The sequence below is a fragment of the Kitasatospora sp. GAS204B genome, assembly GCF_029892155.1.
Taxonomy (GTDB): Bacteria; Actinomycetota; Actinomycetes; order Streptomycetales; family Streptomycetaceae; genus Kitasatospora.
In genome coordinates this window covers 113,338-170,761 of sequence record NZ_JARZAG010000012.1, presented here as the reverse complement: position 1 = coordinate 170,761, position 57,424 = coordinate 113,338, and the positions used below count along the sequence as shown (strand labels likewise).

The window sequence follows — 57,424 nt, the reverse complement described above, 5'->3', positions numbered from 1 at the left end:
CACCCGGTTCGGGCTGCTCGAACGGGACGCTGCCGTTGAGGTAGTCGAACGGCCCGGCCAGGCCGGCGGTGGTGACCGCGCCCTGGGTGCCGTCCAGCGAGCCGATGTAGCCGGGGTTCTGCGCCCAGTTCAGGCCGACGCCGGGACTGGCGTAGGTGTACGCGTCGATCTGCCGGATCCCGAACGTCGCCTCGTAGGCGGCGAGCGCGGTCATCTCGGCGGAGCCGGTGCCGAAGGGGTTCTCGTTGGGCAGCACGACGCCCTGGAACTTGGCCCGGGGGGCGCCGTTCAGGGTGTCGCTGAGGAAGGCGGAGGTGATCGTCGGCCGGTTCGGGTCCGACAGCTTCACCACGGTGTACGGAGTTCCCTCACTGGCCAGTTCGGCGGTGATCGCGGCGGTGGCGGGGCCGCCGTCGTCCACCACGAGCACGGTGAGGTCGATACGGTTCTGGACCGCCGCGAAGGCGGTCGAGGTCTGCAGTCCGGCAGCCAGCAGTCCGGCAGCCGCGCAGGCGGCAGCACGACGGGTCGCTCGACCCATGGTCGGTGTTCCTCCCCTGAAAAAGGACGGACTGCCCCCGCGTCCGCCCTTTGATGTTCCTGCTCATCCCCCGCGTCGCACGGTCCGCCGTGCGAGGCACTGCGGACCATCGTGGGGCAGAACTGCCTGCTTTTTGGGCCGAATGAGTGAGAGTGCAGCGAATCTGTCATAGACGTTCACTCGTGAGTCATGTTCGGCACCTAGTAGTCGTTAAGGCGCCCTTAAGGGAACAGAAATCGGTCGGATCATGACAACTTTCGCTTTATGAACGTGTCTCGCATGTCGAAACATGTCGTACACGGTCGCTGGACCGGGTGCGGCCGAGCCGCCGCCGCTTCGTACCCTGGTCGGACCGAACGATCGTGAGCTGACCTGGAGGCCCCAGTGACCGAGCAGTCCGAGGCACCCACCGTGGCGACCACCGCGGCCGCCGCCGAGGAGCTGGCCGCCCGCAGCCTGGGCCTGGCGGGCGCGGTCAACGCCCGCGACCTCGGCGGCTACCGGACCGCCGACGGGCGGGTGCTGCGCACCGGCGTGGCGCTGCGCAGCGACGGCCTGCACCGGCTGACCGAGCCCGACCTGGCGGTCTTCGCCACCCTCGGGGTGCGCCACGTGGTCGACCTGCGCAGCCTGGACGAGGTGCGCGAGGCCGGCCCCGACCGGGTGCCCGGGCTGCCGGTGGCCGACATCTCGGCCGTGGAGCTGTCCGACCGGCCGTTGCGGGTCAGCGCCGCAGGACCGGACGGGATCACCCTGCACCACCTGCCGGTCTTCGCCGCCGACTACGACATCTACGTGGCGCTGCGCGACGCGCTGGCCGAACGCGACCCGGCCAGGCAGCACGCGCTGCTCGGTGAGGGCCGGGCCGGGCAGATCATGATGGGCCTCTACCGCTGGTTCGTCACCGACCCGCTCGCCCGCGACCGGTTCGCCACCGTGCTGCGCCTGCTGGCGAGCTCCGACGGGCCGCCGGTGCTCTTCCACTGCACCGCGGGCAAGGACCGCACCGGCTGGACCGCCGCGCTGCTGCTCACCGCGCTCGGGGTGGACCGGACCACGGTCTACGAGGACTACCTGCTCACCAACGTGCGCTCCGCCGCGATCATCGAGCACATCGTGGACAGCTTCGGCACCCGCGGCCTGATGGAGGACCCGTCGCTGCTGCTGCCGCTGTTCCGTGCCGACCGCGACTACCTGGCCGCCGCCTTCGCCGAGGTCGAGGCCGGCTGGGGCAGCTTCGCGGCGTTCTGGCAGGACGGCCTCGGCCTGGACGACGCGGTGCTGACCGGCCTGCGCAAGAACCTGCTGGGTGACGCCGGACGCTGATGGGGGCCGGGCGGGTCACCCCTCGCTGGTCAGGCCCTCCCGCAGCTGGGTGAGGGTCCTGGTCAGCAGCCGCGAGACGTGCATCTGCGAGATGCCGATCTCCTCGCCGATCTGCGACTGGGTCAGGTTGCCGAAGAACCGCAGCATGATGATCCGCCGCTCCCGGGGCGGCAGCTTGGCCAGCAGCGGCTTGAGCGACTCGCGGTACTCCACGCCCTCCAGCGCCAGGTCCTCGTAGCCCAGCCGCTCGGCCAGCGGCCCGTCGCCGTCCTCCTCGCCGGGAGTCGAGTCCAGCGAAGTGGCGGTGTAGGCGTTGCCGACGGCCAGGCCCTCGACCACGTCCTCCTCGCTGACCCCGAGGCAGGTGGCCAGCTCCGCCACGGTGGGGGAGCGGTCGAGGCGCTGGGCGAGCTCGTCGCCCGCCTTGGTCAGCGCCAGACGCAGCTCCTGCAGTCGTCTGGGCACCCGGACCGACCAACTGGTGTCCCGGAAGAAGCGTTTGATCTCGCCGACCACGGTGGGCATCGCGAAGGTGGGGAACTCCACCCCGCGATCCGGGTCGAATCGGTCGATCGCCTTGATCAGGCCGATGGTGCCGACCTGGACGATGTCCTCCATCGGCTCGTTGCGGCTGCGGAACCGGGCCGAGGCGTAGCGCACCAGCGGCAGGTTCAGCTCGATCAGGGTGTCCCTGACGTAGGTGTGCTCGGCGCTGCCGGCCTCCAGCGTGGCCAGCCGGCGGAAGAGCGAGCGGGAGAGGGTGCGGGTGTCCAGGCCGGGAGCCGACGTCGGCTGCGGGACGGGCTGCTCGGCGACGGGCTGCCCCGGGACGGCCGGCTGGGCGACGCTCGGCTGCGGGCCGACCGGCGCCGCCGCGGCCTGGACGGCCACCGACTGCTGCGGAGCGTGCTCGGCCACCGCCGTACCACCGTGGATCTCTGCGCTGCCCAGCTCTGCGGACATGCACCCACCCCCTCGTGACTGGTCCAACGGGAGCCCCCGCTCGACGGTTCCCCGGTGCGCGCCGAGTGATCGGCGTCCCCCAACCGGTTGCTTACCGGAACCGCGAGCGCGGCAAACCCGAACATCGCGAGTTGTCACGCGGCGGTAACGCGCAGCGATGTCCTCTCGCGGTTCACTCGTCCCAGCTGTTGCCGGTGCGAAGCCTGGTGAGGATGCGCGTCAGGAGACGGGAGACGTGCATCTGTGACATGCCCAGCTCGTTGGAGATCTGGGACTGCGTCAGGTTGGCGAAGAAGCGGAGCATGACGATCCGGCGCTCCCGCTCGGGCAGTTGCACCAGCAGATGGCGCACCATGTCGCGGTGCTCCACGTCGGTCAGCGCCGAGTCCTCGTAGCCCAGCCGGTCGAGCAGGGCCAGGCCGCCCTCGTGCTCCTGGGCGGCCTCCAGCGAGGCGGCGTTGTAGGCGCGTCCGGCGTCCAGGCAGGCCCGCACGTCCTCCTCGGGGATCCGCAGGTTGGCGGCGATCTCCGGGACCTTGGGGGTGCGGCCGTGAGTGACCGTCAACTCCTCCATCGCGCCGCTCACCTGGACCCACAGCTCCTGCAGCCGGCGCGGGACGTGCATGGTGCGCACGTTGTCGCGGAAGTAGCGCTTGATCTCGCCCAGGATGGTGGGCAGCGCGTAGGTCGGGAACTGCACGCCACGGCTGGGGTCGAACCGGTCGATCGCGTTGATCAAGCCGATGGTGCCGACCTGGACCACGTCCTCCATCGGCTCGTTGCGGCTGCGGAAGCGGGTGGCGGCGTAGCGGACCAGCGGGATGTTGACCTCGATCAGGGCGGCCCTGACCTGCTCGCGCTCGGGTGCCTCGGCGGGCAGCTCGGCGAGGCGCTCGAAGAGCACCCGGGTGAGGGTGCGCACGTCGATCGGGCCGGGGGCGCCGAAGTCCACGGCGGCCTCGGGCCGCGGGGCGGGGTTCGGGGTGGCACTGGGGCTGGTGCTCGGCGCGGCGTCCGGTTCGGCGTCCGGGTCCGGGTCCGGCTCGGAGTCGGGCCCCGCGCCGGGGCCGCCCGTGCCGGTATCCGGCGTGTCGTCCTGGATCCGCACGGACGCGTCACCCTCCCTCGGTTCACCACCTTGTCCTGCCCGGCAAAATCGGTCATAGCATCACAAGCTGGACGCCATCCGTTCAAGTACCGGTCAGAGGCGTGTTGCTGACCTGACGTCAACAAGACGACGACCCCCCGCCTGCGATCAGGGCTCGTCTCGAGCCGTCGCGGTGCGGGGGGCCGTTGGATCGTGCGAATACGATCGAATTGCTCGGGAGCGGATCAGACCACGAAGTCGGCGACCACCAGGGTGGCGATCTCGCGCCACAGCTGTGCGGCCGCAACATGCGCCGGATGGGTGGCGTAGGCCTGCAGCGCGTCCTGGTCGGCGACCAGGCTGTTGATCGCGAAGTCGTAGGCGACCTCGCGCGGGCTGATGTTGAAGCCGTGCTGCCACTCCAGCAGCTCGGGGACCTGCTGGTCGAGCCCCTCGAACGCCTTGGCGGCGGCGAGCGCGCGCTCGTCGTCCTTCGCGATGCCTTCGTTGAGCTTGAACAGGACCAGGTGGCGGATCACGGGTGCTCCTTGCGGGGCCGAGGGTGGACCCCGACAAAGTAACCCGGGTGGCCCCGCCGCCGAGCCCCGGTCCTATTTGATGAGACCGGTCATGAACGCTCCGACCGACTTGGCCGCGTCCGAGATCCCGACGAAGCCCGACTGGACCAGCTCCGCAGCGCGCGCCGGCGAGTGGATGATCGTGTACGCCACGAAGATCAGCAGTAGGTACATGCCGATCCGTCTTGCCTGTGCCATCGGAACCGCCCGCCTCCGCCTGTCCGCTCCCAGCCCCGTGCCCGCGCCCGAGATGCTCGCGAGGCCCAGCGTGCAGCTTATCCACCAGATGGCCGAATCAGGTGTGCGACGCGTTCACTCCGCAGGACGAAGGTCCCCGGGAGTCGGGCCCTTGTACGGATGTTCCGGGCCGCTCGCGACGGCAGGATGGTTGTCGTACCGAGGATCTGGCAGGAATCGACGGTACGTGGATCCGGAGTTCCCCGCTGTGGGACCGGTCGTCGTGCTTCCCCCTGATGCGGCGCCGGTTGTGGGACCTCCGCCGGGGGAGCGGTCCCCTTCCCCCGGGATCGCTCCCCCCACCTCTTCGCTGACGCTCGATCAGCTAGGGCCGCGCTTCAGGTCTGCCGGGCATCAGGTCTGCTGGGCGAACTCGCCCGGCCGGAACACGTGAGTGGCGGTGTCGCGGTCCAGCCGGTAGGCCGCGGCGACCAGGTCGAGGGCGGCCAGGCCACCGTCGCGGCGGCTGCCGGGAGCGTCGATCGCGGCGCCGAAAGCGGTCAGCACCTTCTGGTACTCGGGCCGGGGCGCGGTGTCCGAGCCCGGGTGCCCGGCCGGCAGGTCGGCCCGCAGGACCCGTCCGTCGGCCAACGTGACCTCGACGTCCCGCACCTCTCCCGGGTGGCGCCGGTCCAGCTCGACCTTGGCCCGGCGCGGTGTCGGCCCGGCCGTGACCAGGTCGATCACCGCCCGCCGGTCCACCCCCGTCGGATCGCGCTCGATCGCGGCCCGCACCACGCTCAGCTCCGCCTCGCCGAAGAGCAGCCGGACCAGGTCGAAGGCGGCCGGCCCGCGATCGGCCAGACAGCCGTCGCTGCCGTCACGGTGCTCCTCGAAGTGGCGCACCTTGACCCTGGCGATCGGCGCTCCCGCGCAGGCCGCGACCAGCTCCAGCAGCGCGGCGTCGTGGCGACGGGGGAAGGCGGCGAAGAGCACCAGCGAACGCTCGGCGGCGATCGCGGCCAGCGCCCGGGCATCGGAGACCTCGGTGGCCGGCGGGTGCTCCACGCAGACCGGCAGCCCGGCGGCCAGCAGGTCCCGGCAGAGCCCCGCCCGCCCGCCGCCGGGGCCGGTGACGATCGCGCCGCCCAGGTCGTGGTGGGCGGCCAGCAGCGCGCGGTGGTCGCGGTACACGGGGACGCCGACGGCGCGCGGATCGATCGGCGTGGCCTCGCCGAGGTCGCAGGCAGCGGCGAGGGCGAACGCCGGGTCGGCCTCGGCCGCGGCCAGGTAGCGCACGCCGATCAGGCCGAGGCCGATGACAGCCAGCTTGCGAGGGGCCGCCGCGGGGGCGAACGGGGACGTCGGCGGCATACGGGGTGGGCCTCCTCGCTCGCGGTCCAACAGTCGGCGGGTGTCGTCCAGGGATCCGTGCCAGCCTGCCGATCGGGCTGAGGGCAAGTCAATTCGCTCTGGCGTGTTCTTTCACGAAAGGGTGGCCGGCTCCCGATCGCCACCCGTTGGACGCCATGACCCCCTTGCACCGTTGACGTCGGACGGCGAGTGGGACCAGAACCGGGACCACGACGACGAAGGGCCCCGACCGCTACGGTCGGGGCCCTTCGTCGTTCCTGCTCTGGCGGTAGCGGTGGGATTCGAACCCACGGTGAAGTTGCCCCCACACACGCTTTCGAGGCGTGCTCCTTTGGCCGCTCGGACACGCTACCGAGAGAGACTCTACCGGACGCCTCGGGCGGGGACGAAATCCTTTGGCGGCGCTGGGCGGGGCCGGGTCAGCGGTGGGTGTCGAAGAAGGCGCGGAGCTGGGCGGCGCAGTCGGGGGCGAGCACGTCGGGGACGACCTCGGGGCGGTGGTTGAGGCGGCGGTCGCGCATCACGTCGAAGAGGGAGCCGGCGGCGCCCGCCTTCTCGTCGCGGGCGCCGTAGACGACGCGGTCGATCCGGGACAGGACGATGGCGCCCGCGCACATGGTGCAGGGCTCCAGGGTGACGATCATGGTGCAGCCGGTCAGGCGCCACTCGCCGACGGCCCGGGCGGCCTCGCGGATGGCCTGGACCTCGGCGTGTGCGGTGGGGTCGCCGATCGCCTCGCGCTCGTTGTGGCCGCGGCCCAGGACGGTGCCGTCGGGGCCGAGGACGAGCGCGCCGACCGGGACGTCGCCGGTGGCGGTGGCGAGCGCGGCCTCGGCGATCGCCAGGCGCATCGGAGCGGCCCACCGGTCGCGGACCGGGTCGGGGCGCACCGGGGCCGGCAGGGGTGCGAGGTCGAGGTGGGGCTGCATCCCACCAGTGTCCGGCACCCGCGGCCGCACCCCGACCCTCACCCCGGCCCGCCGCCGGTCAGCGCACCGCCTCCAGCACTTCGGCGCAGCCGAGCGCGTCGGCGATCTCGGAGAGCGCCTCGCCGGGCTCGGAGCCCTCGGCGCTGAGGGCGAGCAGGTCCTTCTCGCTGACGCCCAGGTCGCTCAGCAGCGTGGCGTCGCCGAGCGGGCCGACCGGGACACCGCCGGGGCCGGTGAGCGGGAGCTCCTCGTCCTCGTCCCCGTCGGAGTCGGACAGCTCGGCGTCCTCGCTGTCCTCCAGCTCGGTCACCAGGCTGTCGATGTCGTCGAACTCGTTGTCGCCGGCGCGGCCGACCAGTTCGTCGGTGAGGACCACGTCCCCGTAGGAGCTGCGCTTGGCCGCCGCGGCGTCGGAGACGAAGATCCGCGGATCCTCCTCGCCGTCCACCCGGACGACGGCGAACCACGCGTCCTCCTGTTCGATGAACACCAGCACGGTGTCGTCGTCCTCTGCCGCTTCGCGTGCCAGGTCGGCAAGATCGGCAAGTGTTTCGACGTTGTCCAACTCGGTCTCGCTCACATCCCACCCGTCCTCGGTGCGAGCAAGCACTGCAGCGAAGTACGCCACCAGGGACACTCCCAAATGGTCTCGGCCGTAGGCGATCTCGGGCGAACGCGGTCTGGCCGCCCCCGCACCAGAGGCGGTCCGCTGTTCGGACCGTCCCACGGCATCGTGACAGAAAGCCGGGCCTCTCGGGGAGTGTTCGGCAGCGCGTCTTCGCAGGTCGTGTCGGAAACCGGAGATCGCCGGGCCAATGGCCGGGGAACGGCTGGGGAACGGTCGGGTGGCAGGTGTCCGGTGGGCGGCGCCCGGGCGTCGGCGCGTCGCCGGATCCGGGCCTACGGGGTGTCAGATCCGGAAGGTGCGCATGCGGAGCGCTTCGCGCATCCGGCGCTCCTTGGTCTTGCGGGGCTGTACCCGGGCGCGCAGCTCGCGGGCCTCGGCCAGCTCGCGCAGGAAGACCGCGCGCCGCCGCCGGCGGGCGGCCTCGGTCTCTCCTGGGGCCTGCTCGCCGCCTGCGTCGGAGACCGCGCGGGCAGCGGTGTTCGGATCCGCTGCGGGCTCCTCTGGGGGCCCGGCGACCGGACCCGGCTTCCTTCTCATACGGTCTGACCTTCCCAGAAGTCCTGAATTGATACCACAGCAGTCTCAAACCGTCCCATGCATCCGCCGGTGCCACGGCGGGCACGGCGGCCGTCGTCCACGGCGGTCGTCCGCGGCCACGGGTCGCCGTTAAGGTCGGAATATGCGGATCCACGTCGTCGACCACCCTCTGGTGGCCCACAAGCTCTCCACGCTGCGCGATGAGCGCACCGACTCCCCGACCTTCCGTCGCCTGACCGACGAGTTGGTCACGCTGCTGGCCTACGAGGCCACCCGGGACGTGCGGACCGACGAGGTCGAGATCACCACCCCCGTCGCGGTCACCACCGGCACCCGGCTCAGCTACCCGCGCCCGCTGGTGGTGCCGATCCTGCGGGCCGGGCTGGGCATGCTGGACGGGATGACCCGGCTGCTGCCGACCGCCGAGGTGGGATTCCTCGGCATGGTCCGCAACGAGGAGACACTGGAGGCCTCGACCTACGCGACCCGGATGCCCGACGACCTGTCGGGCCGCCAGGTCTACGTGCTCGACCCGATGCTGGCCACCGGCGGCACCCTGGTCGCGGCGATCCGGCTGCTGATCGAGCGGGGCGCCACTGATGTGACGGCCGTGGTGCTGCTGGCCGCGCCGGAGGGTGTCGCGGTGCTGGAGAAGGAGCTGGCCGGGCTGCCGGTCACCGTGGTCACCGCCGCGCTGGACGAGCGGCTCAACGAGCACGGCTACATCGTCCCGGGCCTCGGCGACGCGGGGGACCGGCTGTACGGCACCGCCGGCTGACGGACGGCGGAAACGCGAAGGGCGGTGCTCCGGGCTCGGAGCACCGCCCTTCCGGTCTGACCCGTCAGCAGCTGCCGGGCAGCGGCGAGGCGCTCGGCGACGGCTTCAGGGCCGCGGCGAGCGCGGTCGCGGCGGCGTTCGGGTCGAGCAGTGCGGAGTAGCCGTCGCCGATCACGAAGTCGACGCTGCCGTCGGTGCGGGCGTCGGCCATCGTGGTCGCGCCGGTGACCTGGGCGCCGAGCAGGGCGGCCGCGCCGGCGCCGGTCTGGCCGGCCACCAGCTCGGCGGCACCGGGCACGTGGCCCTCCAGCGCGGACGGGGCGTTGCCCACCTTGCCCACGGTGAAGCCGCGCTGCTTGAGCTCGTCGGCCGTCTTGGCGGCCAGCCCGGCCTTGCCGGTGGCGTTCAGCACGTTGACCGTGACGGTCTGCGGCTGCGGTGCGGTGGTGACGGCCGGCAGCGGTGTGCTGGAGACGGCCGCCGGGGCCCCGGACGCGGCGGGTGAGCCGGGCGAGCCGGGCGCGGCCGAGCCGGCGGCGGGCGAGCCGCTCGGGGAGGCCGCCGCCGAGGTCGCGGCGACGGGGGCCGCCAGCGGTTTGCCGGAGGCCCGCGCGCTGGCACAGGCCTGGGCGGCGCTGTGCTTGGCCCTGCCGGTGAAGATGTCGACCAGCTGCACGCCGCCCAGCGCGATCAGTGAGAGGGCGAGCAGGGAGCCGATCAACATCAGCCAGCGACGGCCGCGCCGGGGTGGCGGTCCCAGCCGTGGATAGCTGGTGCCGGTGATCCGGAACTGCTTCCCCTTCAATCCCTGGGGAGTCAACATGCTCACAGTCTGTCTCCCCTGGGAGGAAGGGCAGCCTTGCCGACGGGCGACGGGTCTGACCGGTGGGGCGGCGGGACGCGGGGTCCGCGACGCGCTGCGGCCGTGCTCAGCAGCCTAGTCCCGTTCCTGAGATGGAGGTAATAAATGATCATCATTTGCCACCCCCGAGCACTCGAAAGGGTGTACTGACGATCATTCGGCCCCTCAGCACGGTGGTCCGCCGCCTGCTGAACCGTCGTCAGCCGGGCGCCGGCCTCAGTCCATTTCCAGCACCCGCGCGTGCAGCACCTGGCGCTGCTGCAGGGCCGCGCGCACGGCGCGGTGCAGGCCGTCCTCCAGGTAGAGGTCGCCGTGCCACTTGACCACGTGGGCGAAGAGGTCGCCGTAGAAGGTGGAGTCCTCGGCCAGCAGGGTTTCCAGGTCCAACTGGCCCTTGGTGGTGACCAGCTGGTCCAGTCGCACCGGGCGGGGGGCGACGTCCGCCCACTGCCGGGTGCTGGTCCGGCCGTGATCCGGGTACGGCCGGGTGCTGCCGATGCGCTTGAAGATCACACGGAAAGCCTACCGTTTGGGCGGCGCGTGGCGCAGCAAGCACGCTACTGAGGAACGCGGTGCTGACGATATGTCTACGGATGAACCGGGAATACGGCGGAATCGGGCTCAGCTCCGCAGGGCCGCGCCGATCCGGTCCATCGAGGAGAGCCGCATCAGCCCGTAGTTGTAGAACTCGACCTCCGGGACGCCGAGCCCGCGCAGTACCGCGATCTTCTCGGCCAGGTTCGCCGGCCCGTCGCAGTCCTCGGCCATCGGCCGCAGGATCACGGCCAGCGTCTGCGGCCGGACGCCGTGCAGCGCGAACGCGGCGACCTTCTCGCGCACCGCCGAGGCCGTCCTGGCGTAGCCCAGGGTCTGAACGCCCACCCCGGCGGCGGCCAGTGCGGGCAGGTCGATGCCCGCGAGCCAGCCGGTGCCGGGGCCGCCGCCGTCCATGAAGCTCAGCCGCATCCCGTGCTGCCGCGCCCGCTCGGCCAGTTCGGCGGCCAGCGAGGTCACGGTGGCCGCGCTCGCGTCCAGGTAGCCGGCCAGCGCGCCGCCGGCCAGCTCGTCCAGCGCACCCGGCTCCTCGGCGGCCCGCTCGTCGGCCAGCCGGCGGCGGATCTCGGCGGCCACCACCTGGCGCACCCGCTCGGCCGGTACGCCCCGCTCGTTCGCGGCGGCCAGGCAGTGCGGGCAGAAGCAGAGGCCGAGCAGGGCCTCGGCCAGCGGGCCGATCCGCTCGAAATAGCGTTCGTGGTGGTAGCCGTGCCGCAGGCCGTGGAAGTGCAGCGACTCGGCGCGGATCGCGTCCACGCCGTACCGGGCCAGCTCGTCCACCAGGGTGTGGGCGTACTCGCGGACCTCGGGGTGGGCGGGGCAGAGCTCGGTGAGGTGCCGGTCGCCGAAGGCGTTGGCGGGGGCGCACTCGGGGTGCTGGAAGCCGAGCCGGTCGTTGTGGCAGAAGACGGTCCAGGCGTGCAGCTTCAGTCCGCGTCGGCGGGTCTGCTCGGCCGCCTCCGCGAACGGGTCGCGCTCGCCGATCGCACCGGACGCCGTCGGGGCCAGCCGCCGCCCGGCCCAGCGTGCCGGGTCGGGGCGGAAGTACGCCGCGCCCGGCTCCAGGTAGCGCAGCACCCGGGTCGGGTGGTGCGGGAAGACGTCGCGGGCTTCGTGGTAGACCGAGGCGAGGGTGACCCCGCCGACCCCGCAGCGGTCGGTGAGGTTGCCGAAGAAGGCGTCCGCACCCTCGTCGATCAGGTCGGTGGCGAAGGCGAGGACGGACGACTGCACGGCGCGGCTCCGGGACGGGAGGTACGGGGGAGGCCCACGCTAGCCGCTCGGCGGAGAGATGGTCTAGACCTGAGAGAGGCGGGGTCGGCTGCGGCTCAGAAGCCGAGGTCGTCCAACTCCTTGAGCAGGTCGGAGCGCGTGCTCGGGCTCGCACTCGTGCTCGTGCTCGGCGCGGCGGCGCCCGCGCCCGCGTCGCTCGCCGCCCGGACGGGCCTGGCTCCCCGGTCGCGCAGCAGCCAGGCGCCCGCGATCCCGCCGACCAGCCCGCCGAGGTGCGCCTGCCAGCTGATCCCGCTCGGCGCCCCCGGGATGGCCACGGAGAGCTCGTAGGAGAAGGAGGCGGCCATCACCAGCCCGATCAGGCTGTCGATCAGGTGGCGGTCGAAGAGCCCGCGCAGCACCACGTAGCCGAGGTAGCCGAAGACCAGCCCGCTGGCGCCGACCGTGACCGCGTCGCCCGGCCCGAAGATCCAGACCGCCAGGCCGCTGGTGACGGTGATCAGCAGGGTCAGCAGCAGGAACTTCCGTACCCCGCGGTAGGCCGCCAGGAAGCCGAAGATGAACAGCGGGCCCGAGTTGCTCTGCAGGTGCTCCCAGCTGACGTGCAGCAGCGGTGCGGTGAAGAAGTCCGGCAGCCGGGTCAGGTCGTGCGGGCGGATCCCGTAGTCGCGGACCAGCGCCTCGCCGTCCGCCCAGTTCCCGAGCTGGATCAACCAGAGTGCGCAGAGGAAGCCGAAGATGACGAAGAAGGCCCTGCGGGCCTCCGCGATCAGCAGGCTCTCGGTGCCAGGTCGATCGTGCTCCGTCATGTCCCGCTCCCCCGGCCGAAGGTCTGCTGGCTTCCGATGGTAAGCCGTTGGGGGGACACCGGGTCTGTCGCGACCGTCGTGGCTCGGAGTGAGCCCCACGATGATCAGATGAGCGTCCGTCAGATGATCACCGCGGCGCTGGCCCTGACCCTGCTGACCGGCGTGAGCAGCGCCCCAGCAGTCGCCACGGCCGCGACCGCCAAGCACCGCGTCACGGTCAGCGATCCCGCGCAGTACGTCAACCCGTTCGTCGGCACCAAGCAGGCCGCACCCGACTTCGGCAACGGCGGCGGCGCGGGCAACACCTTCCCCGGCGCCACGGTGCCGTTCGGGATGGTGCAGTGGAGCCCCGACACCGTCACCTATCAGCACGGCGGTTACTTCTACGACGACCAGCGGATCCGCGGCTTCAGCCTGACCCACATCTCGGGTGCGGGCTGCGGCGACTACGGGAACATCCCGTTCCTGCCGATGCTCGGCGACACCCCGGTGGGCCACGAGTCCTTCTCGCACGCCCAGGAGTCGGCGGTCCCCGGCGGGTACGCGGTCACCTTCGACAACGGCCTGCGCACCGAACTCTCCAGCACCCAGCGCACCGGCATCGCCCGGTTCAGCTACCCGGCGGGGGAGACCGCCTCACTCACCGTGGACGCGGGCCGGGCCTTCAACAACGCCAGCGGCACGCTGACGATCGGCAGCGACAGCATCTCCGGCTACACCGACGGCGGCGGGTTCTGCGGGACGCAGAACCACTACCGGATCTACTTCACCGCCGTCTTCGACCACCCGTTCACCCAGGCCGGCATCGTGCAGGACGGCCACCTCGACCCCACCCGCCGCAGCGCCAGCGGCGACAGTCGGGGCATCGCCCCGCAGCCACCGCGCACCGCCGCCGCGCAGGCGGCGCTGGCCGGCCACCGGGCGCCGCAGCTGCCGACCCACCCCGACGCGCCGGACACCGGCTCGGACGCGCAGGCACTGGTCTCCTTCGACACCAGCTCCGGCGCCCCGGTCACGGCCCGGGTCGGCATCTCCTTCACCAGCGCCGAGGGCGCCCGGGCCAACCTCGACGCGGAACAGCCGGGCGGACCCGACCTCGACCGGGTCCGGGACAGCGCTCGGGCCACCTGGAACGACCTGCTGGGCCGGATCGCGGTGGCCGGCGGCACCGGCACCCAACTGCGCACCTTCTACACCGCGCTCTACCACTCGCTGCTGCACCCGAGCGTGCTCAGCGATGTGGACGGCCAGTACCCGGGCTTCGACGAGAGGGTGCACCGCACCGAGCCCGGAAAAGTCCAGTACGCCGACTTCTCCGGCTGGGACATCTACCGGTCCGAGATCCAGCTGATCAGCCTGCTGGCTCCCCGGGAGGCGGCGGACATCGCCCAGTCGGTGCTGAACCAGGGCGTCCAGGGCGGCTACTTCGACCGCTGGACGCTGGCCAACGGTGGCACCGGGGTGATGATCGGCGACCCGATGCCGATGATCGCCGCCACCGTGCACGCGTTCGGCGGCACCGACTTCGATGCGGCCGGGCTGCTCAGGCAGGCACTGGCCGGCCGCCAGGACGGCCGGGAACGCCCGGGACACGCGGCCGAAGAGACCCAGGGCTACCTGCCAGTGGGCACCTCGGGCGAGTGGGGCACCGTCTCCGGCACCCTGGAGTACGCCGCCGCCGACTTCGCGCTCTCGCAACTCGCCGCCCGCCTCGGCGACCAGGGCACCCACGACACCCTGCTGCGCGCCACGGCGAACTGGCGCAACCTGTTCAACATCGACAGCGGCTACCTGCAGCCGCGCAACGCCGACCACAGCTGGCCCGACTTCAAGCCCACCCAGCAGGACGGCTACGCCGAGGGCGACGGCGCGCAGTACGCCTGGATGGTCCCGTTCAACCACCGCGGGCTCTTCGACGCGATGGGCGGCGACCAGGCCGTGGTGGGGCGGCTGGACGACTTCACCCAGCAGCTCAACGCCGGCCCCGGCGCGCCCTACGCCTACCTGGGCAACGAGCCCTCGCTCAACACCCCGTGGGCGTACGACTACGCGGGCCGCCCCGACCGCGCCGCCGACGTGGTGCGCCGCGCGGTGACCACGTTGTTCGGCGACGGGCCCGACGGGGAGTCGGGCAACGACGACCTGGGCGAGATGTCCTCCTGGGCGGTCTGGGCCTCGCTCGGCCTCTACCCGCAGGTCCCCGGCCGGGCCGAACTGGTGCTGGCCAGCCCGCTCTTCCCGCAGGCCACGATCACCCGGGGCAACGGCGCCGTGATCGACATCAGCGCACCTGGCGCCTCCGCCGACGTGCGCTACGTGCACGGGCTGCACGTCGACGGGCGCGCCTCCACCCGGCCCTGGGTGGGCGCCGACCTGGTCGCTCAGGGCGGCAGCCTGGAGTACCAACTGGCCGCCGACCCCGACCCCGGCTGGGGCCGTGACCCGCGCGACGCGCCGCCCTCCTTCGACGTCGGCCCGGCACAGCCGGTGACCGGCGCGGTGACCGGCGTGGCGGGCAAGTGCCTGGACGTCGACCAAGGCGCCGGCACGGACGGCACGCCGGTCCAGCTCGGGGACTGCAACGGGACCGACGCGCAGCGCTGGACGGTGGCGGGCGACGGCACGGTGCGGGCCCTCGGCCACTGCCTGGACGTCGACCACAGCGGCACCGCCAACGGCACCACGGTCCAGCTGTGGACCTGCAACGGCACCGGGGCGCAGCAGTGGTGGCCGCGCCCGGACGGCTCGCTCTACAACCCGCCGGCCGGTCGCTGCCTGGACGTCCCGGCCGGCCGGACCGACAACGGGACGGGGCTGCGGATCTGGGACTGCCAGGGCGGCGCCGGACAGCGCTGGACGCTGCCGAGCTGATGTCCGATCAGGCCGCCGGGCCGGTGGAACACTTCACCGGCCCGGCGGCCTACTTCGTCTTCTTCGCCTTGGCCTCCTGCTTGGCCTGCTGCTTGTAGGCGCGGACCTGGCCCAGCGACTCGGGGCCGGTGATGTCCGCCACCGAGCGGTGGCTGCCGTCCTCCCCGTACGGTCCGGCGGCCTCGCGCCAGCCGGGCGGGCGGACGCCGAACTGCTTGCCCAGCAGCGCGAGGAAGATCTGCGACTTCTGGGCGCCGAAACCGGGCAACGCCTTCAGCCGGGCCAGCAGGTCCATGCCGTCGGCCGCGTCCTGCCAGACGGCCGCCGCGGCGCCGTCGTAGTGCTCGACCAGGTACTGGCAGAGCTGCTGGATCCGCTTGGCCATCGAGCCGGGGTAGCGGTGCACGGCGGGTTTCTCGGAGAGCAGGGCGGCGAACGCGTCGGGGTCGTACCCGGCGATCCGCCGGGCGTCCAGGTCGTCGGTGCCGAGCCGTTGGGCGATCGTCAGCGGGCCGGTGAACGCCCACTCCATCGGCACTTGTTGATCCAGGAGCATGCCCACCAGGGCGGCCAGGGGGCTGCGGCCGAGCAGTTCGTCGGCGTCGGGTTGCTGGGCGAGATGCAGGGAGACGGGCATGGACCCATGGTCGAGGGTGCGGCCGGGCCAGTCGCGCAACACGCCGCCGGGCTCTCGCTCCGGGCACCAGCCGGTAATCCGGAATTCTGATGACCGGTCAGTAGGTTCGATAATCCTCAGATCATCCTCAAATAATAGGTAAGAAAGGCTGCAGAGGGTTACCAGAATTTCCGTCGCGGGTTACCTTTCCTGGCATTGCGCGGATTCTCCCCACCGCGCAGGAGAGGTAGCGAAACCACCCATGAGTACGGAAACGACCAAGCCCTCGACCCCGCAACGGGAAGCCGGCGGTCAGCTCCAGGCCGGCCTGAAGAACCGTCACCTGTCCATGATCGCGATCGGCGGCGTGATCGGGGCCGGCCTGTTCGTCGGCTCCGGAGCGGGTATCGCGGCCACCGGCCCGGGCATCCTGCTGTCCTACGCGCTGGCCGGCGTGCTGGTGGTGATGGTGATGCGGATGCTGGGCGAGATGGCCGCCGCCGACCCGCAGAGCGGCTCGTTCTCGGCCTACGCGGACAAGGCGCTCGGGCGCTGGGCGGGCTTCACGATCGGGTGGCTGTACTGGTTCTTCTGGGTCGTCGTGCTGGCCGTGGAGGCCACCGCGGGTGCGAAGATCCTCAACGGGTGGCTGCCGTCGGTGCCGCAGTGGGCGTTCGCCCTGCTGGTGATGGCGGTGCTGACCGCGACCAACCTCTTCTCGGTGGCCTCCTACGGCGAGTTCGAATTCTGGTTCGCCGGGATCAAGGTGGTCGCGATCGTCGCGTTCATCGTGATCGGACTGCTCGCCGTCTTCGGCCTGCTGCCGAGCACCCACGCGGTCGGCACCAGCAATCTGTTCGGGCACGGCGGTTTCCTGCCGCACGGCGTCGGCGCGGTCTTCACCGGCATGCTGACGGTGGTCTTCGCCTTCATGGGCAGCGAGATCGTCACCTTGGCGGCGGGCGAGTCGGCCGACCCGCAGCGGGCGGTCAGCAAGGCGACCAACAGCGTGATCTGGCGGATCGGCGTCTTCTACCTCGGCTCGATCGCCATCGTGGTCACCCTGCTGCCGTGGAACTCGGCCAAGGTCCTGGGCAGCCCGTACGTCGCGGTGCTGGAGCACGTCGGGATCCCCGGGGCGGGCCAGGTGATGAACGTGATCGTGCTCACCGCCGTGCTCTCCTGCCTCAACTCCGGGATGTACACCGCCTCCCGGATGGCCTTCTCGCTCGGGCAGCGCGGTGACGCGCCGGCCGCCTTCGCCAAGGTGACCGAGCGCGGGGTGCCGCGCACCGCGATCCTCGCCTCGGTGGTCTTCGGCTTCGTCGCGGTCTTCTTCAACTACACCTCGCCGAACACCGTCTTCCAGTTCCTGCTGAACTCCTCGGGCGCGGTGGCGCTCTTCGTCTGGCTGGTGATCTGCTGCACCCAGCTGCGGATGCGCGGGATCATCGAGCGCGAGGCGCCGGAGCGGCTGACCGTGCGGATGTGGCTCTTCCCGTACCTGACCTGGGCGACGATCGGGCTGATCGTCTTCGTGGTCGGCTACATGTTCACCACGCACGACGGGCGGATCCAGATGGTCCTCTCGTTGGTGGCCGCCGCCGTGGTGCTGGTGGCGGCCCGGGTGGTGGAGGTCCGGCGGCGCGCGGTGGGCCGGCGCGCCTGACGCCCGGTCAGGCCGGCTGGACGTCCTGGATCCGGGCCAGGGCGTACTCCTCCCGTCCGTCGGCGGCGTAGAGGAACGGCGGGTCGAACTCCAGGCCGCTGAGCGTGCGCACGGTCCGGTCACCGTCCACGGTCAGGTAGGTGATGGTGACCGACCGGTCGGCCTGCAGTGCGCGGGCCAGCCGGCGGATCGCCGAGGGCGTCAGCAGCAGGGCGCGGTCGGCCAGCGCCTGCTCGGTCCGCGAGTCCACCGCGGGCTCGTCCGGGTCCGGAGCGTCGGTCGCCGCCAGCAGCCGGCCGGCGAGCGCGCGCAGGTCGGCCGCGGACGGCGGGGTCCGGGCGGGTCGGGCCGGTGGCCGGCGCTGGGCCGGGACGCGCTCGGCGCGGTCGGCGCCGGTGCGCTCGACCCGGACCGTGCCGTCGACCGCCTCCGCCACCGGGGCGTAGCCCTCGGCGCGCAGCGCGTCCAGCGTCTGCTCCGGATCCGCCGCGCTGACCAGCACGGTCGGAGCCAGCAGCCGCAGCCGCAGGGCGGCCAGTCTGCGGTGCGCGGCCAGCTCGGTGAGCAGGGCGGGATCGGCGCCGTGCAGCACGCAGCCGGGCGCGGTGACCCGGATCCGACCGTGCCGGCGGGCGGTGTCGTTGATCAGGTAGACCAGCGGCTGCGGGAGTCGGCGCGCCGCGCCGGTGTCCACGCGGACGGCGGTCAGCTCGGCGATCAGCCGCTGCGGGCTCTGCCCCGAGTCCAGCGCGCGGCGAACGCTGGCGGGGGTGAACCGCCAGACCGACGCGGTGCCGCGGGTCTCCCGGTCGGCGACCGCGTCCAGCAGGGCGGCCAGCCGGCCGGTCGGCGGGCCGGTCACCACGGCCGTCAGGTCGGTGCCCAGCCTGGCCTGCGCGGTCGCGGCCGGCAGCAGGCCGACGGCGCGGTCCAGCAGCGCCGTCGGCTGCTCCGCGGACTGCGCGGCGAGCGCGGCGCCCAGCGGGGACAGCGTCCCGCGCGCCACCAGGCCGAGCGCCTCGGCCTCCTGGAGCACGGTGGCGAACGGCGTGCCGTCCTGGGCCGGTTGCTCGGCCAGCGGGCGGTGCCAGGCGGCCAGCCGACCCAGCCCCGCGGCACTCGCCGCGCCCCGCCCGGCCGGCAGCCGACCGGCCGCGGTGAGCACCCCGCGCCGGGCGTGCCGGCAACTCGGGTTCGGCGAACGGCTGATCAGCGCCGGCCAGGCCTTGCCGTCGCGGTCCTGGGTCGCGGTCGGCGTGAACGGCAGCGCCCACCAGGCCAGTACCAGTTCGACCAGTTGCCGGGCCGGATCCAGCTCGGCCCACGCGTCGTACGCCGGGGTGACCCGCAGCTGCCCGCCGCCCGCCTCCGGATCCGGCGACGGCCGCTTGCTCGGGGCGACCACCCGGCGGGTGATGCCCTTGCCGGTCGGCCGGCTCGTCTCCGGGTCGGCGGCACCGGTCAGCAGCCCGGCCGCGGAGGCACTCTCCAGGACCAGCCGCACCAGCGGCTCGGCGCACTGGGTCTGCCGCCCGAGCCGGCCCAGCTCGCGCGGTCCGACCCCGCCGGTCTTCAACAGCGCCGGTGGGCGGGCCGCGCACTCGGCGAGCACCGAGGCGGCCTGGGAACCGAAGGCGGTCGCGGCCGAGACCGCCTCCCGCTCCACCTCCGCCACGCCGACCTCGACCAGGTCCGGCTCGGGCGGGCACGGGTCGAACGGGGCGTGCCAGGCCGGGCCGCGCAGCGCCAGCGTCACCTCGGCGGGCATCCGGGTCGGCCCGTACCCGTGGTGGGCCCGGACCAGCAGCCCGCGCTCGCGCGCCCAGCGCGCGGCCCGACCCGCCTCGCCGGAGGCGGAGGCCACCAGCGCCTGCCGGGTCACGGTGGACCGCGCGCTCTCCTCCAGCAGCCCGGCGATCCCCGGCGGGGCACCGGCCACCACGGTGGCCAGCCAGGCGGGGTCGGCGAAGTGCTCGGCGAGGGTGTCCAGGCGTTGCTGCTTGGTCACCGGCACCCGCAGCCGCAGCAGGGCCAGCACGGCGCGCAGTTCCTCGGAGGTGGTGTCGGCCAGCAGCTCGCTCAGCGGGGCGTCCAGGCCGAGCGCGTGGGGCCAGACCTGGCGCAGCGCCGGCACGCAGGTCAGCCGGCCGCGCGGGTCCGGCCAGACCAGGGCCTGGCCGGCCAGTGCCTGCAGCGCGGTGTCCAGTCCGGCGGCCCGCTCGCCGTCCAGGGCGTCGAGCAGCCGGGCCAGCTCGGCCCGGTCGGCCGGCGGGCCGAGGGCGACCAGCGCCTCGGCGGTCTGCAGGCAGGGCAGCGGCAGGCGGCGCAGCACCGCGGTGACCGCGCCGGGGCGGGCCAGCCGCTCGGCCAGCTCGGCCGGCAGCGCGGGCTCGGGCACGCCCGCGGCGTCCGGCCTGGCCCGGAGCAGGCGGTAGAGCCGGTCCTCGTCGAGGCCGCGCAACCAGGCGGTCAGTTCGGCGTGGGGTGACTCGGTGATGACGGCTCACCTCGCTCGGTGCAGGTGGCCCGCGCCCCGTGGCGCTCCGGCGCTACTCGCGGGCTGCGACGACAGTGTGACTGTGCGTCAGTCTAGTGCGTGGTGCGCCTGCTGGGGCCGGTTCGCCGAGATCCGCCGGGGGTGTTCGCGGGCTCGGGGTGGGCCCGAGGGCGGTCGCCGGCGCCGCGCTCCGGCTTGCGCGCCTCGATCGGGAAGCGCGCGGTGTGCCACGAACGGGCCCTGACGGCAGATCAGTTCGGCCGGCTCGCGCCGGGGAGGTCGGCCGTGGCCGGGTCATCCCGGTCGGCGGTTCAGGTAGCCGAGCACCGCCCGCACCCGGTGGTTCGACGCTGGTCTCCAACCAGGCCATCACGCCGGACGGCCATCGGTTCACCGCCTCCGTGTGGTCCGGCTGGTCCGCCCGTGGGCGTACGCCTGTAAGGGGACGACCGGTCGGGGTGGCGGTGGCTACGATCGGCCCGTGGATCACGTCATGCCGTGGCCGCCGCTGCTCGGGCGGGTGCCACCTCGCCTCTGGTCGGCGCTCAGTTGGAGCGCGGCGGCCTTCTTCGGGCTGCTGCTCTTGGTGGCGCAGCTGCTCCCCGTCGGGGGGCGAGGCATGGTGGATCGGGAGGTCGTCGAGTGCGCCGGGCTGGCCCTGGTCTCGGCGCTGCCGATCGGGCTCGGCCGGCGGTGGCCGTTGCCGATGCTCGGGGTGCTGGTGGTCGCCTCGTCGCTGTCGTTGGTGTGCCGGCAGCCGGTCTGGGTGCTCTACCTGCCGGTGTTCGATCTGCTGGTCTGCCTGCTGGCGGCCGAGCCGGGGCTGGGATCGGCCACCGAGCGTGCCCGGTACCGGGTCTCCGGGGCGGCAGGGCTCGTGGTGCTGGCCGTCGAGCTCGGCGAGTGGCGGATCGCGAACGGGCAGTGGGGCGCCGGCTTCCGCGATGTCGCGGTGCCGATCACCGCGGCCACCGTCCTGGCCTGGCTGATCGGCGCCTCGATCCGCCAGCGGCGAAGACACGCCGAGCGGCTGCGCGCCGAGGTCGCCGAGCAGGCGGTGGCGGCCGAACGGCTCCGGATCGCCCGCGAGTTGCACGACATGGTGGCGCACAGCATCGGCGTGATCGCGATCCAGGCCGGCGCGGCCGGCCGGATCATCGAGAGCCGGCCGGCCAGGGCCCGCGAGGCGTTGGGCGCCGTCGAGGCCACCAGCCGGGAGACCCTGGCCGGGCTGCGCCGGATGCTGGTCGCGCTGCGCCAGGCCGACGGGCAGGCACCGGAGTTCGCCCCGGTGTCGGGTCTGGCCGACCTGGAGCGGCTGGCCGCCGACACGGCGCGGGCCGGGGTCGGGGTCGAGGTACGGCGACAGGGGCGGCCGCGCCCGCTGCCGCCGGAGATCGAGCTGGCCGCTTTCCGGATCGTGCAGGAGTCGGTGGCCAATGTGGTGCGGCATGCGGACAGCCCGCACTGCCAGGTCTCGTTGGCGTACGAGGACGAGGAGCTGGCCATCGAGGTGGTCGACCACGGGCGTGGTGACGCGGCGCGGCGGCCGGTGCCCGAGGGCGCCGGCTGGGGGATCGCCGGGATGCGCGAGCGGGTGGCCTTGCTGAACGGCCGGTTCAGCGCCGGGCCCGGGTCCACGGGCGGTTTCCGGGTGATGGCGAGGTTGCCGCTGTGACGATCCGTCTGCTGCTCGTCGACGACCAGCCGCTGGTGCGGGCCGGGCTCGGCATGGTGATCACCGACTGCCCGGATCTGGAGATCGTGGGGGAGGCCGGCGACGGGGCCGAAGCCGTCGAGCTGGCCGCGGAGTTGCGGCCCGACGTGGTGGTGATGGACATCCGGATGCCCGGCATGGACGGCATCGAAGCCACCCGGCGGATCACCGCCGCCTCCGCCGCGGCCCGGGTCATCATGCTCACCACCTTCGACGACGATGACCACGTCTACGCCGCGCTACGGGCCGGGGCCAGCGGCTTCCTGGTCAAGGACATGGCGCTGGACGACATCCTGGCCGCGGTGCGGGTGGTCGCCGCCGGGGACGCGTTGATCGCGCCGAGCGTGACCCGGCGGCTGATCGCGGAGTTCGCCCACCGGCCCGAGCCGGCGCGGGCTGCTGTTCCGGCGGGGGTGTCGGGGCGCTCGCTCTCGCTGGAGGGGGTCACCGAGCGGGAGCGGGAGGTGCTCACCCTGGTCGGGCGCGGCCTGTCCAACAGCGAGATCGCGGCTGAGCTCTTCATCGGCCCCGCCACCGCGAAGACCCATGTGGCGCGCCTGCTCACCAAGCTGGGCGCGCGCGACCGCGTGCAACTGGTGATCATCGCCTACCGGGCGGGGCTGGTCTCCGCGACGGCGTAACGGCTCGGCCCAGCCCGAGCCCATTCCCGAGCCCGATGGCCGGGACGGGCGGGCTCGGCCAGGCTGGAGGGGTGGAACGCGTCCCGGTGGAGTCCAGCTGCCTGGCGGCGGTCGGGTACGACCCTGCCGACGGGGCGCTGGAGCTGGAGTTCACCAGCGGGTCGGTCTACCGGTACCTGGCGGTGCCCGAGGACGTCCACCGGGGGTTGCTGGCTGCCGAGAGCCTCGGCCGGTACTTCCACGCGTGGATCAGGGACCGCTACGAGTACCGCCGGATCGGGTAGCCAGCCCGGCTGCTCGATCCGGCGGCCCCGCCTCAGTGCTGCCGCGCCGTGGCCCCCCGCTGTTCTACGGCGCTGCGGTCGAGCAGGAGCAGCGCGAGGTCGTCGGCCTGGCAGCGGATTTCGGGGATCGCGGTGGACTCCAGGAGGTTGCCGCGGCGCAGGGTCCCGAGGGTCCACAGCGGAGCGGGGGCGTGGTCGGCCGCCGGACGGAGCCGACCGGCCGAGGTGGTGTCGAAGCCGCCGCCGACGGGTGCCGGATAGCCGAGGCCGCCCGCGAGCAGGTCGGCGACCAGCGGGTCCTCGACGCGGGTCAGGTCGGTCTGCGAGCCGGTGCAGTTCAGCACCGCGGCCACCCGCAACCGGCGGCCGTTGTCCAGCCGGACCTGGAGCCGGTCCGCGGTGGTCTCCGCGCTCTTGCCGCTCTCGGTGGCCTCGGCGGTTTCGGCGCCGACCACGGTTCCCCGGCCGATGCTGACCAGCCCGGCGTCCACGGCGCCGCGCAGTGCCGCGGCGCTGGTTGGTGGGATCCGGTGGCGGTGGGTCTCCCAGAGCCGCAGGTCCTGGTCGAGGAGCCGGGCCTGGTCGGCCGGCGAAAGCCGCTGCCAGAGTGCGGAGGTGAGCGGGCGCAGGCTGTCGACGCCCGCCCGCCAGTCGCCGTGGCTGCGGCGGCAGCGGGAGATCTGCCGCAGTACCGCGCGACGCAGCTCGGCCAGCCCCGACACCCCGTCAAGGTCGGGCGTCGGCGCGACGACCACCGGTGTGCCGGCGTGCGGTTGGGGTACCAGCCCGTGCCGGGAGAGCGCGTGCACGACGCGGCCGGGGCGCTGCAGGGTGAGCGCCATGTCCACCATGGTCAGGCCGGTGCCGACGAGCAGGACGTCGCGGTCGTCGGCGACGCGCTCCAGCGCGCCGGGCGCCCACGGGTCGGGCAGGTAGCCGGGCGCCGAGCGCAGCGCGGGCGGGGCCCAGCCCTGGCCCGGTGCGAAGTTGCCCAGTGCCAGCACCGCGGCGTCGAAGTCGAGCCACTGCCCGCTGGCCAGCCGCAGGCGCAGCGGTGAGGCGGCCGGATCCGGCTGGTGGGTGATGCCGACGACGCGGTCGTGCAGGCGGACCAGGTCCGGGGCGCCGTCGAGCCGGCTCGCGGCGTCGAGGCTGTCGGCCAGGTAGCGGCCGTACCGGCCCCGGGCGATGAAGTCGTGCTCCCGGCCCGGCTCCCCGTGCTCGGCGAGCCAGCGGACGAAGTGGTCCGGGTCGTCCCGGTGCGCGCTCATCCGCCCGGCCGGGACGTTCAGCAGGTGGTGCGGCGCCTCGGTGCCGAAGGCCAGGCCCCGGCCGGCCGGTTCGGGGTCGATCAGCCAGATCCGCAACGCGGCCCGGCGGTCCGCGGCGGCGTGCTGGAGCAGTCGCATCGCCGTCAGGGTGCCCGCGGCTCCGGCGCCCACCACGGCGATGTGCCGGACGCCACCGCTTTCGCTCACCAGGTGGCCGTCCTGTTCCGGGTGGCGGCCCGCCGCCGAGGTGGCGCTCACTGCTCGCCCTCGGGGTCGCGGTAGGTCCGACGGATGCTGGTCCCCAGCCGCGAGATGTCCGCGCCGTAGACGTGGATCGAGATCGCCTTGGTCGCGCAGGCGTTGCGCACCCGGTGGATGTCGCCGGGCGGGGCGAAGGCGGCGATCGCGCCGGTGGGGTTGGTCACGTCCTCGGTCGGGATCAGCCGGGAGGTCCGCCCGTCGGTCATCAACCGGTAGCGGCGTTCGCTCTCCTGCCCCTGGTGGACACCGGTGACGCACCAGGAGACGTGGTCATGGATGGTGGTCCGCTGGCCTGGCAGCCAGACCAGCGCGACGATCGAGAAGCTGCCGTCGGTCTCGGCGTGCAGCACGTGCTGGCGGTAGCGGTCGGGGTGGCCCTCGCACTGCTCGGCGGTGAGCAGGTCGGGGGTGCCGAGCAGCGGGACGATCAGCTCGCCGACCAGATGGGCCGTCAGCTCCGGTGGCAGGCCGCGCTGGATGACCTCGCGGGCTGTGACGACGAGGTCGTCGATCGCCGGAGTGACCCGCGCGACGACCGCGCCGGACACAAGGGAAGACGTCATGCTGCCAACTTCGACCCGGTCGTACCCTCGCGTCCAACGACAGTAATCGGCTCTTGGCAAAGCGGAGCTTATGGATCCCGGCGGCGATGCCGGACCGGCCGTCGCCGACCGAGGTCGTCGGCTGACGCAGCGTCAGCAGGCCTGAAACATAAGCAGAAATTGGGGGCGCGCATGGCGGCGCGCGGCCGGCAGGATTCGTTCGGGAGGTGCTGGGGCCCTACAGGCCCTAGCCTCCGGCCCGGTTCTCGCCCGCGCTGACCAGCCCGGTCTCGTAGGCGATCACCACCGCCTGGGCCCGGTCGCGGAGCCCGAGCTTGCCGAGGATCCGGGCCACGTGGGTCTTCACGGTCGCCTCGGACAGCTGGAGCCTGGCGGCGAGTTCGGCGTTGCTCAGCCCCCGCGCCAGCAGGCCCATCACCTCCAGCTCCCGCGGCGTCAGCGCGGCCAGGTCGCGGTGGATCGCGGTGGCGGCGGCGTCGCGGCGGGCGAAGCGCTCGACCAGCCGGCGGGTGATCGCCGGGGCCAGCAGCGCGTCGCCGCCGCGCACCATCCGGACGGCGCCGGCCAGATGCTCGGGGCTGACGTCCTTGAGCAGGAAGCCGCTGGCCCCGGCCGACAGCGCGGCGTAGACGTACTGGTCGAGGTCGAAGGTGGTCAGGATGATCACCCGCGGGCCGTTCGGGTCGTCGCCGACGATCCGCCGGGTCGCCTCCAGGCCGTCCAGCTCCGGCATCCGGATGTCCATCAGGACCACGTCGGGCCGGGTGCGGCGGACCGCGTCGACGGCCTCGGCGCCGTTGCCGGCCTCGGCGACCACCTCGATGCCCTCGGATTCCAGGATCATCCGGAACCCGGTGCGCACCAGCGCCTGATCATCGGCGACCACGACATGCAGCGGCTCGGTCACGACGTCTCCAGCGGTATCAGGGCTCTGACCCGGTACCCTCCGCGCGGGCGGGGTCCGGTCTCGACGGTGCCGCCGTAGACGGCCAGGCGTTCGCGCAGGCCGATCAAGCCGCGGCCGTTGCCGGTGGCCGCGGAGGGGCTCGGCCGGCCGCCGGTGTCGGCGACCTCCACTCGCAGCCGGTCGACAGCGTATTCGACGATCACCTCGGCGCTCGCGCCGCTCGCGTGCTTCACCGTGTTGGTCAGCGCCTCCTGTACCACCCGGTAGGCGGCGAGTTCGACGCCGGGCGGCACCGCGCGCCGCCGGCCCAGCACGGTCAGCTCGATCGGCATCCCGGCCTGCCGCACCCCGGTGACCAGGGCCTCCAGCCGGTTCAGGCCCGGTTGCGGGGCGAGTTGCGCCGTCCCGGCCGGATCGTCGCCGTCGGTGTCGCTGTCCATCGTCAGCAGCCCCATGACCTGGCGCAGTTCGGCCATCGCCGCCCGGCCGCCGGTCTCCACCGCGAGGAGCGCCTCGCGGGCCCGCTCCGGGGAGCTGTCCATGATCTTGCGGGCGGCACCGGTCTGAATCACCATCACGCTGACGTTGTGGGTCACCACGTCGTGCAACTCGCGGGCGATGCGTGCCCGTTCGTGCTCGACCGCGCGCTCCAGCGCCTCGACCTGCTCGCGCGCCAGGTCGGACATCCGCTGGTGGCCCTCCTCGACCCGGCGCCGCCACATCCTGATCTCGTAGGCCACCGCGAGCACCGGGATCAGCACCAGCAGCGCGACCACCCCGTTGGGGAAGCTGGGCAGTTGCGCGCTGCTGAACAGCAGGACCAGCACCACGGCGGCCGCCGGGAGGCTGAGCAGCGTGGCACGCCGCCGCGGTCCGTGGACGGCGGCCGTGTAGACGGCGATGACGCACGGGACCGAGGACCAGTAGGCGATGTCCGGGGAGTCGCCCCTGACCGGCAGCGCCAGCGCTGACACGGCCCAGAGCACCGCCAGCGGGAGCCGGCGGCGCAGCGCCAGCGGCAGCGGGACGAGCGGCACCAGGAGCAGCCGGCCGGTCCAGTCCACGCCGCCGGTCAGCGGGACCAGCCTCGCGTAGTGGACGGCGCCCGCCGCGAGGCCCAGCGCCAGCGCGAGGTCGAACACCCGGCCGCGCGCGGCCACGGCCGGTACGCGTCGGGTCTCCGGGCCTGGCCGGAGCCCGAGTTGACGGGCCGTCCGATCGGCCAGTTCGCGCAGTCGATCCACTGCGGGCGGGTTCGTCACGTGATCATTGTGGCCGACACCCCCGGCTCGGTACATCCGTCCGGGACGGTAGTCCTGCTGCATCCCTCGCCTACCTCGCAAGGATGACGCCGGCCGGCATGCGCCTCTCGCGGTAGCGCAGATGCCTCGCCCGAGCGACGCGCCAGGTCAACCCCTGCTCCTACCTTCGGATCAGCCGGTCGGGCAGCCCGCCGGAAGCAGGCTCGGCAGATCGAGGGAGACGATGATGAGCACGCCGGTGATCGAGTTGAGCGGCGTCAGCCGCCGCTACCAGGAGGGCCCCGCGGCGCTGGACCAGGTGTCGCTGACGGTGCGGGCCGGCGAGTCGGTGGCGATCGTCGGACCGTCGGGCAGCGGCAAGTCCACGATGCTCAACCTGATCGCCGGCCTGGACCGGCCGAGCGCTGGCACCGTCACGGTGGACGGCACGCGGGTGGACGCGCTGAGCGAGGCCGGATCGGCGCGCTTCCGGCGGGCGAAGATCGGCATGGTCTTCCAGTTCTTCAACCTGCTCGACGACCTGACGGTGGCCGACAACGTGATGCTCCCGGCGGAGATGGCCGGCACCGGACGCGGCGCGGCGCGCCGGCGGGCCGGCGAGCTGCTGGCGGCGCTGGGCATCGAGCGGCACGCCCGGGCCTACCCGGGGCGGCTGTCCGGCGGCGAGCGTCAGCGGGTCGCGGTGGCCAGGTCTCTGATGAACCGTCCGCCACTGCTGCTCGCCGACGAGCCGACCGGTGCGCTGGACTCCGCCTCCGGCGAGGACGTCAAGGCGCTGCTCAACGAGCTGCACGCGGACGGCCAGACGATCGTCACGGTCACCCACGACCTGACCCTGGCACAGGCCTGCGCGACCCGGACCGTCACCATCGCCGACGGCCGGATCGCCGCCGACGTCCGCACCGAGGCCGTCCGATGAGCGGCCTGGGCAGGGTGGTGCGATCGGGCGTGCGCCGCCGCCGGGTGCAGACCCTGGTGACCGGGCTGGCCACGATGCTGGCGGTGACCGTGTCCGTCCTCGGCGGGTCGTTGCTGGTGGCCTCCGACGGGCCGTTCGACCGGGCCTTCGCCGGTCAGCACGGCGCGCACCTGACCGCGCGGTTCGATGCGAGCCGGACCACGGCCGAGCAGCTGACGTCCTCCGCGCACGCCGCCGCAGTCACCGCCGCCGCCGGGCCGTTCGGCACCGCGACCCTCGACCCGCACACCGGCGCCGACCTGGGCCTGCCCGCGAACGCGAGCCTGCCGCCGATGACCGTGGTCGGCCGCACCGACCCCGGCGGGCCCGTCGACGACGTCACGCTGCTGCGCGGCGGCTGGGCGAGCGGCCCCGGCCAGATCGTGCTCGCCGACAGCTATGGGAGCCCGGTCCAGGACCTCGGCACGGTGCTGGACTACCCCGAGCTGCCCGGTGATCCGAAGCTGACCGTGGTCGGCTTCGCCCGTTCGGTCAGCCGGACGGCGGACGCCTGGGTGTCCCCGGCCGAGCTCGCCTCGCTCGGCGCGCCCGGCACCGCCGGCGGCTACCAGATGCTCTACCGCTTCGCCTCGGCCGGCAGCACCGCGCAGGTCGCGGCCGACCGCGCCGCCGTGGCCTCCGCGACCCCGCCCGGCGCCCTGGTCGGCGCGCAGTCCTGGCTCGTCACGGCGCAGGGCACCAACCGGAACACCGCGCTCTTCGTGCCCTTCCTGGTCGCCTTCGGCCTGCTCGGCGTGCTGATGTCGGTGCTCATCGTCGGCATCGTGGTCTCCGGCGCGGTCGGCACCGGGACCCGGCGGATCGGCATCCTCAAGTCGCTCGGGTTCACCCCTGCCCAGGTGGTGCGCTCGTACATGGGGCAGGCCCTGGTGCCGGCGGCGGTCGGCACCGCGGTCGGTGCGCTGGCCGGCAACGCGCTGGCGATCCCGGTGCTGTCCGCCACCGCCGACGTCTACGGCACCACCACCTCGGGCGTCGCGCCCTGGGTCGACGTGGTGGTGATCGGCGGCGCGCTCGGTCTGGTGACCGCCACCGCCTGGGTGGCCGCGCTGCGGGCCGGGCGGCTGCGCACCGTCGACGCGCTCGCCGTCGGCCGCACCCCGCGGGCCGGCAGTGGCCGGCGCGCCGCCCGGCTGGCGGCCCGGCTGCCGCTGCCCCGGCCGGTCAGCCTGGGCCTGGCCCAGCCCTTCGCCCGCCCCGCCCGGATGGCCGGGATGGTCGCGGCGATCGTCTTCGGCACCGCCGCCGCCACCTTCGCGGTGGGCATGGGCTCCTCGCTGAACTGGGTGCAGGCCGCCAAGAACCACGACACCGCCGATGTGGTGGTCAACGCCTTCGGCCCGCCGACCGGGTCGGCCGTGGCAGGACCTGGCGCGCCGTCGAACGTCACGCCGCACCGGACGCGGGCCACGGCCGATCCCGCCGCGATCACCGCGGCCGTCAACGCCCAGGCCGGCACCGAGAAGTACTTCGGCACCGCCGGCACGGAGGTGACCGTGCCGGGGGTGGCCGGGACCACCAGCGTCTTCGCCTTCAGCGGCGACTCCTCCTGGGCCGGCTTCACGATGGTCTCCGGACGCTGGTTCACCGCCCCCGGCGAGGCCGTGGTGCCGTCCACCTTCCTGACCGCCAGCGGCACCCGGCTCGGTGACACCGTCACCCTGCAGGACCACGGCAAGGCGATCGGGGTCCGGCTCGTCGGCGAGGTCTTCGACCCGCACACCCAGACCGACGAGGTCCTCACCGAGGCCGCCACCCTGGCTCCGGCCGAGCCCGACCTGCACCCCGAGACCTACTCGATCAAGCTGAAGCCCGGCACGGACGCGGCCGGCTACGCCACCGCCTTGAACGGCACGCTGGCGCCGCTGGGCGTCACCGCCGGCAGCGGCCGGAGCCACGGCGAGAGCGGCACCATCGTCGCCCTCGACGCGCTGACCGCGCTGCTCACGCTGATCCTGGTCGCCACCGCCGGCCTGGGCGTGCTCAACACCGTGGTGCTGGAGACCCGCGAGCGGGTCCGCGAGATCGGCGTGGCCAAGGCGCTGGGCATGACTCCCCGGCAGACCGTCACCATGGTGCTCGCCTCGGTCACCGTGGTCGGCCTGATCGGCGGCGCCGTCGGCCTGCCGCTCGGCCTGGCCCTGCACGCGGTGACCGTGCCCGCGATGGGCCACAGCGCCGGCCTCGACTTCCCCGCCGTGGCCATCGACGTCTACCCCGACTCGGAACTCGCGCTACTGGGCCTGGGCGGGGTGCTGATCGCCGTCCTCGGCGCCCTGCTGCCCGCCGGCTGGGCCGCGCGGACCCGCACCGTCACGGCGCTGCGCACCGAGTAGGGCCACGCCGCGGAGCGTCGGCCTGGTCGCGTCAGGCCCTCAGGCCGTGTCAGGCCCCGTGTCAGGTCGTGTCAGCGAGCTGTCAGCGATGCCTCCAGGGGCTATCAGCGGGTCCGGCCATGGTGAGCACGTCAGCAGGAAGCGACCAGGAAACAGGCGGACAAGATGACCACCTCAGACCAGCCGGCGATCGTGGCCACCGGGCTACGCAAGTCGTACGGCGCGAAGACCGTCCTCGACGGTGTCGATCTGCACGTCCCGGCGGGCACGATCTTCTCGCTGCTCGGGCCGAACGGGGCCGGCAAGACCACCACGGTGCAGATCCTCTCCACCCTGGTCCGGCCGGACGGCGGCCAGGTGCGGATCGCCGGGCACGACCTGGCGGGTGAGCCGGACGCGGTGCGGGCGGCGATCGGGGTCACCGGGCAGTTCTCGGCGGTGGACAAGCTGCTGACCGCCGAGGAGAACCTGCGCCTGATGGCCGACCTGCGCCATCTGGGCAAGGCCGAGGGCCGCCGGCGGGCGGCCGAACTCCTGGCGGGATTCGACCTGGTGGACGTGGCCAGGAAGCCGGCGGCCACCTTCTCCGGCGGGATGCTGCGGCGGCTGGACCTGGCGATGACCCTGGTCGGCGGCCCGCGGGTGATCTTCCTGGACGAGCCGACCACCGGCCTCGACCCGCGCAGCCGGCGCGCGATGTGGCAGATCATCAGGGACCTGGTGGCCGGCGGCACGACCATCTTCCTGACCACCCAGTACCTCGAGGAGGCCGACCAACTCGCCGACCGGATCGCGGTGTTGGACGGCGGGCGGCTGGTCGCCGAGGGCACCGCGCACGAGCTCAAGCGGCTGGTCCCGGGCGGGCACGTCAGCCTGCGGTTCACCGACCCCGACGGCTTCGAACGGGCGGCCCGCGCGTTCGGCGAGGTGACCTGCGATCAGGACGCGCTCACCCTCCAAGTGCCCAGCGACGGCGGCGTGGAGTCGCTGCGCTCGCTGCTCGACCGGCTCGACGCCGAGGCGATCGAGGTCGGCGGCCTGACCGTGCACACCCCCGACCTCGACGACGTGTTCCTCGCCCTCACCGGCCGGTCGACCGCGACCAACCGGCCCGCCACCACCGAACTGGAGACCACCCGATGAGCACCAGCACCGCCGCCTACGCCCTGCGCGACTCGTCGACCATGCTGCGGCGCAAGATGACGCACGCGCTGCGCTACCCCGGACTCTCGCTGGGCGCCGTCATGGTCCCGGTCGTCTTCCTGCTGCTCTTCGTCTACGTGCTCGGCGGCGCCCTGGCCACCGGCGTCGGCCACGGCAGCGCCTACATCAACTACCTGGCCCCCGGCATCATCCTGATGACCGTGACCGCCGCCGCCACGTCCACGGCGGTCTCCGTCTGCACCGACCTGACCGAGGGCATCATCGCCCGGTTCCGGACCATGGCCATCTCCCGGGCCTCGATCCTGGTCGGCCACGTGCTGGGCAGCGTGATCCAGACCATGGTCAGCGTCGGGATCGTCATCGGACTCGCGCTGGCGATGGGCTTCCGGCCGTCCGCCGACCCGGTGCACTGGCTCGCGGCGATCGGACTCATCACCCTGCTGACCTTCGCGGTGACCTGGCTGGCCGTCGCGCTCGGCACGCTCAGCAAGACCCCGGAGGGAGCCAGCAACATCGTCCTGCCGCTGGCGCTCCTGCCGTTCATCGGCAGCGCGTTCGTCCCCACCGGCTCCATGTCGGGCTGGCTGCGCTGGTTCGCCCAGCACCAGCCCTTCACCCCGATCATCGAGACCATCCGGGGCCTGCTGATGGGTGGCCCGATCGGCGACAACGGCATCATCGCCGTCGCCTGGTGCCTCGTCATCGCCGTGGCGGCCTCGCTCTGGGCCACCAGGCTGTTCAACCGCCAAGCGTGACGGCGGCCAGCTCCCGCACCGCCCCCACCGTCCCCAGCGACAACCCGGCACCGCTCCGCGCCGCCTCGGTGAACTCCTCGCCGAGCGCGGCGCGCGCCGCGTTCTCCACCCGTGCGGGGTCGGGACGGGACAGGTCGGGGCCGCCCCGCACCGCCCGGCTCGCGGCCAGTAGGCAGGCCGCCTGGCGCGGGCTGCCCTGGCGCAGCGCCTGGTCCGCGACACCGACCAGGATCTGGCCGAGGGTGGGCGCGTGCATGGACTCCAGCGCCAGCGCGAGCGCCTCGCTCCGGTGTGCCCGGGCCGAGGCCAAGTCGCCTTCGGCGGCGTCGAGATGACCCAGCGAGTCGAGCAGCATGGCGCGGAACACCGGGTGCACGGCGATGCCCTGGACGAGCTCCGCCGCCTGCGCCAGTTCGGCCCGGGCGGCGCTCGGCCGGTCGGCCCAGCGGGCGAGTTCGGCCCGCGAGTGGGCCAGCCCGGCCAGCGCGTCGGACCACGGGACCTGCCGGGCCTCCCGCTCGGCCCGCGCCATGACCGAGGCACTGCCCACCCGGTCGCCGAGCAGCCAGCGCCACTCGGCCTGCTTGCCCCGCGCGTACAGCCGGTCCTCCAGCACTCCGAGCTCGATGACCACGGCATCGGCCTGTTCGAGCAGGTCCAGCGCGCCGGTGTAGTCGCCGCGCCGGGCGACCAGGTCGGCCAGCACGCTGAGCGCGAAGGAAGTGCCCCAGCGCTCCCCGATCGCGCGGAACCCGGCCAGCGCCTGCCGGATCCGGGTCTCCGCCTCGGCCGGCGGGCCGCCGACGTTGACCAGCGCGCGGGCGCCTTCGAGCCGGGCGGAGGCCCGCACCCACGGATCCGGGTCGTCGAGCAGCTCCGCCCAGGCCCGGGCCGGTCCTTCGAGGTCGTCGGCGCCCGCCCGCACCCGGTCCATCGGCGCCAGGAAGCGCACCAGCGGGTGGCTGTCGCCGGTCCGCCGGCCGAGATCCCTGGCCGTCGCCAGCAGGTCCCCGATCCGGCGCTCGTCGCCCAGCCCGGCGGTGGCCAGCAGGACGGATATCGCGCAGGCCACGGCCCGCGCCCCGTCGTCGGCCGGGCCCGGCAGGGCCATCGCCCGCGCGGTCAGTTCGGCGCCCTCGGCCTGGTGACCGCCGAGCCACCAGTACCAGCCGGACGCCGCCGCGAGCCGGACCGCGGTCGCGGCGTCGCCCGCCGCGAGCGCGCCGCGCAGCGCGGCGGTCAGGTTGTCGTGCTCGGCGGCGAGCCGGCCCAGCCAGGTCAACTGCTCGGCCCGGCGCAGGTACGGCTCGGCCCGCTCGGCCAGCTCGGTGAAGTAGCCGGCGTGGGCCCGGCGGATCGACTCCAGCTCGTCGGCCTCGGCCAGCCGCTCCAGCCCGTACGCCTTGATGGTCTCCAGCATCCGGTAGCGGCCGTCCTCGGTCGACACCAGCAGCGACTTGTCGACCAGTGAGGCGAGCAGGTCGAGCACCTGGTCCCGGTCGACGGGGCCGGCGCCGGGCTCGTCGGCGCACACCTGCTCGGCCGCGTCCAGGGTGGCGCCGCCGGGGAACGCGGCGAGCCGGCGCAGCAGGGCCCGCTCCGGTTCGTCGAGCAGCTCCCAGCTCCAGTCGACCACCGCCCGCAGCGTCCGGTGCTGGCGCGGTGCGGTCCGCGAACCGCCGGTGAGCAGCCGGAACCGGTCATCGAGGCGGGCGGCCAGCTGCTCGACGGTCATCGTGCGCAGCCGGGCTGCGGCCAGCTCGATCGCCAGCGGCATGCCGTCCACCGCGTGGCAGATCCGGCTCACGGCCGGCAGGGTCCGCTCGCTCACCGTGAAGCCTGATCTGGCCGTGGCCGCCCGGTCGCCGAGCAGCCGGACGGCGGGGGAGGTGAGTGCCTCGGCCACCGCCGCGTCGTGCGACGGCAGGCCGAGCGGCAGCACCGGCCACAGCGCCTCGCCGGTGAGACCGAGCGGTTCCCGGCTGGTGGCCAGCACCTTGACCTCGGGGCAGTCGCCGAGCACCCGGTCGACCAGCGCCGCGGCCGCCTCGATCAGGTGCTCGCAGTTGTCCAGCAGCAGCAGGAGCCGGCGGGTGCGCAGCCCCGCGACCAGCCGGTCCAGCGGCTCGGCGGCGGCTTGGGGCTGCTCCCGCAGACCCGACGCGGCCAGCACGGCCTGCGGCAGGTCGGCGCCGTCGGTGACCGGGGCGAGCTCCACCAGCCAGACACCGTCCGGGAACCGGTCGAGCAGCGGGCGGGCGGCCTCGATCGACAGGCGGGTCTTCCCGGCGCCGCCAGGACCGGTCAGCATGGTCAGCCGGTGCTCGTCGACCAGCCGCCCCACCTGGCCGACGTCCTCGTCGCGGCCGACGAAACTGGCCAGCCCCGCCCGCAGGTTGGTCGGCGGCCGGTGCTCGACGGCGGGCGGGGCCGGGTGTTCGGCGGGCGGTTCGGCCAGTGGCTCGGCCGGGTCTTCCGCCAGGTGTGCGGGGTGGGCGCGGGTCGCCGCGGCCGGCTCGGGGATCGCCGCCAACTCGCCGCGCAGCACGGCGGTGTGCAGCGCGGACAGCTCCGGCGACGGGTCGGTGCCCAGCTCCTCGGCGAGCACCTCGCGCGCCTGCTCGTAGACCGTCAGCGCCTCCGCCGGCCGGCCGGCCGCGACCAGCGCCCGCATCAACGACCCGACCAGCCGCTCCCGCAGCGGATACTCGGCCACCAGCGAGGTCAACTCGCCGGTCAGCTCCCGGCCGTGACCGATCCGCAGATCCGCCTCGATCCGGTCCTCCAGCGCGGCCATCCGCAGCTCCGCCAGCCGCACCACCGGCCCGCGGAAGAAGTCCACGCTCGCCACGTCCAGCAGGGCCGGCCCGCGCCACAGCTCCAGGGCCGCACGCAGCAGCCCGGCCGCCGTCGCGGCGTCCCCGGGCAGCGCGGACCGCCCGGCCGCGGTCAGCCGCTCGAACCGCACCACATCGACCGCGTCCGGCTCGATCACCAGCCGGTACCCGGCCGGGTGGGACTCCACCGTCACCCCCGGCAGCCCCCGCCGCAGCCGCGACACCAGCGCCTGCAGGGCGTTCGGCGCCCCCATCGGCGGGTCCTGCTCCCAGATCCCGTCGATCAGCAGGTCCGCGGAGACCACCCGGCCCGGTTCCAGGGCCAGCAGGATCAGCAGCGTCCGCAGCCGCGCACCCCCCACCGTGACCCGGGCACCGTCTGCGGCTCTGACCTCCAGCGGCCCCAACAACGCGATCTGCATGAGCGCATTGTGCTACCAGGGCGACGGCGGCGGGGACCGGATTCCGTGCCCGTCCTGCCATGGCCGTCCCGGCTGCGGACGCCGGAGCGTACGCGGCAGCCGGGCGAACGGCCGTTGACGATCCGCACGCTGGGCGGTCCCGGCGCCGCCCGCCCGGTCAGCGGACCGGCTCCCGGAGCCGCGCGGCGAGCCAGTCCGCGGTGGCCGGGAGCCACTGCGCGCGGGCGTTGCCGAGCAGGTGGTCGCCGTGCGCGACGAGCAGGTACTCGCCGCGCGGGGCGGCCGCGGCCAGTGGCGCGCCGTTGGTCACGCCCGGGATCCGGTCCAGGCCCCCGTCGACGACCAGCAGCGGCTCGGAAATGCTGCCCGCGACCGGCGTCAGGTCCAGGAGGCGTGCGAACTCCCTTGCGGCGTCCTCGGATCCGCAGCGCTGGGTGAGCGTCTCGGTGACGAACGGGGGCAGCTCCGCCCAGTCCAGCGCGGTCGGACCGCTCACCGTCGCGGTGGCCCGCACCCGCGGCTCGCGCGCGGCGGTCAGCGCGGCGTAGTAGCCGCCCATGCTCAGCCCGATCACGCCGATCCGCTCGTGGTCCAGGTCGGAGTGGGCGTCGAGGACGTCCAGGACCGCGCCCACCACCTTGTCGTAGTCCGGTTCGGGGGCCGAACTCGCGGCGAGCAGGCCCTGCCCCGGCCCGTCGACGGCGGCGACGGCCAGGCCCCGGTCGAGCAAGGCGTCGGCCACGTCGTGGAACTCCTCCTTGCTCGAGTCCATCCCGGGCACGAGCACCACCAGCGGCGGGCGCGCGACGCCGGCCGGGCGCCGGAGCCGCCCGATGAACCCCGGCCCCTCGATCCGCACGGCCGCCGGCTCCAGCAGGGCCAGCGAGCGGTGCATCGCCTGGTCGGCGGCAGCCTCGGCCCCCGCGAGCGCCGCCCGGTCGGGGTGCGGCAGCACCGTCGCGCAGTGCAGCCACCCCGCGGCGGTCCGGTAGGCGGCGGCCGCCGACACGGTGTTCCCGGCCGCCTCGGCACGCTCCCCGGCGCCGAGATGGGCCCGACCGGCCTGCACCAGGGCGGCGGGCCAGTCGTACAGCGAGGTCAGCGCGGCGGTCACCCGGTCGTACTCGAACGGGTCCGCCCCGCCGCCGACCACCCGCGAGCGGTTGGCGGCGACGAAGGCGGGCAGCAGGTCGGGGCTGTCGAAGAACGAGGTCATGGGAACCACTCGACCCGACCCGGTGGGTGACGGTCCAACAGCCGATCCGCCACTTCGACAGCTGCCGGTTGTCAGCCGAGGTCGGGGCCTCGCCGGCATCCTCGACGATGTCCAGCTGGGGTGCCTTCGGGGGCTGCCGGCTCCTCCTGGTCTGAGCCGACGTCCGGCAGGTCCGCGAAGAGGTCGCCGGATGCTTGATCGGGCTGTCTGACCGTCATGCCCGCCCCGCCAGCGTAGGGTTGGCGGGTGGCTGAGGAGACGTACAACAGCGTTGACGGGCAAGCCCACGTGGGGGCGGTGTTTCAGGCCCGGCACATCGGCGAGCTGCATCATCATGTGCACGCCCCAGTCCCTCCCGAGCAGCCGGCTCCGTTCCAACTCCCGCCTGAGTTGCCGTACTTCGAGGACCGCAAGGCCGAGCAGGAACGCATCCTGCGGGCTGCGCGGAGCCATCCTGGCCATGGCGGGCCGCTGGTTGTCGCGCTGACCGGGATCGGCGGGATCGGCAAGACCGCCATGGGGTTCAACGTCGCACGCCGGCTCAGTGATCGGTTTCCCGACGGGGTGCTGTACCTCGACCTCGACGACCTGCGCCGCGATGGAGTGGTGGAGCCCGCGGACGCGGTCGGGGAGCTGCTGACCGGTCTGGGCGTCGCTCCCGACTGGCTGGAGAGGTCCTTCGCGGGCCGCTCGAAGCAGTACTGGACCCGGACCCACAGCAAGCGCCTGCTCGTGGTCGTCGACAACGCCCGCTACGGCAGCGAGGCTCTGCCGCTGCTGCCGTCGTCCGCGGGGAGCCTGGCGATCGTGACCAGTCAAGGCCAGCTCCACGACCTCGACGGGGTGGCCACCGTGGAGGTGCTGATGACCCCGCTGGAGCTGGACGACGCGGCGCGGCTGCTGCGGCACATCGTGAACGACCCGCGTCTGACGGCGGAGCCTGACGCCGTGACGGAGTTGGCCCTGGGCTGTGCTGGGCTGCCCGCGGCACTCCAGGTCGCGGGCCAGTGGATTCGCAAGTACCGCCGGCGCAGCCTGACCCGGCTGGTTGCCGACCTCACCGCGGAGCTGCACGAGAGGGGCATCCCCATGGTGGAGGCGGTGTGGGACGCGGCGTACTCCGGACTGGGACCGGAGGCCGCACGGACGTACTGCCTGCTGTCGCAGTTCCCTGCTCCAGTCGTCACGGCCCTGCCCGTCGCCGCGCTTCTGGGTGGCGGGCTGGTGCAAGCCGAGGACGCCCTCGAGGAGTTGGAGGCGGCCGGCTTGTTGGAAGGCAGGCCCGATGGCTTCCGCATGCATGACCTGCTGCGCGGACACGCCGACCGCCGCTCCCGCCTGGCCGACGCTGACGCAGTGCAGTCGGCGCAGGCGCGTCTAAGGGTGATTCGCTGGTACCGCAGGCAGGCTGCCAGAGCCGACCTGTTGGCGGCCGGCCCGCGGATGACCTTCGCCGCGGTCGAACCGCCGGTCGGTGACACCCCCGATGTCGAGTTCGCCGGCAAGGTGGAAGCCCTGCGGTGGATGGAGTCGCACAGGCTCGCCCTGTACGGCTCTGTCCGGATGGCCTTCGAGTTCGGCCTGTACGAGCACGCGTGGGCGCTCTGCGAACCACTGTGGACGCACTTCCTCGACCATCCGCACTACGCGGATGTCATGGATGCGTTCCAGGCCGGCGTTGCCGCCGCCGACCGGTCGGAGCACCTGCAAGCGATGGTCCGGATGCGGTGCCAGCTGGCCCGACCGTTGTGGGAGCAGGAGCGGTACGAGGAGGCGGCGGAGCAGCTCCAGCAGGCGTTGAGCGCGGCCGAGGCCATGGGCGACTCGTCGCAGGAGCGCAAGCTCAAGGCCTCGGCGGTGGAGTTCCGCGGAAAGCTGAAGTCCGTCCAGGGCGAATGGCACGCTGCGGCCGTGGACTTCGAGCTTGCCAGGCAGGAGCATGCGGCGATCGGGAACGCCTACGGAGTGCTGCTCCAGACCTATCTGCTCGGCCAGGCCGCCCTGGGCACGGCCGAGCCCGAACGGGCGGTCGAACTGCTGAGGGAAGCACATCGAATGGCCCGCGAGCAGGAGCGAGCCCGGATGACCGCACGGACCGGCTTCGAACTGGGCCGTGCGATGCGGCGCTTGGGACGTGCAGCAGAGGCGGCCGCGCTGTCCCAGCAGGCATTGGCACACGCCCGCGAGCGGGGCGCGACCACCGATGAGGTTCGCGTCCTGAAAGAACTCGCCGGTCTCGCGGAGGAGACCGGGGCGAGCGCTGAGGCGGCGGAGTACCGGGAGGCGGCACGGATGCTCGTCGAACGCCTGGGTGGCGCTCTCGACACGGATCAGAGTTCGTAGTCGAGATCGGCCTCGTCGGGTTGCGTCACCCTGACTTCGACGGTGATCGGGCCGACCGTGCAGGTCAGCGTGGCTTGAGCCGTCGGACCGGTGGCGTCGGCCAGCCACGCGTGAACTGCCGAGAGCGCAGCGGCCGGGTCCACCCGGAGAACCCGGCCGTCCGCGTTGCGGACCCCGATGTGGACGCTGAGCAGCCCGGCCGAGCGGTGCCTGACCAGGCACCGCTCGGGCGTGAGGATCGCGGCGGCGGTCCGGCACCCGGGAAGTTCGGCCAGAGTTCGGGCTGTCCAGCCGGCCGCCGTCCACCTGTTGGTCGAGACGGCGTCAGGTGCGTCGTGCGGAGCCGGCCCGCTGCGGCGCCAGAGCAGCGACGCGCTCTGCAGATGCCGGGGGCCCGCCACAGGGTGTTCGGCTGCCAGGTGGTGCGCTGCCACGGAGGTGAACGCGGGAAAGCGCTGGACGTTGACCCGGAGGTCGGACACTTCGGCCCGTACCGCGTAGGCCGGGGGCCGACCCGCAGCCGGATTCGGATGGGGAAGTGGGGGCGCCTCGATCGGAACGCTCCGCGGTCGCAGCCGCAGCAGCCGGTACAGCTCACGGCGAAGCCGAACCAGCGACCTGCCCTGCAGTGAGAAGGCGGTGTCCGCGAATCTGCGGGTGCCGGCAGCGGCAGCGGCCTGCAGCGCGTCCGGCAGGGCTGCGGCCTCGGGCAGCGACGGCACCGTGGCCAGCAGGTCCGACATGGGGCTGCCGGGTATCAGCTCGCTCCCGCCGTCGTAGGCGCCTACGACGGTTCGGTCGAGCGCGGCGGCGTAGAGCGCGGTGGAACCGTGGTCGGTGATCACCGCGTCGGCAGCGACCAGGAGCGCGGCCCACTCCTCGTGGGGCCTGGCCAGGACGAGGCCTGCCCCCAGAACGGGCGCGAGCTGCCGGGAGAGGTCGAAGGTTCCGGTTCTGCTGTACTCGTTGGGGTGCAGGACCAGCGCGAACTGGTAGCTGTCATGGGGGAGTCCGCCGACGAGGGCGGCCGGCAGCTGTGGTCTCCTGGCCAGCAGCGACTCCGGGCCCCAGGTGGACGTGAGTACGACGAGGCGACGCTCGCCGGTGCCCAGCGAGGATCGGTACTCCTCCCGAAGGCTGACCGAGCGCAGAATCCGGTCCAGCGTCGGATCCCCCACCACGGTTGCCTTGGCGGCGGCCGGCGCACAGCGCTCGGCGAGACGGTCCAACTGGCTGGCGTGGGCCAGCGCGTGGAGGGCGGCCCGGGGATTGCCGCCGTCGAGCAGGAAGCGAGGGTCGAGGCCCGACGGGAGGTCCCAGGAACCCTCATGGCTGATGGTCTTGTTGAAGCCCGCGCCGTGCGGGAACAGCACGAGCGGCCCGGACAGAACCCGGAGCGGTCCCTTCGGACTTGCGGTCAGGATCAGGTCATGCGGACGGCGGCGGGCGTCCTCCCACGCGACGCTGCGGGCACCGGAGCGCTCCAAGGCCGCGAGGGCGTCCACATCGAAGTCAGAGCCCGGCACCAGCGTGAAACGGGTGCTGATGCGCTCGTCCCCGGCGAAGACCGGCAGGACGTCCAGGAGCCGGTGCAATGCGCCCGCCGAACGAACGGCGAGAAGTACTGCCCGCTGCCCGCTGCCCGCTGCCCGCTGCCCGCTGCCCGCTGCCCGCTGCCCGCTGCCCGCTGCCCGCTGCCCGCTGCCCGCTGCCCGCTGCCCGCTGAATCTTTCAACCCTAGCAGGAGGATTCGGGTGATCGGAAACGCGCTCGCTCTGGGGCGAGTCGTATGGGGCCTCCTGGGGCATGACGGCGATCGTACCGGCAAGAGCCGTCCGGCCCGGACCGCCGAGCGGTCCGGGCCAGCCGGCGCCCGAGGGCCCGCGCCGCGCGTGAACGCCACGCGGACCCCTCGGCGTCGGATCAGCCCGTGCCGGTGGCCGCCTTGACGAGGGTGGCTGCCGGGTCGTCGGACTCGAGGGAGTACATCATGACGCCCGCAAGCCCCTTGTCGCCGATGTACTGACGCTTGAAGGCCAGCGACTGCGGGCTCTCTATGCTCCAGAAGTTCGTTCCGTCATAGATCCACGCACTGTCCGTGGTCTGGTCGAAGAACGTGTGGGCGGTCGTGATCTTGCCTGCCGCCTTCAGCTCCTTGTAGTCCGCCACGCCCGGCTGCGCGGAGTCGGCGAACGCTGCCGTCGGCCCGGTCACGCTCTGGTACAGGCCGTGGGTCGTGCCGGCGGGTACCCCGGTCCAGCCCCGGCCGTACAGCGGGACGCCGAGGATCATCTTGCCGGCGGGGAAGCCTCGCTGCAGAAGGGTGTTGACGGAGGCGTCCACCGTGAACCCCGTTCCGGCCGCCGGGCTGGACGGCGAGTCGTACAGGGGTGCCTGGGCGTTGGTCGGCCCGTGCGTGTCGAAGGCGCCGTGGTAGTCGTAGGCCTCGACGGTGCCGAAGTCGAGGTACTGGCTCATGGCCGCGGGCTGCAGTTGGGCGATGTTGGCCGGACCGGCGGGCAGGACGGCGGTCGTCAGGTAGTGCTTGCCGCCGCCCAGGGCGTTCAGCTGGGTACGGAACTCCTGCAGCAAGGCGACGTAGTTCGCACCGTCCTGCGGGGAGTGGAAGTTGCCGACGTGGCCCAGGTCGGTTCCCGGGAACTCCCAGTCCAGGTCGAAGCCGTCGAAGATGCCCGCGGCCGCACCCGGGCCGCCGGCCGGGTCAGGGGCGAGCTTGGGCAGGTTGCCCTTGATGTACAGGTTGATGCACGAGCTGACGAACTTCTGCCGGGACGCAGCCGTCGCCGCGACCTTGGAGAAGTACTTCGAGTAGGTGTACCCGCCGAGCGACACCAGCATCTTCACGTTCGGGTACTTGGCCTTCAGCTCCTTGAGCTGCTGGAAGTTGCCGCGCAAGGGCTGGCTGTAGGTGTCGGCCTTGCCGTTGACGCTGGTGCCGGCGGTGTACTCCTTCTGGTAGTCGGCGTACGCGTCGGAGGACCCGTCGTTGCCGGAGACGCTGTTCGGGTCGCTCACCGACGGCTTGTTGGCCGCGAAGCAGGTCAGGTTGACCGGGTCGATGTTCTCGAACGCGTAGTTCAGCACCGTCAGCCTGCCGGCGATACCCTCGGTGTCCAGATTCTTCGGGTAGAAGGCGTTGGCGTAGGTCGACCAGCTCGTGTAGTAGGCGATCCGCTGGGCGGGCTTGCCAGGGTTCGGCGGCTGCACCGTCAGGTTCTCGAAGGTGTCACCACCACCGCCGGAGTCGTCGGGCCCGTCGTGATCGGCGGTCGGCGCACCGGCGGGGTCGAAGGGCGTGTAGAACCAGTCCTGGTTGGGCTGGAAGTTGCAGGTGTAGACGTCCAGGTAACCCCGGCTCGGATCCTGGGGGTTGCCCGCGACGTCCAGGCAGAGGCTGTGGTTGAGAACGCTGACGAACAGGGTCGTGCCGTTGTTCTGCGGTTCGGGTTGCCATCGCTGGCTCTGCTGACCCGAGCAGTTGTAGATCACCAGCTCCCGTCCGCTCACGGCCGACGTGCTGTTGTGGATGTCCAGGCACCTGCCGCTGCCCACACCCCGAAAGGACACCGACGCGTCAGGATAGGGCACCACGTTCCAGCCCTGGTTGACCATGAGGTCGCGGTGGTAGGAGATGACCCTCGAGTCGTTCGTCGTCCCGCCTCCCGACACGTCCATGATCCCGCCGTCCCCGATGGACTCCAGGGCGATCGGGTCCGAAGGCGGTTTCTGCACCGGGACGTTCGCGTTCGCCGGGGTGTAGGTCGGCGTGAAGATGAACCGCTCGTTGGGCGTGTTGTCGCAGGAGTAGAGGATCGTGTTCGTCTTGTTGTTCGGGTCGCTCTGGCCGCCACTGAGGTTCATGCACAGACCGGGCAGGAACGCGCTCAGGAACTCGTACTGACTGTTGCCCAGGTAGAGCGGTACCCAGCGCTGGCTCGGCTGGCCGGTGCAGTCGTACAGCGAGAGCGGGGTGCCGGCCCCGGGGTTCCGGTCGCTGTGGGTGATGTCGATGCAGCGACCGCTCCCCGTCCCCTGGAAGGTGACCTCCTCCTTGGGTGTGTCGGTGTAGAAGTTCACTTTCCAGCTCTGGTTGGCACCGCCGTTGCGGTGGTAGCCGACGATCGGGGTCAGGTTCGCGGTGCCCTGCCGGTCGACGTCCAGCACTCCCCCGGCCTGCATGTTCTCGATCGCCTGGGGTATCGGGGCGCCGGACGGCGAGGTGAACAGCTGCGTCGGCTCGGCCGCCGCGCGCAGCGGCCCGAACCCGACCGCGTAGTGGTCGGCCGAGGCGCCGGTCAGCCGCTCGGTCACGGCCGGCGCGGCACCGGTGGTGTAGACGGCGTAGTCGAGTTCGCCTCCCGACTGCTGGGTCGCCTGCCCCGTGGTGGCACGGGCCGAGCCGACGGGAATCTGGAGACTGCTGGGCTCCCGGTTGAAGTCGCCGATGGCCGCCCAGGCCTCGACCCTGTTCCGCCCGGTCACGAAGGTCCTGATCGCGTTGACCAGGGCAGGGGCATCGCCGCCGCCGGTGTCCGACCGTGCATGGACATCGAAGTACCAGGTGGTGCCGTACAGCAGACCCAGGGGCGCCCGGCCATGACCGGTCGGGTTCGGAATCGCGGCGACCGCGTCGGCCGCCCGGTGCGCGACGATCGCGAGATTGTTCCGGCCGCCCAGGTATCGCGGCTGTCCGATGGCGGTGTTGCTGTTGGGATCGGTCTGGAGGAAGTAGACGTCCAGGTTGGTCATGCCGCTCGTCCACTGCGAGTGCGTCACCTGGTTCGCCGCCCCGATGTTCGGCAGGTTCACGGCGTTCGCGTTGGCCAACTGCGCGGCAGGTATGACCACCGGCGCCGTTCCCTGAGCCGGGGTCGGCGGCGCGGCGCCGACTTCCTGGAGCACGACGATCTGGGCCCGAGCGGCATAGCCGCCGACCGTCGTGGTCCATTTGCTGTCGCCACCAGCGGTGGCCCCCTGCATGTTGTACGTGATGACCGGAAGATCACCCAACGTCGCGGCGGCCGGCCCGGCGGTCAGCACGCTCACCGCGCCTGCCAGGCACATGGCCAGCAGCACGGCAACGGACCGCCGCCTCCTGCCGGTTGTCGATCTGAACATCGGCTTCCCCTCCCTGCGAGGCAAGCGAGGTCACCGCCGAGCGGTGACCTCGGGACCGTCGCCACATCGCGGTCCGCAGGAGTAGTCCCGCTTCCCGGCCCAGCGTTACAGCGTCGACCCGGGAGCCGCTCAGGCAGGACGCCGGGCGCCGGGGCGGCCGTGACGCGGTATCGGCACAGCTCGGGTGTGCCGACACCGCCAGAACTGGGAAGCCACGGGCGGCGTTTGACTGCCTACCAAAGCCTTCCGCCGGCGCGGAGGGCCAGACGGGATGGGTATCGTGCGGTGAGCGCCCCTGTATCCCGACCGCGAGGAGCCTTCGTGGCACGCGATGTCCCACTGCCGCCCGACGACGAGATGGTGGAGCGTCTTCGCGGCGGGGACGAGGCGGCCTTCGCGCTCGTCCTGGACCGCTGGTCACCGTCGATGCTGCGCCTGGCCAGGTCGTTCGTGTCCACGAACGCGACGGCCGAGGAAGTGGTGCAGGAAGCCTGGCTCGCCGTCATCCAGGGCCTCGCCCGCTTCGAGGGGCGCGCCTCGCTCAAGACCTGGGTGTTCCGCATCCTGGTGAACACCGCCAAGACCCGGGGCGCCAAGGAGAGCCGCACCCTGCCGTTCAGCAGCCTGCTCCCCGAGGACGAGGGGCCCACCGTCGACCCGTCACGGTTCCGGTCCTCCGATCCCCACCCCGGCCACTGGAACCCGGGGCAGCGACCGCAGCCCTGGATGCTGCCGGAGGACGCCGCGCTGAACACCGAGGTCCGCGCCGTCCTCGCCGAAGCCCTGTCCGCGCTGCCCGACCGTCACCGGATCGTGGTGACGCTGCGTGACATCGAGGGCCACGGCTCCGACGAGGTCTGCGACATGCTGAACATCTCCCCCGGCAACCAGCGCGTGATCCTGCACCGGGCCCGAGCCGCGGTGCGCACGAGGCTCGAAAGCTACTTCAGCGCCGCCGCCGCGCAGCACCAGGACGCGCCATGACCTGCTCCGAGCTCGTCGAGCTCGTCACCGGGTACCTCGACGGCGCGTTGGACGAGAGGTCCGAGACGCTCCTCGTCGTCCACCTGGATGGGTGCCCGTCCTGCCGGGCCCTGCTGGAACAGCATCGGCAGATCATCCGGCTCCTCGAGCCGACGGCCCTGCCCACCCCCCTGCCGACAGCCCTGCCGCCGGCGCGCAGGACGATCCTGCTGGCCGCGTTCCGCGACTCGTCTCGCTGAGGCGGAGCCGCTACCCGCGCCGGAATCCACGGAAGGCGGTCAGCAGTTGGTCCTTCGCCTGCTCCGACAGGCTGTCGGCGGGGAGCACGCCGAGGGTGTGGATGGTCTGCCGGAACTGCTCCAGATACGCCTCGCATCCGTCACAGGCGGCGAGGTGCTCGACGAAGCGCGCTTCGTCGGCCTCGGGCAGGGCGCCGTCGAGGAAGTCCGTGACCAACTCGACGAACTCGTCGCAGTCCACGCGTTCCCATCCCTTCACGCCGCACGCCCGTGCCACGAGGGTACCGGTGTCCGCCAGCGGCAGCGCTCGCCCAGCGTGGGCACCGCGACATGACGAAGGCCCGGACGCAGAGGCGTCCGGGCCTTCGTCTGCCCTGGCGGGCGGGTGCGGAGAATACGGGATTCGAACGCGTGAGGGGTTGCCCCCAGCACGCTTCCAGAACTGGGACCATGATCCGGTAGTGGCAACCTGTACGCCCTGGTCGCGTCGACGACGTCGCTCGGCAGCCTCCCCGCTCCTGCTCCTATCGTTGAACCACATGACTGCGGCGCACGGTGAGGCGGGCGGAGCATGACAGGCGCGGACATCGACTATGCGGCCGTGTTTCAGGCACTGCCTGGCATGGTGGCGCTGCTGACCCCTGAGCTGATGTACGCGGACGCGAACGAGGAGTTCGTGCGTATGTCCGGCCGTACACGTGAGCAGCTGGTGGGCAAGTACCTCTTCGACGTCTTCCCCGACAACCCGAACGACTCGACGGCGACAGGTGCGCGGAATCTGCGCGCGTCGCTCCTGCGGGTGCTGGAAACCGGGGAGCGTGACGCCATGGCGCTGCAGCGTTACGACGTCGAGTCCCTGGAGCGGCCGGGTACGTGGACGGAGCGGTACTGGAGCCCGGTGAACGCTGCCGTGCTCGGGCCCGACGGCCGTGCGGCCCTGCTCGTGCACCGGGTGGAGGAGGTGACCGAGCTCATCAAAGCCCGCGGTGGCACGGACGGCGGCCGGGCACGGGTGCTGGAGGCCGAGCTCTACACGCGGGCCCGCGAGCTGCAGGAGATCAACGAACGGCTGCGGCAGGCCCACGCCCGGGAACGCGAAGTGGCTCTCGCCCTGCAGGAGGCCATGCTGCCTGCCCCGAGACCGGTGGGCCACCACCGGGCTGCCGTGCGCTACCGGCCCGCCGTAGGCGCGCTGAACGTGTGCGGTGACTGGTACGACCTGGTCGACCTGCCCGGCGACTGCATCGGGGTCGCCGTCGGCGACGTCGTCGGTCACGGCCTCAGCGCTGCCTGTGTCATGGGTCTGCTCCGCAGTGCGTTGAGCGCGGCCTCACTCGTCGCCAGCGGCCCCGCCCAGGCGCTGGAGGTTCTCGGCCTGTACGCCCGCTCGGTCGATGGCGCCGAGAGCGCCACGGCTGTGGAGACCCACATCGACTGGGACACGCACACGATCAAGTACAGCAGCGCAGGCCATCCCCCGCCGGGCCTGCTGCACACCGACGGCACCGTCGAGTTGCTGGACCAGGCCACCGACCCGCCACTCGGTGCCCGCCCGGAACCCGTCCCCCGTCCGGAGGCAGCCATCGCATTCAGCGAAGGCGACACGCTCGTGCTCTATACCGACGGGCTGGTCGAACGCCGCCGTGAGGACATCGATACCAGCCTCGCCCGCCTCGCCAACTCCCTCAGGTGCCACCGCGGGCTCGCCCCAGAACCCCTCGCCGACGCACTCCTGCACGACCTCCTGCCGGTAGGCGGCGCCACCGACGACACCGCCCTGGTCATCGTTCGGCTCTGATCACGCCGAGCCGGCAGCTGTCCGGGGAGATGGAGGCTCTCGGGCGATGCCCGGCGCCGGGCACCCAGTGCTGTGTGAATGCGATGGTGGCGGTGTCGCTCAGGCGGTCGGGCGGGTCTCGAAGCCCACGAGCCCTTCGGGTTCCTCCTCGTGGACGCGGACCCGGTCCACCACGGGCACTGCGTGCGCGAAACCGGCAGGCAACAGCCGGCTCCGCTGCGGGCCGACACGTTGGTCGAAGCGGAGCTCCGGCATGAGGGAACGACGAAGGCCCGGACTGGTGAACAGTCCGGGCCTTCGTCTGCCCTGGCGGGCGGGTGCGGAGGATACGAGATTCGAACTCGTGAGGGGTTGCCCCCAACACGCTTTCCAATTCTGCACGGGGCTGTTCGTGAGAGTCCGCAGGAGTCCTGACCAGCGCGGCAAGGGGCACCGAAGCAGCTTCTGAATCTTGCTGGACGGTGGTGAATGAGACCAAAACTGAGACCATGCCAGCCGCCCAGCATCGAACGATTCGTCTATCAGAGGCAAGTAACCACGTGCTCTGCTTGGCGGTGACGAGCGGACGATCTGCGGATCACCGACGCGGGGCGACGGTGCGACGCAGGGGCCATCGTCAACCTTGTCTGTTCAGCGATACCCAGACCTGCACAGCATCGAAAGACTCGAGCGCCGTTTGCATATCGTCCGGCCCTGCAGCCTCTGGACCCCAACCGGAGGTGAGGATCAGCAGCAAGCCGTCCCGTTCTCGGATGAGCTCGGCGACCGTGGCCGTGACGTGGGCAGCCCAAGTCTCCACTGTGTACTGCAGGTACACCTCGTCCTCAAGCAGCTGTAGCGCTACGAACCGTGGATCGGCGCTGGGAATTCGCGACTTCCACAGTGGCTCAGCGCCTAGTGAGAAAGGCGAGTCCTTACGGGCCTCCGCGTGCCCAACTACTTTCCAGACGCTCCCTTCAAGAACGAGATGTGTTTGCTCAAGGCTCGGGTTGACCACTATCGCAGGGTAGAGCGTTCCCGCACCGTCGGGAATGGCCACGGCAATCGAGAGCCAACTCACGGCCGCCGATGGTGTGTACTCACGCAGAGCAGTGTCGTTCCAGCGAGGAAACCGGCACAGCCCTAGGTGGTAAATCGTGGCCTGTCCGTGGTTGTAGTCGTCGGTTATTTCAAGCGCAGGCGCCCCCTCTCCCAGGTGGTAGCCACAGTCCAAACAGTCACCCGCCCATAGAGTGCTCATGAGGAGACGAATCTCATCTTGGCCGAGCCGTTCGAGCGTGTCCTGGCTGACTGCGAGCGCCTTCAGGCCAGGCACTCCGTCGTCGGCTTCAATGATCTGCCAGGTTCCCGCGTATCCATCTGCTCGCGCCACGTCCCACCAATGCTTCGCTCTGTCGGTATTGCCCAGGGCATTGGCGATGATGCCCGCCATATGTGCCTGGTCGGCATCCCCGAGGCGGGCTTCTTCGATGGAAGTGCGGTAGGCACGCGTCAAGTAGTCAGAGGCTGCTTCCACCTGGTGTCCAGCGATGAGGGCTCCTGCGTAGAACAGCATCGCTATGGGTAGGTCCGCGTCGGCTGCTGCGCGCAATGCCTCGAGGGCTTCTTTGGACTCCCATCGTCCACGGAGCCACTGCGCGTAGCTGAAGGCGCTGAACGCGTCGCCGCACTCGGTGCCGCGCTTCCACTGGTCCACGGCTCCTTCTTTGTCCCCCATGCGCTCGAGGACGGTGCCGAGTGGGCCGTGGGACTGCTCAAGCCCTGTCGCGACTGCTCGGCTGTACCAGTCACGTGCTGACTGGAGGTCTCCCAGTTGCTGCATCAGGCTGCCCATATTGTGGGCCCCTGCAGGGTCTCCCAACTCCGCTGCTCTGAAGAACCATTGGGCTGCCTCCGCCTCTCTCCCGCCTCGCGCGAGCATGGCGCCAACGGTGCTCATGGCGTCGGTGTCCCCCTGCTCGGCAGGGGTTGCCCACAGGGAGGCGGCGACATCGAATCTCCGTGCGGCACGCGCCGTCATGGTCACCAGGGTTCGACGCTTGTCATCTACGAGGGCGAGGGCCTCGTTCCAGACGTGGTCAGGGATGCTCGCGGGATCGTGGCGTCGGGCCATATCGGACACCAGGTAGTCGAACGGCCGCCAGCGATCTGCCGAAACCGGGATCAACGGGCTTGTCACGCCCAGCAAGATGGTGGCAGCCCACCGCCAAGCATCTCCCAGAGGTTCGGGGCGAAGAGCGGCGCCGCCAGAGGCTTCAAGGTAGTACTCATGGAGCCGCTCGATCGATTCCGCGGGCGAGGCCGCGTCGAGGCCCGTGCGCGCCAAGTCGATGGAAGCCGCGACCAGTGCCGCTCCCCGCGGATGCCCGCCGACGCGCAACGCCCGCTTCCATTGCTCCAGCACCTGAGGCCCAGCTGCGAGATACTCAGCTACGCCATGCGCTTGGTCGGCCCGAAGCGCCTCATCTACGCGCGGATCCGACATGGCTGCGGCTGACGCCCGCTCTGTCTTTGTCCACCGGCGCTCCAGTTCCACGAGGCTCGCGCGCCGGAGTATGAGCGAAGCCGCGCGAGAGATGCCAGGCACCTGCTCATTCCAGTCTTGCAATCCGGGTGGTCGGCTGAGCAGGTCGCAGTATTCGGACCTTAGCGTTCCCAAGATCACTACTCGTGCTCGGCGGAGACCTTCCAGCACGGCGAGTGTGAGGCCGTCGGGACGCAGGTATAGATGCAACTCGTCCAACCACAGCACGCCAGGCATCGCCGACTCTTCGACCATCGCCGGGACCAGGTGCCGCAGATCCGCATCGGGCTCGGGGAAGTAGACGCTCCGCGACGGGAAGTTGCGCTTCATGGCTTCGAACATGGATCGGCTCTTGCCTGCTGCGGAGTCTCCGATGGCGAGGAGCACACCGCCAGCCGCGCCGATGGCGTCCATTTTCCGGTCGAGTTCGGCATCACTCTCGCGTGGGATGTACGGGACCTGCGGCGGATGGCCTTCGATCTCAGCGATCCTGTGCGCGCCGAAGTCGCTGGCACTGGTCTCCGAGATGGGTTTGCAGATGTACGCGTAGCCCGCGTCACGCGCCATATCGCCGTGCTGGGCGTGAAGCGAGACAATGGTGGGCGGCGTGCCAACGTGATGGGTGAGGGTCTGCATGAAGGATGCGTCGGCCAGGAGTGTTGCAACGGGGATCGCGTCGACACGGGTGTGGGCCCAATGGCTCGGGTCGCCGGCCACCACCCCCGCCAGCACGGCACCAGCGAATACGGCAGCCCCGGACAGTCCTGCCCAGGGCGAAGCTCCGCCGACAGCTGGCGGCGCCGCATGAACGCTGTCAAGTACGTGCCGGCCGCGCATCAGGGAGGATCCCGGCTTAAGAGTTCCAACAATCTGTTCGGTGTCGGGGCGGCCGTCTCCGTAGCGCGAGACTGCGGGATAACCCACAGCCTCACAACCCGGCACGGCACTGAGGTCGTCGCTCGTCCCCCAGAGGACATCGGTGAGGTGGCGGTCGGGCTCGACCAGATCGCTCTCAGCCAGCAGCAGAGCGGCATCGCAGGCGCTGTCGTGGCGAATCCACACCACCGAGCAAGCGTGCACGCCGGTCCCGCCCGGGACCGCTGCTGTCGCGGCTCCTCTGCTTACGACGTGCGCGCTAGTGAGCACCAGGCGCGGGCTGATTAGGTATCCGCTGCCCTGCTGTACTGCCTGGACCAGGACGATGCGGTATCTGGAAAGAGAGCCCACTCACTTGCTCCTCTTCGTCACAGCTCTCGCTCCGGGGCGAAGGCCGACAGGTCGGCTGCTCGTTCATTGGCGATATCTAGTGACGCACCAGTACTGCGGTCCCGGGGTGTGAGAGTGAGGGACACCGTGTGGGTCCGGCGCCGTCCCCGGGAGGCCGAGGCGTCACCAGTAACAACCCAAGTTTTGAAGCCCGCCTTCGCGTTGGCATCGGTATGGATCTCCACAGTGAATTCCAGATGGATCTCTCCGACCTCGAAGCCAACGCGTTCGCTCGCGCCGTTCAATGCGGCCGTCTGCAGCTCGTCACGCAAGCCCTGCACGACCGCAGAGAGTTCCACCCCGCCCAATGGCTGAGTCACTCGTTCCCCTACCTTCCAGACCCGAGGTCGGCGGCCTGTTGGTGACCGCCCAGCCTCTAACGGCTAACACGTTTCGTGCTTGCCTGATCGAAGGTTCGGGAAATCTGGCCGAAATACGCGGTCCCAGAGCCAGGAGAGCACGGAACCCTCGGCCTAGCGTCGAGGGCGCAGCTGGCTCTACTGCATCGGCTACTCCTCGTAGGACCAGGCACGGCCGGTCTGCCGGTACTGCTCGACGGGGATGGGCTCGACACCGGTCCTCATCCGCGCGCTGTACAGCAGGCCGTCGAGGTGGTCGATCTCGTGGTGGATCAGGCGGGCGAGCCCGCGCTCGTAGGTGGTGACCATCGCCTGGCCGTCCAGGTTGGTGGTCTCCACGGTGATCCGCAGTGGACGGGGAACCAGGCCGCGTACGTCGAAGAAGGACAGGCAGCCTTCGAACTGTTCGTCTGCCTCGTTGGAGCGGTCAGTGATGCGCGGGTTCAGCAGGACGATCGGCGGGGTGTCCGGGTCGGCGGGCTGGACGATGGCGGCGGCCCGGCCGATCCCGATCTGCGGTGCCGCGATGCCCATGCCTTTGGCGAAGGGGTGGACCTGGCCGATGCGCTCCATCGCGGCGAACAGCTTCTCGACGGCCTCCTCGGCGCTCTGGCGCTCGGTGGGCAGGTCGAAGGGGTGGGCGGGCTCGGCGAGGATGGGGGCGCCCTCCTGGACGACGCCGAGGTCGCGCATCTGGTCGCTGGGCCGCACCTGGATCACCTGAACTCCCCTTGGGTCGTGTCGCGTTCGGGTCGGGCCCGGAAACGCCATTCCAGACGGTACCGGGCATGGAGGGCGGGCGTGGACGTGCTCCAGGCGAAGAGACGCAAACCATCCTCCTCGCGCCGGATCGGGGCGGTCCGCAGCGGCACCGCTTCGGCGGTCATCGACGTCTCGGTACCCCACACCGCCGGGTCGAGCTCGGCGGGGAAGGCGAGTTCGACTTCCAGGTGCTCGGTGGGCAGGCGGACCGCGCGCTGGAACCAGCGGCCCCACTTCTCCTCACCGACCGAGTAGGCGTACTCGATCCACACCGACTCACCCGGGTACAGCGGGAAGCGGCCATGCTCGTTCTCGAAGACCAGCCAGATCTCCTTGAACGCGTCGCGGTCGTGCTTGGCTTGCCAGCGCATCGCCTCCCCGTGGCAGGTCGCGGTCAGCGCGAGCTCCTCCCAGGTCAGCGGGTGCTCGCGGTAGTGCGCGTTGGAACGCTCCGGCTCACCGGGGTAGCGGTCGACGCTGATGCGGATCAGGTAGCGGGTGATCGGCTCGCTGCCTGTGTTCCGCAGCAGCCGGCGCATCGTCAGCCGGTAGCTGGAGCCGTCGAAGTCCAGGCGGGCGGCGTCGTGCTCGACGATGATCGCTGAGCCGGTCGCGTACGGCTGCTCTGCCCGGCGGGGCGCCGGCGGGGCGGCACCCGGTGCCGTCCGGTTCCTGGCCGCCTCGTAGTCCAGCCAGCGCTTCCACAGGGCCTTGCCCGCGTTCAGGGTCTCCTCGGCCCGGCGGGCGAAGTCCTCGGTGGGCTTGTGCCGTCCGGACTCCACGTGGCTCACGTACGACGGGTCGAAGCCCATCTTGATGGCCAACTTCCGCTTGGACAGGCCCCGCACCTCGCGCCAGTGGGCGACCTCCGCAGCGAACGCCTCCGCGGCCTGCTCAACCGTCAAGACCTCGTCCCGCGCGCCCATCAACGCCCCCGCCCTGGCTGCCGGATGAGATGAATGAACCGTGAGTGATCCCGATTCATCATTCTGTCACGGTGCCGCTCGCCAGTTTCCTTCTTTTACCGACCCGGGTCGAGCCCCGGGCTCCGAGAAGGAAGGTCGCACCCCATGCGTCTGCTCTACCTGCTCAACGTCTCCAACTCCAGCCGGCTGACCGCCGACTCCGGCTTCACCTTCGCCGACCTGCTCGCCCCGGCCCTGGTCAATGCCGGGGTGGAGGTGACCATGGCCTCGCCGGTCCCGGCCGGCGACGAGCGCGTGCACTTCACGCGGACCGCCTCGCCGTCCACCAAGTACCGAGCCCGCTTCAACCCGGGCATGGGCGCCCTGGTGCGGCTGTTCCGGCGCCACCGGCCCGAGGTGGTGGTGGCTAACCAGATCGAGGCCGCACCAGCGATCCGCGCCGCCCTGCTGGAGGCAGGGGTGGACGCGCGGATCGCTGGCTACTGCCACTACCTGCCGTTCTCCTTCACCGACACCGGCACGCTGGAGCTGGACCCGGCGATGGACGACGGCGGGCTGGGCCGCAGCGTGCTGCTGGCCTTCGCCGCCGGCCTGGCGGCCTGCGACCGCGTCCTGGTCCACTCCTCCACCGCCGCCTCCTGGACCGCCGCGGTCGCCGCCCGCACCAGCGTGGAGCTCGACGAGAAGCTGCACGTGGTCCCCGCACCCAGGGACGTGCGCCTGGTGCGCGACCCGGCCGACGTCACCCCGCCGGAAGGGCGGGCCACCGGCATCTACAACCACCGCCTGTATGCCCACTACGGCACCCACCGCTTCACCCAGCTCGCCCGCCACCTCGTCGCCGAGGCCCCGGTGCGGCTCACCGTGATGGACCTGTTCGGCACCCGCAGCCCCGAGCGCATCCGCCTGGACCCCAGCCCCGAGCGGCACTTGGAGGAGCTCGCCGCCGTGGACGGCGTCGCGGTCGCCTCCGACCGTGGCGACCGCGTGCGCTACCGCAACCTGCTCGCCGAATCCCACTTCGGCATCGCGCCGTTTCGGCCCGGCTGCCCTTGGTCCATGTCGGTGATCGACTGCCAGGCCATGGGCCTGCCCGTGATCGGCCCGCGCACTGGCTGGCTGGCCGAGCACATCGACCCCGAGCTGCTGTTCGACACCGACGACCAGGCCGCCCGGATCGCCGGGCGCCTGGCCACCGACCCGGAGTTCTACCAGCTGCACGCCAAGCGCGCATACGCCTCCACCGCCGATCTGACACCCGAGGCGGTCGCCGCCCGCTACCTGGAGGCGATCAAGTGACCGGCTTCGACGCAGTCCAGCTCTCCTACGACGAACCGCTGGCCGACTCCCTGCACACCCGCCTGGCCCGCGTGCTGGGCGGCACCGTCAAGCGCCTGCACGGAGTCCGCGGGATGCGACGCGCCTACCGGCTCACCACCGAACTGGTCGACACCGACCAGTTCTTCCTCGCCGATGGCGACTTCGCCATCGACTCCGATTTCCCCGCGGCCACAGTGCAGCCGCTGGCCGAGGGGGTGTCGATGCGGGTCTGGCGGGCCGTCAACCCGGTCAACGGCCTGACCTACGGCTACGGCGGCCTCAAGCTGATCCGCACCAGCGCGCTGCGGGAGATGGGCCAGGCCGTCGACGTGCTCGCCGCACTGCCCGGACGCGTTGAGTTCAGCGAGCACACCGCAGGCACCACGCTGTTCAACCAGGGTCCGTTCCACGCCTGGAAGGCGGGCTTCCGCGAGTGCGCGATGCTCGCACGCGGCAGCGAGTACGGCATGACCGACACCTCCGCCCAGGAACGCATCATGGCCTGGACGACCAGCAAGGACGGCGACTTCGCCCGCTACGCGGCAGCCGGCGCCCGCGACGGGTGCGACTTCGCCCACCAGGCGGCCCGCGACCCCAAGCGGTTCGAGGCGCTCAACGACCCGACCTGGCTGCACCGGCACTTCACCGCACTGCACGGCGAACAGGCGATCGCCGGATGAGCACCAGGACCGAGCCGCTGGTCCTGATCGAGCCGTACGCGCACCTCGGTGGCGGGCACCACCAGCGCACGCTGACCGCGCTCGCCGCCGCTCGCCCGGGTGCCCTGGTCATCACCCCGCAGGGGATCGCCGACGGGCCCGGCCCGCTGTTGCGGGCCGGCTCCTGCATCGCCGCCGGACCGGTGGGTCCGGCGGCGAAGGTCCTGCTGGCCGGTGCGCGAGCGGCGGCACGCGTCTCGACCGCCGGTAAGCGGCTCTTCCGCTCTCGCCGCTGGCCGGTGAGGCTGCGTCGGCTGCCGCACCAGGTCACCCTGGTCGCCCGCTGCCTGACCGAGGCGGCATGCCTTCGCACCGCCCGCCACCTCGCCCCGCAGCCGGCGGCGGTGGTGATCCTCAGCGCGAGCGAGGCCCTGCACGGCGCCGCAGCCTTGCTCGGGGGCGGCCAGCACCTGAGGTTCGTCCACGAGCTGGTCGCCAGCGAGGACCGGCCGCTCCGCTGGTTGGGTCGGCTCGCCCGCCGGAGCGAGAAGCACGTGGTCGCGCTGTACCCGACCAGCGCGGTCCGCGACCAGCTCCAGCGGGGTTTTCCCCGGCTGCCCGGCCGGGTGCGGGCGTTCGCGGTCGACGACGGCCGGTGCCTGACCGAAGCCGAGCGCGAGGGTGCCCGCTCCGCCTTCACCATCCCCACCGGTGCGAGGGCGGTCTGCCTGGTCGGCGGCTGGTGGCCGTACAAGGACATCGCCACCGTCGACGCCGCCCTGGCCCGCCTCACCAAGCCGCTGCACCTGCTGGTCTGCGGCACCCCGCTGGACGACGCGGTACTCGAACGCTGGCACCGCCTGCCCCTCGTCCGGGTCCACACCGTGCCCGGCCCGGTCGGCGAAGACGTCCTTCGGCTCGTCTACGCGGCCGCCGACGCCGCCTTGGTGGCCCGGCGTCCCGGGATCGGCAAGGAGTCCGGGCTGGTCATGGACGCCGCCCGGCTCGGGGTGCCGCTGGTCGTCTCCGACCACGATCCGGACCTGACCGAGCGCCTCGCCGGGCAGCCCTGGGCCCGGCTCTTCCCGGCCGGCGACCCGGACAGCCTCGCCGCCGCACTGGACCGGCTGGCTGCCGGACTGCCAGAGCGGCCGGGGCCGCAGGCCCCCGCGGTGCTGGACATGCTCCCGGCCACCGAGCAGGCCGCCTACCTCACCGACACCTACACCGACCTGGCCAAGGAGTGCCGATGACGCCCGCCTTCCCTGCCCTGGTCGCCGTGGTCGGCCCGGTCGAACCGGCCCTGCTGACCGCGTGGACCGCCCATTACCGCCAGCTCGGCGTCGAGCGTTTCCACCTCGCCTTCCACTTCCCCGAGCACGTCCCCGGCGCCTGGCGCCACCAGATGCTGGACACCGCCCGCGCACTCGACCTGCCCACCGGCCAGGTCAGCACCGGTCCGTGGCACGAGCACACCAACACCGAACTGCGCGACGCGCTGCGCGAACAGGCGGGCCCGGGTTGGCACCTGCTCGCCGACTCCGACGAGTTCCACACCTACCCGGCCCCGCTCACCGAGGTCACTACGGCGGCGGAGGAGAACGGCCGGGCGGTGGTGGGCGCCCTGATGCTCGACCGCGTCAGTGCCGACGGCCGCCTCGCCCTGTGGCGCCCCGAGAGCGGGCTCGACCGCGCCTTCCCGCTCGGCGGCCACCTCACCCACCGCCTCCTGCACGGAGACCCCCGCAAGATCGTCCTCGCGCTCTCCGACGTCGCCGTCGCCTCCGGCAACCACCGCGCCCCCGGCCGCCAGCCCGACCCGCACGCGCTGGCATGCGTCCACCACTTCAAGTGGCGCTCCGGCGTCCTGGATGACCTGCGTCGCCGCGTCGACCACTTCACGACCGGCGCCTGGACCGAGCACACCCCGGCCGTCCGGACCGAGGCCACGCGCCTGCTGCAGCACATCGACCGCCACCAGGGCCGCATCGACGTCTCCGACCCCCGCCTGGGCTTCCGCCACGTCACCCTCGACGGCCTGCCCGACGGCTGGGCCGCCGAAGCCGCCCAGATCCACGCCGCCTGGCGCCCTCCTCGTCAGAGCCGGCCCGGCTCCACGATCTCCTCGCCCTCGCCCTGAGGCACCTCGAACCGGGCGAAGAAGTCGTCCAGAGCCTCAGGGGTCACGATCAGCGCGTTCGCGTCGCCCCGCCGGTTGCGCTCGGTCAGCCTGCGCAGCAGCTCGTCCCGCTCGACGGGGAAGTACAGCAGCCGCCACCGGCCGCCGGCTGACTCGACCAGCTTCTTCATCGCGTCGCGGTCCTTGCGCGGCCACAGCCCGTGGTCCCAGACCACGTCCCGGCCCTCTCCGATCAGCTCGGCCAGCCGATCGTGCAGCTCGTCGACGACCGGAGCCTCCTTCTCGAAGTAGCTGTGCTCCGGGTAGTCGACGCTGTACCG

48 protein-coding genes and 1 tRNA gene (2 of these 49 running past the window's edge) are annotated in these 57,424 nt (G+C 72.1%); 19 read left to right on the top strand and 30 right to left on the bottom strand.

All coding sequences use genetic code 11. The features are described 5' to 3' along the window. On the bottom strand, positions 1-541 hold the 5' portion of the coding sequence (locus P3T41_RS18655) for a hypothetical protein (RefSeq protein ID WP_280691055.1). 1,697 nt of this gene lie to the left of the window's left edge; only the first 541 of its 2,238 coding nucleotides appear in the window; its start codon is at positions 539-541; the stop codon falls past the left edge of the window. Positions 542-925: 384 nt separating this feature from the next. On the opposite strand from P3T41_RS18655, the gene P3T41_RS18650 reads away from it, so the two are divergent. Beyond that, entirely contained in the window at positions 926-1,867 is a 942-nt protein-coding gene (locus tag P3T41_RS18650; protein WP_280691046.1) for a tyrosine-protein phosphatase, read from the top strand. Between the two features lie 15 nt (positions 1,868-1,882). Here P3T41_RS18650 and P3T41_RS18645 read toward each other — a convergent pair whose 3' ends face one another. From P3T41_RS18645 to P3T41_RS18605, 9 genes are all read right to left on the bottom strand, one after another. Continuing rightward, the gene (locus P3T41_RS18645) at positions 1,883-2,830 is read right to left on the bottom strand and encodes an RNA polymerase sigma factor SigF (protein ID WP_280691044.1); all 948 of its coding nucleotides are present in this window, start codon (positions 2,828-2,830) and stop codon (positions 1,883-1,885) included. A gap of 172 nt (positions 2,831-3,002) precedes the next feature. Beyond that, positions 3,003-3,932 (bottom strand): RNA polymerase sigma factor SigF, encoded by a 930-nt coding sequence (locus P3T41_RS18640; RefSeq protein ID WP_280691122.1) that lies wholly within the window; start codon positions 3,930-3,932, stop codon positions 3,003-3,005. Between the two features lie 230 nt (positions 3,933-4,162). Continuing rightward, on the bottom strand, positions 4,163-4,456 hold the full coding sequence (locus P3T41_RS18635; RefSeq protein WP_280691043.1) for a Dabb family protein: 294 nt from the start codon (positions 4,454-4,456) through the stop codon (positions 4,163-4,165). A 72-nt stretch (positions 4,457-4,528) separates the two neighbouring features. Continuing rightward, positions 4,529-4,693, bottom strand: a complete 165-nt coding sequence (locus P3T41_RS18630; protein ID WP_280691041.1) for a hypothetical protein — start codon at positions 4,691-4,693, stop codon at positions 4,529-4,531. 393 nt (positions 4,694-5,086) lie between these two features. Next, on the bottom strand, positions 5,087-6,046 hold the full coding sequence (locus P3T41_RS18625) for a Gfo/Idh/MocA family oxidoreductase (protein ID WP_280691039.1): 960 nt from the start codon (positions 6,044-6,046) through the stop codon (positions 5,087-5,089). Positions 6,047-6,309: 263 nt separating this feature from the next. Then, positions 6,310-6,399 (bottom strand) — tRNA-Ser (locus P3T41_RS18620). 66 nt (positions 6,400-6,465) lie between these two features. After that, positions 6,466-6,975 (bottom strand): tRNA adenosine(34) deaminase TadA, encoded by a 510-nt coding sequence (gene tadA / locus P3T41_RS18615; protein WP_280691037.1) that lies wholly within the window; start codon positions 6,973-6,975, stop codon positions 6,466-6,468. Between the two features lie 58 nt (positions 6,976-7,033). Continuing rightward, positions 7,034-7,603: a tRNA adenosine deaminase-associated protein gene (locus P3T41_RS18610; RefSeq protein WP_280691036.1), complete on the bottom strand. Its 570-nt coding sequence runs from the start codon at positions 7,601-7,603 to the stop codon at positions 7,034-7,036. A 282-nt stretch (positions 7,604-7,885) separates the two neighbouring features. Then, a complete protein-coding gene (locus P3T41_RS18605) occupies positions 7,886-8,140 on the bottom strand; it encodes a hypothetical protein (RefSeq protein ID WP_280691034.1) in 255 nt (84 codons plus the stop codon). A 142-nt stretch (positions 8,141-8,282) separates the two neighbouring features. On the opposite strand from P3T41_RS18605, the gene upp reads away from it, so the two are divergent. Then, a complete protein-coding gene (upp, locus tag P3T41_RS18600) occupies positions 8,283-8,918 on the top strand; it encodes a uracil phosphoribosyltransferase (RefSeq protein ID WP_280691032.1) in 636 nt (211 codons plus the stop codon). Positions 8,919-8,982: 64 nt separating this feature from the next. Here the strand turns inward: upp and P3T41_RS18595 are convergent, their stop codons facing one another. From P3T41_RS18595 to P3T41_RS18580, 4 genes are all read right to left on the bottom strand, one after another. Continuing rightward, entirely contained in the window at positions 8,983-9,741 is a 759-nt protein-coding gene (locus tag P3T41_RS18595; RefSeq protein WP_280691031.1) for a LytR C-terminal domain-containing protein, read from the bottom strand. Between the two features lie 255 nt (positions 9,742-9,996). Continuing rightward, positions 9,997-10,293: a type II toxin-antitoxin system VapB family antitoxin gene (locus P3T41_RS18590; RefSeq protein ID WP_280691030.1), complete on the bottom strand. Its 297-nt coding sequence runs from the start codon at positions 10,291-10,293 to the stop codon at positions 9,997-9,999. Positions 10,294-10,401: 108 nt separating this feature from the next. Further along, the gene (locus P3T41_RS18585; protein ID WP_280691029.1) at positions 10,402-11,568 is read right to left on the bottom strand and encodes a hypothetical protein; all 1,167 of its coding nucleotides are present in this window, start codon (positions 11,566-11,568) and stop codon (positions 10,402-10,404) included. A gap of 95 nt (positions 11,569-11,663) precedes the next feature. Beyond that, entirely contained in the window at positions 11,664-12,377 is a 714-nt protein-coding gene (locus P3T41_RS18580) for a rhomboid family intramembrane serine protease (RefSeq protein ID WP_280691027.1), read from the bottom strand. Positions 12,378-12,485: 108 nt separating this feature from the next. On the opposite strand from P3T41_RS18580, the gene P3T41_RS18575 reads away from it, so the two are divergent. Beyond that, the gene (locus P3T41_RS18575; protein ID WP_280691026.1) at positions 12,486-15,248 is read left to right on the top strand and encodes a lectin; all 2,763 of its coding nucleotides are present in this window, start codon (positions 12,486-12,488) and stop codon (positions 15,246-15,248) included. A gap of 49 nt (positions 15,249-15,297) precedes the next feature. On the opposite strand, the gene P3T41_RS18570 is transcribed toward P3T41_RS18575, so the two are convergent. Then, entirely contained in the window at positions 15,298-15,885 is a 588-nt protein-coding gene (locus P3T41_RS18570; protein WP_280691025.1) for an HhH-GPD-type base excision DNA repair protein, read from the bottom strand. Between the two features lie 241 nt (positions 15,886-16,126). On the opposite strand from P3T41_RS18570, the gene P3T41_RS18565 reads away from it, so the two are divergent. Next, entirely contained in the window at positions 16,127-17,533 is a 1,407-nt protein-coding gene (locus P3T41_RS18565) for an amino acid permease (protein ID WP_280691024.1), read from the top strand. A gap of 7 nt (positions 17,534-17,540) precedes the next feature. Here the strand turns inward: P3T41_RS18565 and P3T41_RS18560 are convergent, their stop codons facing one another. After that, a complete protein-coding gene (locus tag P3T41_RS18560; RefSeq protein ID WP_280691022.1) occupies positions 17,541-19,994 on the bottom strand; it encodes a helicase-associated domain-containing protein in 2,454 nt (817 codons plus the stop codon). A gap of 517 nt (positions 19,995-20,511) precedes the next feature. Here P3T41_RS18560 and P3T41_RS18555 point away from each other — a divergent pair. The 3 genes from P3T41_RS18555 to P3T41_RS18545 all read left to right on the top strand — a co-directional run bounded on the left by P3T41_RS18555 (position 20,512) and on the right by P3T41_RS18545 (position 22,672). After that, entirely contained in the window at positions 20,512-21,708 is a 1,197-nt protein-coding gene (locus P3T41_RS18555) for a sensor histidine kinase (RefSeq protein WP_280691021.1), read from the top strand. Next, complete coding sequence (locus P3T41_RS18550; protein WP_280691018.1) at positions 21,705-22,388, top strand: response regulator transcription factor; 684 nt, start codon at positions 21,705-21,707, stop codon at positions 22,386-22,388. The genes P3T41_RS18555 and P3T41_RS18550 overlap by 4 nt, the downstream gene beginning before the upstream one ends. Positions 22,389-22,459: 71 nt before the next feature. Next, positions 22,460-22,672, top strand: a complete 213-nt coding sequence (locus P3T41_RS18545) for a KTSC domain-containing protein (protein ID WP_280691017.1) — start codon at positions 22,460-22,462, stop codon at positions 22,670-22,672. Between the two features lie 32 nt (positions 22,673-22,704). Here the strand turns inward: P3T41_RS18545 and P3T41_RS18540 are convergent, their stop codons facing one another. The 4 genes from P3T41_RS18540 to P3T41_RS18525 all read right to left on the bottom strand — a co-directional run bounded on the left by P3T41_RS18540 (position 22,705) and on the right by P3T41_RS18525 (position 26,936). Further along, entirely contained in the window at positions 22,705-24,201 is a 1,497-nt protein-coding gene (locus P3T41_RS18540; RefSeq protein WP_280691015.1) for an FAD/NAD(P)-binding protein, read from the bottom strand. Then, the gene (locus tag P3T41_RS18535; protein WP_280691013.1) at positions 24,198-24,767 is read right to left on the bottom strand and encodes a cysteine dioxygenase family protein; all 570 of its coding nucleotides are present in this window, start codon (positions 24,765-24,767) and stop codon (positions 24,198-24,200) included. Before P3T41_RS18535 ends, P3T41_RS18540 begins: the two co-directional genes overlap by 4 nt. Positions 24,768-24,993: 226 nt before the next feature. Then, positions 24,994-25,674 carry a response regulator transcription factor gene (locus tag P3T41_RS18530; protein ID WP_280691012.1) on the bottom strand — a complete coding sequence of 227 codons (681 nt, stop codon included), beginning with the start codon at positions 25,672-25,674 and terminating at the stop codon, positions 24,994-24,996. Then, a complete protein-coding gene (locus tag P3T41_RS18525) occupies positions 25,671-26,936 on the bottom strand; it encodes a histidine kinase (protein WP_280691011.1) in 1,266 nt (421 codons plus the stop codon). Before P3T41_RS18525 ends, P3T41_RS18530 begins: the two co-directional genes overlap by 4 nt. A 226-nt stretch (positions 26,937-27,162) precedes the next feature. Between P3T41_RS18525 and P3T41_RS18520 the strand changes: the two genes are divergently transcribed. From P3T41_RS18520 to P3T41_RS18505, 4 genes are all read left to right on the top strand, one after another. Continuing rightward, positions 27,163-27,855 (top strand): ABC transporter ATP-binding protein, encoded by a 693-nt coding sequence (locus P3T41_RS18520; protein ID WP_280691009.1) that lies wholly within the window; start codon positions 27,163-27,165, stop codon positions 27,853-27,855. After that, positions 27,852-30,251 (top strand): FtsX-like permease family protein, encoded by a 2,400-nt coding sequence (locus P3T41_RS18515; RefSeq protein ID WP_280691008.1) that lies wholly within the window; start codon positions 27,852-27,854, stop codon positions 30,249-30,251. Before P3T41_RS18520 ends, P3T41_RS18515 begins: the two co-directional genes overlap by 4 nt. 165 nt (positions 30,252-30,416) lie before the next feature. Next, on the top strand, positions 30,417-31,394 hold the full coding sequence (locus P3T41_RS18510; RefSeq protein WP_280691007.1) for an ATP-binding cassette domain-containing protein: 978 nt from the start codon (positions 30,417-30,419) through the stop codon (positions 31,392-31,394). Further along, positions 31,391-32,170: an ABC transporter permease gene (locus P3T41_RS18505; protein WP_280691005.1), complete on the top strand. Its 780-nt coding sequence runs from the start codon at positions 31,391-31,393 to the stop codon at positions 32,168-32,170. The genes P3T41_RS18510 and P3T41_RS18505 overlap by 4 nt, the downstream gene beginning before the upstream one ends. Here P3T41_RS18505 and P3T41_RS18500 read toward each other — a convergent pair. Both P3T41_RS18500 and P3T41_RS18495 read right to left on the bottom strand, forming a co-directional pair. Further along, positions 32,154-35,429: a BTAD domain-containing putative transcriptional regulator gene (locus tag P3T41_RS18500; protein ID WP_280691004.1), complete on the bottom strand. Its 3,276-nt coding sequence runs from the start codon at positions 35,427-35,429 to the stop codon at positions 32,154-32,156. The genes P3T41_RS18505 and P3T41_RS18500 overlap by 17 nt on opposite strands. Positions 35,430-35,586: 157 nt before the next feature. Then, positions 35,587-36,645: an alpha/beta fold hydrolase gene (locus P3T41_RS18495; protein ID WP_280691003.1), complete on the bottom strand. Its 1,059-nt coding sequence runs from the start codon at positions 36,643-36,645 to the stop codon at positions 35,587-35,589. Between the two features lie 246 nt (positions 36,646-36,891). On the opposite strand from P3T41_RS18495, the gene P3T41_RS18490 reads away from it, so the two are divergent. Further along, complete coding sequence (locus tag P3T41_RS18490) at positions 36,892-38,988, top strand: hypothetical protein (RefSeq protein WP_280691002.1); 2,097 nt, start codon at positions 36,892-36,894, stop codon at positions 38,986-38,988. Here the strand turns inward: P3T41_RS18490 and P3T41_RS18485 are convergent. Together P3T41_RS18485 and P3T41_RS18480 are read right to left on the bottom strand one after the other, a co-directional pair. Then, entirely contained in the window at positions 38,976-40,796 is a 1,821-nt protein-coding gene (locus P3T41_RS18485) for a translation initiation factor 2 (protein WP_280691001.1), read from the bottom strand. The two genes, P3T41_RS18490 and P3T41_RS18485, sit on opposite strands and share 13 nt — an antisense overlap. A gap of 115 nt (positions 40,797-40,911) precedes the next feature. Continuing rightward, positions 40,912-44,127: a glycosyl hydrolase family 18 protein gene (locus tag P3T41_RS18480; protein WP_280690999.1), complete on the bottom strand. Its 3,216-nt coding sequence runs from the start codon at positions 44,125-44,127 to the stop codon at positions 40,912-40,914. 321 nt (positions 44,128-44,448) lie between these two features. Between P3T41_RS18480 and P3T41_RS18475 the strand changes: the two genes are divergently transcribed. Together P3T41_RS18475 and P3T41_RS18470 are read left to right on the top strand one after the other, a co-directional pair. Beyond that, entirely contained in the window at positions 44,449-45,111 is a 663-nt protein-coding gene (locus tag P3T41_RS18475; protein ID WP_280690997.1) for a sigma-70 family RNA polymerase sigma factor, read from the top strand. Then, positions 45,108-45,350 (top strand): zf-HC2 domain-containing protein, encoded by a 243-nt coding sequence (locus P3T41_RS18470; protein WP_280690996.1) that lies wholly within the window; start codon positions 45,108-45,110, stop codon positions 45,348-45,350. Before P3T41_RS18475 ends, P3T41_RS18470 begins: the two co-directional genes overlap by 4 nt. 10 nt (positions 45,351-45,360) lie before the next feature. Here P3T41_RS18470 and P3T41_RS18465 read toward each other — a convergent pair whose 3' ends face one another. Then, positions 45,361-45,591, bottom strand: a complete 231-nt coding sequence (locus P3T41_RS18465; protein ID WP_280690995.1) for a zf-HC2 domain-containing protein — start codon at positions 45,589-45,591, stop codon at positions 45,361-45,363. A 330-nt stretch (positions 45,592-45,921) separates the two neighbouring features. Between P3T41_RS18465 and P3T41_RS18460 the strand changes: the two genes are divergently transcribed. After that, positions 45,922-47,148, top strand: coding sequence for a SpoIIE family protein phosphatase (locus P3T41_RS18460; RefSeq protein WP_280690994.1), 1,227 nt, complete (start codon positions 45,922-45,924; stop codon positions 47,146-47,148). A 616-nt stretch (positions 47,149-47,764) separates the two neighbouring features. Here P3T41_RS18460 and P3T41_RS18455 read toward each other — a convergent pair. From P3T41_RS18455 to P3T41_RS18440, 4 genes are all read right to left on the bottom strand, one after another. After that, positions 47,765-50,737, bottom strand: coding sequence for a serine protease (locus P3T41_RS18455; RefSeq protein WP_280690993.1), 2,973 nt, complete (start codon positions 50,735-50,737; stop codon positions 47,765-47,767). 179 nt (positions 50,738-50,916) lie between these two features. Then, positions 50,917-51,258, bottom strand: coding sequence for a trypco2 family protein (locus tag P3T41_RS18450; RefSeq protein ID WP_280690992.1), 342 nt, complete (start codon positions 51,256-51,258; stop codon positions 50,917-50,919). 189 nt (positions 51,259-51,447) lie between these two features. Then, the gene (locus P3T41_RS18445; protein WP_280690991.1) at positions 51,448-52,017 is read right to left on the bottom strand and encodes a peptide deformylase; all 570 of its coding nucleotides are present in this window, start codon (positions 52,015-52,017) and stop codon (positions 51,448-51,450) included. After that, the gene (locus P3T41_RS18440) at positions 52,014-52,964 is read right to left on the bottom strand and encodes a helix-turn-helix transcriptional regulator (RefSeq protein WP_280690989.1); all 951 of its coding nucleotides are present in this window, start codon (positions 52,962-52,964) and stop codon (positions 52,014-52,016) included. The genes P3T41_RS18445 and P3T41_RS18440 overlap by 4 nt, the downstream gene beginning before the upstream one ends. 165 nt (positions 52,965-53,129) lie before the next feature. On the opposite strand from P3T41_RS18440, the gene P3T41_RS18435 reads away from it, so the two are divergent. The 4 genes from P3T41_RS18435 to P3T41_RS18420 are packed head-to-tail and all read left to right on the top strand — an operon-like array spanning position 53,130 to position 57,104. Beyond that, a complete protein-coding gene (locus tag P3T41_RS18435; RefSeq protein WP_280690988.1) occupies positions 53,130-54,284 on the top strand; it encodes a glycosyltransferase in 1,155 nt (384 codons plus the stop codon). Then, positions 54,281-54,985, top strand: a complete 705-nt coding sequence (locus P3T41_RS18430) for a hypothetical protein (RefSeq protein WP_280690987.1) — start codon at positions 54,281-54,283, stop codon at positions 54,983-54,985. The genes P3T41_RS18435 and P3T41_RS18430 overlap by 4 nt, the downstream gene beginning before the upstream one ends. Further along, positions 54,982-56,217: a glycosyltransferase gene (locus tag P3T41_RS18425; RefSeq protein ID WP_280690986.1), complete on the top strand. Its 1,236-nt coding sequence runs from the start codon at positions 54,982-54,984 to the stop codon at positions 56,215-56,217. The genes P3T41_RS18430 and P3T41_RS18425 overlap by 4 nt, the downstream gene beginning before the upstream one ends. After that, entirely contained in the window at positions 56,214-57,104 is an 891-nt protein-coding gene (locus P3T41_RS18420; protein ID WP_280690984.1) for a glycosyltransferase family 2 protein, read from the top strand. Before P3T41_RS18425 ends, P3T41_RS18420 begins: the two co-directional genes overlap by 4 nt. On the opposite strand, the gene P3T41_RS18415 is transcribed toward P3T41_RS18420, so the two are convergent. Next, positions 57,062-57,424, bottom strand: the 3' portion of a protein-coding gene (locus P3T41_RS18415) for an ATP-binding protein (RefSeq protein ID WP_280690983.1). 138 nt of this gene lie beyond the right edge of the window; only the last 363 of its 501 coding nucleotides appear in the window; the start codon falls outside the window, past its right edge; it ends in the stop codon at positions 57,062-57,064. The genes P3T41_RS18420 and P3T41_RS18415 overlap by 43 nt on opposite strands.

What these genes read in the sequence shown, in the direction of transcription:
- P3T41_RS18460 (WP_280690994.1), top strand. Translation starts at nt 45,922, where the DNA reads ATGACAGGCGCGGACATCGACTATGCGGCCGTGTTTCAGGCACTGCCT.
- P3T41_RS18575 (WP_280691026.1), top strand. Translation starts at nt 12,486, where the DNA reads ATGAGCGTCCGTCAGATGATCACCGCGGCGCTGGCCCTGACCCTGCTG.
- P3T41_RS18580 (WP_280691027.1), bottom strand. Translation starts at nt 12,377, where the DNA reads ATGACGGAGCACGATCGACCTGGCACCGAGAGCCTGCTGATCGCGGAG.
- P3T41_RS18570 (WP_280691025.1), bottom strand. Translation starts at nt 15,885, where the DNA reads ATGCCCGTCTCCCTGCATCTCGCCCAGCAACCCGACGCCGACGAACTG.
- P3T41_RS18630 (WP_280691041.1), bottom strand. Translation starts at nt 4,693, where the DNA reads ATGGCACAGGCAAGACGGATCGGCATGTACCTACTGCTGATCTTCGTG.
- P3T41_RS18505 (WP_280691005.1), top strand. Translation starts at nt 31,391, where the DNA reads ATGAGCACCAGCACCGCCGCCTACGCCCTGCGCGACTCGTCGACCATG.
- P3T41_RS18420 (WP_280690984.1), top strand. Translation starts at nt 56,214, where the DNA reads ATGACGCCCGCCTTCCCTGCCCTGGTCGCCGTGGTCGGCCCGGTCGAA.
- P3T41_RS18500 (WP_280691004.1), bottom strand. Translation starts at nt 35,429, where the DNA reads ATGCAGATCGCGTTGTTGGGGCCGCTGGAGGTCAGAGCCGCAGACGGT.
- P3T41_RS18520 (WP_280691009.1), top strand. Translation starts at nt 27,163, where the DNA reads ATGAGCACGCCGGTGATCGAGTTGAGCGGCGTCAGCCGCCGCTACCAG.
- P3T41_RS18495 (WP_280691003.1), bottom strand. Translation starts at nt 36,645, where the DNA reads ATGACCTCGTTCTTCGACAGCCCCGACCTGCTGCCCGCCTTCGTCGCC.
- P3T41_RS18625 (WP_280691039.1), bottom strand. Translation starts at nt 6,046, where the DNA reads ATGCCGCCGACGTCCCCGTTCGCCCCCGCGGCGGCCCCTCGCAAGCTG.
- P3T41_RS18435 (WP_280690988.1), top strand. Translation starts at nt 53,130, where the DNA reads ATGCGTCTGCTCTACCTGCTCAACGTCTCCAACTCCAGCCGGCTGACC.
- tadA (WP_280691037.1), bottom strand. Translation starts at nt 6,975, where the DNA reads ATGCAGCCCCACCTCGACCTCGCACCCCTGCCGGCCCCGGTGCGCCCC.
- P3T41_RS18595 (WP_280691031.1), bottom strand. Translation starts at nt 9,741, where the DNA reads ATGTTGACTCCCCAGGGATTGAAGGGGAAGCAGTTCCGGATCACCGGC.
- upp (WP_280691032.1), top strand. Translation starts at nt 8,283, where the DNA reads ATGCGGATCCACGTCGTCGACCACCCTCTGGTGGCCCACAAGCTCTCC.
- P3T41_RS18605 (WP_280691034.1), bottom strand. Translation starts at nt 8,140, where the DNA reads ATGAGAAGGAAGCCGGGTCCGGTCGCCGGGCCCCCAGAGGAGCCCGCA.
- P3T41_RS18535 (WP_280691013.1), bottom strand. Translation starts at nt 24,767, where the DNA reads ATGACGTCTTCCCTTGTGTCCGGCGCGGTCGTCGCGCGGGTCACTCCG.
- P3T41_RS18510 (WP_280691007.1), top strand. Translation starts at nt 30,417, where the DNA reads ATGACCACCTCAGACCAGCCGGCGATCGTGGCCACCGGGCTACGCAAG.
- P3T41_RS18485 (WP_280691001.1), bottom strand. Translation starts at nt 40,796, where the DNA reads ATGCCCCAGGAGGCCCCATACGACTCGCCCCAGAGCGAGCGCGTTTCC.
- P3T41_RS18480 (WP_280690999.1), bottom strand. Translation starts at nt 44,127, where the DNA reads ATGTTCAGATCGACAACCGGCAGGAGGCGGCGGTCCGTTGCCGTGCTG.
- P3T41_RS18425 (WP_280690986.1), top strand. Translation starts at nt 54,982, where the DNA reads ATGAGCACCAGGACCGAGCCGCTGGTCCTGATCGAGCCGTACGCGCAC.
- P3T41_RS18645 (WP_280691044.1), bottom strand. Translation starts at nt 2,830, where the DNA reads ATGTCCGCAGAGCTGGGCAGCGCAGAGATCCACGGTGGTACGGCGGTG.
- P3T41_RS18470 (WP_280690996.1), top strand. Translation starts at nt 45,108, where the DNA reads ATGACCTGCTCCGAGCTCGTCGAGCTCGTCACCGGGTACCTCGACGGC.
- P3T41_RS18515 (WP_280691008.1), top strand. Translation starts at nt 27,852, where the DNA reads ATGAGCGGCCTGGGCAGGGTGGTGCGATCGGGCGTGCGCCGCCGCCGG.
- P3T41_RS18565 (WP_280691024.1), top strand. Translation starts at nt 16,127, where the DNA reads ATGAGTACGGAAACGACCAAGCCCTCGACCCCGCAACGGGAAGCCGGC.